This window comes from Pseudomonas sp. SH10-3B, assembly GCF_019891415.1.
In the GTDB taxonomy this organism is placed as follows: Bacteria; Pseudomonadota; Gammaproteobacteria; order Pseudomonadales; family Pseudomonadaceae; genus Aquipseudomonas.
The window spans coordinates 337386-393660 of sequence record NZ_JAFLXD010000001.1 but is presented as its reverse complement, the minus strand read 5'-3'; the positions used below and the strand labels follow the sequence as shown (position 1 = coordinate 393660).

The window sequence follows — 56275 nt, the reverse complement described above, 5'->3', positions numbered from 1 at the left end:
GCGATTTTCAACAGCGGCTGGTTCGAACGTTTGGCCATCACAAAGATGATCGGCACCATCATCACCAGGCCCACTTCGAAGAACAGAGGCAGGCCGATCACCATCGCCACCAGCGCCATCACCCATGGCAACGACTTGCCCTTGCCCAGCCCGAGCAGAGTGGTGGCGATGCGGTCGGCCGCGCCGGATTCCGCCATCAGCGCACCCAGCATCGAGCCCAGGGCAATGATGATCCCGGCTTCACCGAGGATCGCCCCGGCGCCCTTGCTGAAGGCCTTGGCCACCTCTTCCGCTGGCAGCCCGGCGCCGACCCCGGCGATAAAGGTGCCGATCAGGATCGACAGGAATGGCGGCAACTTGGTCGCGCTGATCAGCACAATGATGCTGGCGATGGCCAGCAGTACGCAGAGCATGAGGCGGGTGTCGTGAACCATCCACGCGGCAGTCGATAACGCCAAGGCGGGACTCCTTATCGAACAGGTTGGGGAAATTGTTTCTTTTTGTTTCCTAGCCCAAAAGCATACCTGATAACGCCCGCCGCAGAGCCATTGCTGTCGGATTTGTAATCTTTGCTCCACCGCTCTGATAAGTCGCGAACGCTACATTCTCCCGGCTTTTACTTTATGGGCGTGGAACTCTCGTTATGGCAATTTCCGTTAGAACGCTGCTGGGGGTGACGCTGTTGTGGAGCGCCGCCAGCGTTGCCCAGGCGCAAACCCTTACCCTCGACGCTGCTCTGCAAACCGCCTTCGCCAACAATCCCGACCTGGCGGCGGCGCAATGGGAAATCGAGATCGCCGAGGGCGGTCGCCAGCAGGCCGGGCTGATCCCCAATCCGGTGGCGTCCTGGGATGCCGAAGACACACGTCGCGATACGCGCACCACCACCCTCAAGCTAAGCCAGACCCTGGAACTGGGTGGCAAGCGTGGAGCCCGCATTGACGTGGCAACGCGGGCCCAGGACGCCGCGGCACTGACCCTGGAACAGCGCCGCAACACGTTGCGCGCCGAGGTGATCGACGGCTACTACGGCGCCCTTCGCGCCCAGGAACGTCTCGACCTGGCCCAGCGCTCCCTGGCCTTGGCCGAGCGCGGGCTGGTGGTCGCCAACGGTCGTGTCACTGCCGGCAAATCCTCACCAGTGGAAGCCACGCGGGCCCAGGTGCAGCTCTCGGAGATCCGCCTCGAATTCAACCGCGCGCAAATGGGCCTCACCGACGCCTATCGCCGCCTGGCCGCCAGTACCGGCAGCGCGGCGACCGACTTCCAGGCCGTCGCCACGCCAAGCCACTCCACACCGCCGTTGCCGTCTGCCACGCAACTGTTGGCGCGTCTTGAACAGACCGCCGAACTGCGCCTGGCCGAACTGCAGATCGTGCAGAACGAAGCCAGCGTGGGCCTGGAAAAAGCCCAGCGTATTCCCGACCTGGATGTGTCGATTGGCAGTCAGTACGACGCCAGTGTGCGCGAGCGGGTGAACCTGGTCGGCGTATCGATGCCGATTCCGTTGTTCAACCGCAACCAGGGCAACGTACTTGCCGCCACGCGCCGTGCCGATCAGGCCCGCGACCAGCGCAACGCTGCCGAATTGCGCCTGCGTACCGAAACGCGCCAGGCCCTGGACCTGTGGCAAACCGCGAATACCGAAGTGCGCGCATTCAACCAGCAGATCCTGCCCGCCGCCCAAAGCGCGGTGGACAGCGCCACCCGCGGCTTCGAGATGGGCAAGTTTAACTTCCTCGACGTGCTCGACGCCCAGCGCACCCTGATCGCGGCGCGCACCCAATACCTCGCAGCCACTGCCCAGGCCACCGACGCCTGGCTGCGCATCGAACGGATTTACGGCGACCTCGCCCGGTTTTGATTTTTTCTGGAGTACCTTATGAATAAACGACACGGCGTGGCGCTTGCCGTCGCCTTGGGCCTGATGCTGTCCGGCGTGGCCAACGCCGAGGAAGAAGAAGGCACGCTCGAGCTGACTGAACAACAAATCCAGGCCGCCGGCATCGAGCTCGCCGAGGCTCAACCCCGGTCGATCAGTACATTGCTGACGCTGCCGGGGGAGGTGCGTTTCGACGAAGACCGCACCTCGCATATCGTCCCGCGCGCGGCCGGTGTGGTGGAGTCGGTGAAGGTCAATCTTGGCCAGGCCGTGAAGAAGGGCGAACTGCTCGCGGTGATCGCCAGCCAGCAGATTTCTGACCAGCGCAGTGAGCTGGCGGCCAGCGAGCGTCGGGTTGAACTGGCGCGTATCACCTTCCAGCGTGAACGCCAGTTGTGGCAGGACAAGATCTCCGCCGAACAGGATTACCTGCTGGCGCGCCAAACCCTGCAAGAAGCCGAAATCGCGCTGAACAATGCGCGTCAAAAGATGACTGCTCTCAGCGGCAACACTGTGCTGGTCGGCGGCAATCGTTACGAACTGCGAGCGCCGTTCGCCGGCGTGGTGGTGGAAAAACACCTCGGTGTCGGCGAGGTGGTAAGCGAGACCAGCAATGCTTTCACGCTTTCTGACCTGTCACAGGTGTGGGTCACCTTCGGCGTATTCCCCAAGGATTTGAACAAGGTCCGACTCGGCAAACCGGTGAAGGTCAGCTCCACGGAAATGGGCACCGACGTGCAGGGCACCGTGGCCTATGTCGGCAATTTGCTCGGCGAGCAAACGCGCACCGCCACCGTACGCGTGACCGTGCCCAACCCTGACGACGCCTGGCGCCCAGGGCTGTTTGTCACCGTGCAATTGGCCACCGACACCTACCAGGCCAAGGTCACCGTGCCGCACACGGCGATCCAGACCGTCGAGGAAAAACCGTCGGTATTCGTACGCACCCCAGACGGTTTTATCACCCGCCATCTCGAACTGGGCGCCAGTGAAAACGGCTACGTCGAAGTGCGCCAAGGCCTGGAGGCCGGTGCCCAGGTGGCCACCACCGGCAGCTTCATCCTCAAGTCCGAGTTGGGCAAGGGCTCGGCCGAGCACGCCCATTGATCCTGCGAGTGATTTCTCATGTTTGAGCGCCTTATCCAATTCGCCATTGAGCAGCGCATCATCGTGCTGCTGGCGGTGCTGTTGATGGCCGGTGTCGGCATTGCCAGCTATCAGAAACTGCCCATCGACGCGGTGCCCGACATCACCAATGTGCAGGTGCAGATCAACTCGGCGGCGGCCGGTTTTTCGCCGCTGGAAACCGAGCAGCGCATCACCTTTCCCATCGAAACCGCGATGGCCGGCTTGCCCGGCCTGCAGCAGACCCGCTCACTGTCGCGCTCCGGCTTGTCCCAGGTGACGGTGATCTTCAAGGACGGCACCGACCTGTTCTTCGCCCGCCAGTTGGTCAACGAGCGCCTGCAGGTGGCCCGCGAGCAATTGCCGACGGGGATCGAGACCGCGATGGGGCCGATTTCCACCGGCCTCGGGGAAATTTTCCTGTGGACCGTGGAGGCCGAAGAGGGCGCCCGCAAGGACGACGGCACGCCCTACACGCCGACCGACCTGCGGGTGATCCAGGACTGGATCATCAAGCCGCAACTGCGCAACGTGCCCGGTGTGGCCGAGATCAACACCATCGGCGGCTTCGCCAAGGAATACCAGATCGCCCCCGACCCCAAGCGCCTGGCGGCCTACAACCTGACCTTGAACGATCTGGTCACGGCACTGGAGCGCAACAACGCCAACGTCGGCGCCGGGTACATCGAGCGCAGCGGCGAGCAATTATTGATCCGTGCGCCGGGGCAGGTGGCGTCCATCGACGACATCGCCAATATCGTCATCACCACGTCCGACGGCACGCCGATCCGCGTGCGCAATGTCGCCCAGGTCGAGATCGGCCGAGAGTTGCGGACCGGCGCCGCCACGGAAAACGGCCGCGAAGTGGTGCTGGGTACGGTGTTTATGTTGATCGGAGAAAACAGCCGCACCGTGTCCCAGGCGGTGGCTTCCCGGCTTGAGCAAATCAACCGCTCGCTGCCCGAAGGCGTGGTGGCGGTTACCGTCTACGACCGCACCAACCTCGTCGAAAAAGCCATTGCCACCGTGAAGAAAAACCTCTTCGAAGGTGCGCTGCTGGTGGTTGCGGTGTTGTTCCTGTTCCTCGGCAATATCCGCGCGGCGCTGATCACCGCGATGGTGATTCCCCTGGCGATGTTGTTCACCTTTACCGGCATGTTCACCAACAAAGTCAGCGCCAACCTGATGAGCCTCGGCGCGCTGGACTTCGGCATTATCGTCGACGGCGCGGTGGTGATCGTCGAGAACGCCATCCGCCGCCTGGCCCATGCGCAGCAGCGCTATGGTCGCTTGCTGACCCGCAGCGAGCGCCTGCACGAGGTGTTCGCGGCGGCCAAGGAAGCGCGGCGTGCACTGATCTTCGGGCAGTTGATCATCATGGTCGTGTACCTGCCGATCTTCGCCCTCACCGGTGTGGCCGGGAAGATGTTCCACCCCATGGCCTTTACCGTGGTGATCGCGCTGCTGGGGGCGATGATTCTGTCGGTGACCTTCGTGCCAGCGGCGATTGCGCTGTTCGTCACCGGCAAGGTCAAGGAAGAAGAAAACCTGGTGATGCGCACCGCGCGCCGAGCCTACGCGCCGGTGCTGGATTGGGTGATGACCCGCCGGCCGCTGGTGTTCGGTCTGGCCGCGCTGACCATTGTCGCCACGGGCGTGGTGGCCAGCCGCATGGGCAGTGAGTTTATCCCCAGCCTCAGTGAGGGCGACTTCGCCCAACAGGCCCTGCGCGTGCCCGGCACCAGCCTGACGCAATCGGTGCAGATGCAGCAGCAACTGGAAAAAACCTTGATGGCCCAGGTGCCGGAAATCGAGCGGGTATTTGCACGTACCGGCACGGCGGAAATCGCCTCCGACCCGATGCCGCCGAATATTTCCGACAGCTACGTGATGCTCAAACCGAAGGCGCAATGGCCGGATCCGAACAAATCCCGCGACACCCTGATCGCCGATATCCAGCGCGCCAGTGCGATTGTGCCGGGCAGTGCGTACGAGTTGTCGCAACCGATCCAGCTGCGTTTCAACGAGCTGATTTCCGGGGTGCGCAGTGATGTGGCGGTGAAGGTGTTTGGCGATGACATGGCGGTGCTCAACACCACCGCCGCAGAAATTGCCGAGACCTTGCAAGGCCTCGATGGCGCTTCTGAAGTGAAGGTCGAACAGACGTCCGGCCTGCCGGTGCTGACTATCAATATCGACCGTGACAAGGCCGCGCGCTTTGGCCTGAATGTCGGCGACGTGCAGGACACCATTGCCGTCGCCGTCGGTGGGCGCCAGGCCGGTACGCTGTATGAAGGTGACCGCCGTTTCGACATGGTCGTGCGCTTGTCCGACGCGCTGCGTACTGATATCGACGGCTTGTCGCGGCTGCTGATTCCGGTGCCGGCGCTGGCCGGGAATGCGGCGGGGCAGTTGGGGTTTATTGCCTTGTCCCAGGTCGCCAGCCTGGACCTGGTGCTCGGTCCGAACCAGATCAGCCGCGAGAACGGCAAGCGCCTGGTGATCGTCAGTGCCAACGTGCGCGGGCGGGATATTGGTTCGTTCGTGGAAGAGGCCGAGGCTGCGCTCACGGCGCAAGTGAAAGTGCCTGCGGGTTACTGGACCACGTGGGGCGGCCAGTTCGAACAACTGAAGGAAGCCTCCGAGCGTTTGCAAATCGTGGTGCCGGTGGCCTTGCTGCTGGTGTTCGGGTTGTTGTTCATGATGTTCAACAACCTCAAGGACGGGCTGCTGGTGTTTACCGGGATTCCGTTCGCGTTGACGGGTGGGATCATGGCGCTGTGGCTGCGCGATATTCCGCTGTCGATCTCCGCCGGCGTAGGCTTTATCGCCTTGTCCGGCGTGGCGGTGCTCAACGGCCTGGTGATGATTGCGTTCATCCGCAACCTGCGCGAGGAAGGGCGTTCACTGTCGGTAGCCATCCACGAAGGCGCGCTGACCCGTTTGCGCCCGGTATTGATGACCGCACTGGTGGCCTCCCTCGGTTTTATCCCCATGGCCCTGGCCACCGGCACTGGCGCCGAAGTGCAGCGCCCGTTGGCGACGGTGGTGATCGGCGGGATCATTTCTTCTACGTTGCTGACCTTGCTGGTGCTGCCGGCGCTGTACCAGTGGGCGCATCGCAAGGAAGAGGAAATACCAGGCTGAACCGTGTAAACCGGCCTGGCTGGCTGCTGACGTCGGCGTGCCCCTGATGCAGGTGCATGATCGACTGCACAATGGCCAGCCCCAGCCCGGTGCCACCTTCGGCGCGGGTACGGCTGCTGTCGGCGCGGTAGAAACGTTCGAACAGGTGCGGCAGGTGGTGCGCTTCGATGCCACGCCCGGGGTTGCCCACCGACAACGACACGCTCTGGTCGTAGGTCTCCACCAGCAGCAGCACGCTGGAGCCTTCGGGCGTGTGGCGGATGGCATTGGACAGCAAATTGGAAATGGCCCGCTGGATCATCAGGCGATCACCCGTCACCCAGGCGTCGCCGCGCAGGTTGAGGTTCACGTGTTTGTCTTCGGCGCTCAGCGCAAACAGTTCCATCACCCGTTGTGCTTCCGCGCCCAGCGACACCGCGTCAAACCCGGCCCGCGCCGCCGGATGGCTGACCTGGGCCAGGAACAACATGTCGGAAACGATGCGTGACAGGCGCTCCATTTCCTCGGTGCAGGATTCCAGCCCTGCCTTGTATTCCACCGAGGGCCGTTCGCGGGACAGGGTCACCTGGGCCTTGCCCATCAGGTTGGTCAACGGCGCGCGCAGTTCGTGGGCGAGGTCGTCGGAGAACTGCGACAACTGCTGCACCCCGGCGTCCAGGCGATTCAGCATGACGTTGATGCCTTGCGCCAACTCGCCCAGCTCCTTGGGCAGGTTGTCGATGGATAAGCGGTGGGTCAGGTCCTGGGTCGTCACTTGGGCCGCGACATGGCTGAACTGCTTCAACGGCGCCAACCCGCGCTGTACCAGCCACCAGGCGCCCATGCCGATCAGGATCAACAGCATCGGCAGGGCGATGAGGGTGGCGCGCAGGTAGGCACTGAGCAGCGCCTGGTCATCCCTGCGATCCAGCGACAGCAACACGCGCACACGCTCGCCGCTGGCCAGGCGCATCAGGCTGGAGGCACTGAGTACCTGGTTGCCGTCCTGGTCTTCCCAGTTGAGGTAACCGAGGGTTTCCCGGGGGGAAAAGTCGGTCAGTAACGGTTCCTGGGGTTTGGCGCCGACACTGAGCAGCACGGCGTTATCGGGCGCGGTGCCGACGATGGTCAGGTAGAAGTTGTCATGGCCCATCACCAGGTCCAGCAACGAGTGCGGGCGGGCTTTGATTCCGTGTGTGTCCAGGCCCAGCGCCAGGCTGTGCTGGATTTGTTCCATCTTGCTTTCCAGGCCTTTGCGCGCGAGTTTTTCCAGCTCATGGGTCAAGGCCACGTAGGCCAGGGTCGCCAACAGCACGACCAGCCCGGCGCCCATCAGGCTGACCGTCAGCCCCAGGCGCATCGACAGGCTGCTGGTCCTCATTGGCGCGCCTCCAGCACATAACCCACGCCGCGAATGGTGTGGATCAGCTTGACCTCGCTCTGGTCATCGACCTTGCCGCGCAGGCGGCTGATGGAGACTTCCACCACGTTGGTGTCGCAGTCGAAATTCATGTCCCACACCAGCGAGATGATCTGCGTGCGGGTCATCACCTCGCCGGCCTGGCGCATCAACACGTGCAGCAGGGCGAACTCCTTGGTGGTCAGGTCGATACGTCGGTTGCCGCGATAGGCGCGATGACGGCGCGGGTCCAGCTCCAGGTCCGAGACGCGCAGCACATCCGGCAGCGGGATATGTTCGCTGCGCCGCAGCAAGGTGCGCACGCGGGCCAGTAGCTCGGGGAATTCGAATGGCTTGACCAGGTAATCATCGGCGCCCATGTCCAGGCCCTTGATCTTGTCGGCCAGGCGGCCGCGTGCGGTCAGCATCATCACGCGCTGGTTGCCGTCCCGGCGCAGTTGTTCCAGTACTTCCCAGCCGTCGGTGTTGGGCAGGTTCACGTCGAGGATCACCAGTTCGTAGGTGTGCTGCCGGGCCAGGTGCAGGCCATCGATACCGCTGGCGGCGCAATCGACGACGTAGCCACTTTCGGTCAGGCCTTGCTGCAAGTAATCGGCGGTTTTCTGCTCGTCCTCAACCACAAGGATACGCATGGGGATTTACCTTCAAGAAAAACGAAAGGAGAGGGCCTCATAGAGGCTTGAGTAGGCTGTAGGAAAACTCTGAATCCTGAAGTAGCTTTAGGGTCAAGCCGAGCCAGGCCGGTGCGACGATTCGTCACTGACCGTGCACACAAAAAAAACGCCCCGGCTGGGGCGTAAAAATTCATCTCTGTTCCAAAGGAGCTACACAAAAGCTGCAGAGATGAGATGTGTTCGATGTGCAGTATAAAAAAGACAACTTAACGAGAAGGTGAGGCCGATATTACAGTTCTGACAGACTTCAACCTGTGAAGAGATGTACGGTATCGGCAAGTAAATGTCCGTACGTGTTAAAGAATCGCCAAGGGGTATTCGATAATGACGCGAACTTCGTCAAGGTCGGACTCAAACGCACTTGAGCGCACGGTAGCCTGGCGCAGTCGCAGCGATAAATCCTTCAAGTTGCCACTTTGCACCACGTACCTGGCTTCGATATCCCGTTCCCAGCGGCGCTGGTCGGTGAGCGGATCGCCGGCGGCATCGCGGCGCATATACACCGCGTTGGCATTGCTGTAGTCGGCGCCGGTGCCCTTGCCGTAGCGAGTCATGAATGACAGGCCGGGAATGCCGAACGGCTGCATGTCGAGGTCGTAGCGCAGCATCCATGAGCGCTCCTTGGGCGAGTTGAAGTCGTTGTACTGGATCGAGTTGTTGAGAAAGATCGAGTCCGACTGACGCAGGTAATCGAAGTCGTCATCGCCGTTGTTGCGCTGGTGCGACACCGCCAGGCTGTGGGCGCCGACCTTCACGCCGAGCCGGGCGCTCCAGATGTTGTTATCGAATTCACCCAGCAGTTTTTTGCCTTCGTCCACAGCCTTGTAGTAGTTGACGTCGCCGAACAGCGAGACGTTTTCGTTCAGCGGGTAACTGGCGGCGCTGCCGACGTAGTACTGGTTCCAGGCGTCCTTGAGACGGCTGCTGTACAGGCTCAGGCTGAGGTGTTTGTTCACGGTGTAGTCGCCGCCGAAGTAGCCGATCCAAGGTGAATCGACCGGGCCGGCGTAAAACGTTGCGAACCCTTTGTTCATGCCGCTTTCGTTGGGTTGGCTCATGCCGCTCAAACGCCCGCCCTGCAAGGTCAGGCCCTCCAGGCTGGTGTTCTGCAGGGTCACGCCACGAAAGCTCTCCGGCAGCACCCGCGAATCGCCGTAGGCCACCACAGGCGTCACTGGGAACACGTCGCCGGCCTTGATTACCGTGTCCAATACGCGAAGTTTCGCCGCGCCGCCGACCTTGCTGTAGTTGTCTTCGGGATGATTGTTGCTGTCCACCGGCAGCACGCCGAACGAGCCCTTGCCGCCGCTGCGGCCGGTGCCCGAGTCGAGCTTCACGCCGACCATGGCGAAGGCGTCCAGGCCAAACCCCACGGTGCCCTGGGTAAAGCCGGATTCGAATTTGCCGATCAGCCCCTGGGCCCAGGCTTCGGAATAGCCATTACCGGTGGGGCTGGATTGGCCCTTGCGGTCATCGCGATTGAAGTAAAAATTGCGTGCCAGCACGTTCAGGCTGCTGCCTTCGATAAACCCTTCAGGTTTGTCTTCCGTGGCCACGGCTGCCAGGGGCAATGTGGCGATCAGAGAAAGGGGAAGGGTGTAATAACGGATATGCATATTTCGCTCCTCGGTATTGGCAGTTATCAGCTTCTTATGGAAGTGAGCGTTCTTATTGATCTGGCCCGGGCTGATAGTTGCAAACCGTGGATAACGATTGAGTGGCGTGAACATTACAATTTTGGAAACTTACGGCCACCTAACAAATAAGTAATGTTCTGGTGAACATCGCGTCAGGGTTCGTTCGTTAGTCTCGGCACTGAACTTTCAGTCGAGGAATAGTTGATGAACTTTTATAAAACCGCTCTGGGTGTATTAACGGCCGTCCTGTCTTTCGGTGCATTGGCCGAAGGCGGCGGTGATCGCACCTTTGCCCTGATGATGGAGCGCAATGAAAAGGCCATGGCCGATTACGCCGTGAGAAACGGCAAGCCGGTGCCCCAAGTGCAGGCGTATCGCTATGGGATGAAGCTGGATATTGCCAAGGTGGTCAACGTGACGCCGCCGATCCGCGCGTGCAATACCGTGCCTTCGCGCATGACCTATGAAGACTCCAGCGGCAAGCTCACTACCTTGGAGTACCAAGTCATGGGCGTGTGTCGAAATAACGGCGGTTAAATGTGCTGGTGCTCAACGCGTAGGGCGATTCGTTAACCAACTGTCGAGCTGATCCATAGGACTCATGCTTGAGGTATCGTAGGTTTTTCGTTTGAAGAGCCTATCCTCCATGAACCCAGCCCACTGTCGCCCCGTCCCGCTGCCAAAGGCCTACCGTTTGCTCAATCACGGTCCAACTGTGCTGGTCAGCGCAGCCCACAACGGCCAACGCAATATCATGGCCGCCGCCTGGGCCATGCCACTGGATTTCGAACCGCCCAAAGTCGCGGTGGTGCTGGACAAGTCCACCTGGACGCGCCAATTGCTGGAAGGCGCCGGCACCTTCGTGCTGCAGGTGCCCTGTGCGGCCCAGGCCGACCTGGTGCAGACGGTCGGCAATACCACCGGCACCGAGCGTGACAAGTTCGCTGCGTATGGCCTGCAAACCTTCAACGGTGAACACACCGACGCGCCCTTGCTGGAAGGCTGCGTAGCGTGGCTGGAATGCCGCCTGCTGCCCGAGCCCCACAACCAGCAGACTTATGACCTGTTCCTCGGCGAAGTCGTCGCGGCCTATGCCGACGAGCGCGTGTTCAGCGAAGGCCACTGGCACTTCGAAGGGCATGATGAGTTACGGACTTTGCACCATGTGGCGGGAGGGCATTTCCTCACCATCGGCGAGCCCATTGATGGGCGCTTGCTATAAGCGTACTCAACGCCCGAGCATCTTCACCCAACGCGACGGCGGCATGCCGTAGGTGCTGCGAAACTGCCGGGTCATATGGCTCTGGTCGGTGAAGCCGGCGATCAGCGCCGCGTCCACCAGCGACTGTCCCTGCGCCAACAGGCTGCGCACCAGGTCCAGCCGGCGCATCGTCAGGTAGCGGTAGGGGCTGGTGCCGAACAGCAGACGAAAATCCCGCGACAAGGCCCAGCGGTCACGGCCGGCGTGCTCAGCGATTTCGTCCAGGGTGATGCTGCGGCCCAGGGCGCTGTGGATAAATTCCCGGGCGCGCTCGGCGGCGACGTAATCGAAAGCCTTGCGGCTGACGATGGCGCCAGCGGCGTTGCTCAGCGCATGGGCCAGGTCGAACATCGCGTCCTGTTCCTGCAATGGGTCAATCGGGTGATCGAGGTTTTGCAGCAGTACTTCGCTGGCGCGGAACAGCCTTGGGTCAGTGGATAAACCACCGGGGATAAATGGCAACGGCTTGCCGCCGATAATCTGCTGGATCAGCGCCGGCTCCACGTAAATCATCCGGTACTTGAAACCTTCGTCACTGCCGGCGTGGCCGTCGTGGGTCTCATCGGGATGAAGCACCATGGTCGTGCCGGGCAGGCTGTGGATCATGTCGCCGCGATAGTGAAAACTCTGTACGCCAGACAAGGTACGTCCGATGGCGTAGGTGTCATGGCGATGGGGGTCGAAGGCAAAGCCTGCAAAGTACGCCTCGATACGGTCCAGGCCGCTGGCATGCGGGGCACGGTGCAGCCAGTCGAAGTTGCGGGTCGGTTTGCCCATGGCGGCTTGTCACAAGAAGAGAGGGAAATACGTTAACCCAGTCTGCATCCCTTGTCTGCCGGGGTCTTGTACGATTGTGCAGGGGGTGGGCGAGGTCTATGCTCCTTGCTCGTGCCCCGCGCTGATGGAGTTTCCCAATGGAATTTATCAACCCCGCCTACGTGGCTCCCCTGGTCTCGCTGGCCCTGCTTTGGACGGTGGCAGTGGTGACGCCTGGGCCTAACTTCTTCAACACGGCACAGTTGGCTGCCAGTTGTTCGCGCCGCCATGGCGTGGTGGCTTCGGCGGGCGTGTCCACTGGCACGATCATGTGGGGGCTGGCGGGTGGCCTGGGCATCAAATCGCTGTTTACCGCCGCCCCCATGTTGTACCTGGCGTTCAAGATCATCGGCGGCTGCTACCTGATTTACCTGGGGCTGAAACTGTTCAAGCGCTCGGCACCGGCGATGGGCCAGAGCCTGTTGCCGGACGAAGCGCGCCGCTCGTTGTTTTCCGCCTGGCGCCTGGGGTTGCTGGGCAACCTGTCCAACCCCAAGGCCGCGTTGTTCGTCGCCACCATCTTCGCCTCCACCATGCCGCCGTCGCCGTCGCCGATGCTGCTGACCCTGGCGGTGATCACCATGGCCACCCTGTCGTTCAGCTGGTATTCCTGCGTGGCCTTGGTGTTTTCCAGCGCGCACATGGCCAACCTCTACAGCCGCTCGCGCAAATGGCTCGACCGTTTTGCCGGCGGTTGCTACGTGTTGTTCGGCGCACACCTGGTAGCGAATCGCTGACCGACCGTGGTAAGAAGCCTTACTTTCAACAGTGAGGCCGAGTCATGAGCAAGGTGCGGGTAGGGATTATTTTTGGTGGTCGTTCGGCTGAGCACGAAGTCTCGTTGCAGTCGGCGCGCAATATTGTCGATGCACTCGACCGCACACGCTTCGAGCCAGTCCTGATCGGCATCGACAAGGCCGGCCACTGGCACCTCAATGACACCTCGAACTTCCTGATCAACCAGGAAAACCCGGCACTCATCGCCCTTAACCAATCCAATCGCGAACTGGCGGTGGTGCCCGGCAAGGCCAGCCAGCAGGTGGTGGAAACCTCCGGCAACGGCCTGCTGGCACACATCGACGTGATCTTCCCCATCGTCCACGGCACCCTCGGCGAAGACGGCTGCCTGCAAGGCCTGCTGCGCATGGCTGACCTGCCTTTCGTCGGCTCCGACGTGCTCGGCTCGGCGGTGTGCATGGACAAGGACATCAGCAAACGCCTGCTGCGTGATGCCGGTATTGCCGTGACCCCGTTCATCACCCTGACCCGCAACAACGCCGCGCGTACTTCCTTTGAAACAGCGGTGAATAAACTCGGCCTGCCGATGTTCGTCAAACCGGCCAACCAGGGTTCTTCGGTGGGTGTGAGCAAGGTTGGCAACGAGGCTGAGTACCACGCCGCGGTTGAACTGGCCCTGGGGTTTGATCAAAAGGTACTGGTGGAATCCGCCGTGCGCGGCCGCGAAATAGAATGCGCCGTGCTGGGTAACGAAAACCCGGTCGCCAGCGGCTGCGGCGAGATCGTGGTGAGCAGCGGTTTCTACTCCTACGACAGCAAATACATCGACGGCCAGGCGGCTCAAGTGGTGGTGCCGGCTGATATCAGCCATGAAGCCAGTGAGCGTATTCGCCGCTTGGCCCTTGAGGTGTTTGAGGTGTTGGGCTGCGCAGGGTTGGCGCGGGTCGATGTGTTCTTGACCGACGACGGCGAAGTGCTGATCAACGAAATCAACTCACTGCCCGGCTTCACCCGCATCAGCATGTACCCCAAGCTGTGGCAGGCGGCGGGGATGAGCTACAGCGAGCTGGTGAGCCGGTTGATCGAGCTGGCGTTGGAGCGGCATGCGGGGCGGAAGGGGTTGAAGATCAGCCGTTGATCCTCAGGGAGTGGCCAGTAACGCCATCAGGCGTTACTGAGGACTTCCCGAAAAACGTCTGGTCTTATGGCCGCAATATGCAGCAGTGAGCGTGCTGCGCCGGAGGGGGAACGACGCCCCTGTTCCCACTCTTGAAGGGTTCTTACCGAAACCCCCAAAAGCTCGGCAAATTTGGGTTGCGACAGTCCTGTCTTGCTTCTTGCTTCGGCAGCTTGAGTGATTTCGATCTGTTGCACGGCGCCATAGCGTCCTGCTTTAACATCCTGAATAGCGCTCAGTAATTCTTCGCCGATATTGCGTTTGGCGTCACGTTCCTGCAGTTGTTTATCAGTGAGAGGCATGGTTCATCTCCTTCGCAATTTTGTACAGGATGTGCGCTGGAATATTCTCCGTAGCGCCCTTGCCGTAAATCAGTAGGACTACTACTTCTCCGCAAGCCAACTGAGTGGTATAGATGATTCGCACAGCCCCTCTTTTGCCCTGGCCCTCCAAGCACCAGCGTACTTTTCGGCAACCGCCCGAGCCAGGAATAACATTTCCGGCATCGGGATGGCTGGCAAGAAACGCCATGAAAATACCCTTTTCATGTTCGCTCCAATAGTCAGGCCATAGTTTGCTGAACAATGGAGATTCTATGATCGTTAACACGAGAAATTCTACGTCTTTGACGTAGCCCCTGGCAAGAAAGTGCGGGCCAGAAAATCGCAGGTGAAAAGGCGCCGCTCAAGAAGGGGTTTATCGCAAAAAATGACATGGCATTTTGCGATCTGAAGACATGTAGAGGATTTGAGAAAGAGTGTTGTAGGCCTTCTCCTATTAGTCTGTGCGAGCAATCCACGAATAAATCAACGTCTTCGCTTCCTCCGGCTGATGCGTCCTTCTGCGGTAGCTGGCAAACGTCGGCGACGTGCAGTAGGTGCACACCTCGCTCACGTCGATCTGCTCACGCTTGACGCCCGCCGCTTGCAGCAGCAACAACCCATACCCGCTCAAGTCAAACCACGCACTGCCTGCTTGTCGTGCATGGGGCGGATTGATTTGCGGGGACCGCAGCGGTGCCGGTTGCACGAAGCTCCACGGTGCCTGGGCGTTTTGCCACAGGTGCCCTTGGTCACTCTGGAAGTCGGCGATAAACCCTTCGCTCACTTCATAACAGCACGGCTTGATCGATGGGCCGATAGCCACTTGCAGTTGGTCGGCTGCAATCCCCTCGGCGGCAAAGTGCTGCATGACGTTGGCGATAATCCCGCGTTGCAGCCCCTTCCAGCCGCCATGGACTGCGGCTACCCGTTCACCGGTTTTCGACGCGAACAGAATGGGCAGGCAATCTGCGGTGATCACCGCAATCGGGTGAGCGCGATGCGTCGACACTGCATCGGCCTCGATCGTATTGGTCACCTGTCCCGCCTGCCATTCAATCACCGAGGCGCTGTGCACTTGCTTGCAGATGAACACTTCATCAGGGCGCAGCGGGTCATTGATCGAACAGAAACCGTGGTCGATGCCAGGGATGGCAGCAAGATTTTCAGCCTGATGCAAGGGATAACCTCCGTTCAATAAAGTCAGTCGCCGAGCGCTTCGCCTTCACGCCGAGGGTCGGCGCCGCCGCTCAGCGACACCTTACCCTGGGCGTCCCGTTTGAGAACAATCGCCTGGACGCCGCTGGTCATGTCGATCTCGCTCAGCTCATGGCCCTTGTCCTGCAGCGCCTGTTTCAGACCCGGGCTGAACAAGCCGGCTTCCAACTCGGTAGCCCCATTGCGGCTGCCGAAGTTGGGCAGGTTGATGGCGGCTTGCGGGTCGAGGTTCCAATCGAGCATCGCCACCAAAGATTTGCTCACGTACTCGATGATTTGCGAGCCGCCCGGCGAACCGACCGTGGCCAGCAACTCACCGCTCTCGCGGTCGAACACCAGGGTCGGCGCCATGGCCGAGCGCGGGCGTTTGCCGGGTTGCACGCGGTTGGCGACCGGCTGGCCGTTTTCTTCGGGGATGAATGAGAAGTCGGTCATCTGGTTATTGAGCAAAAAGCCCTGGACCATCACATGGGCGCCAAACGCGGCTTCTACCGTGGTGGTCATCGACACGGCGCCGCCCAAGTCATCTACGGCCACGACTTGTGACGTGGAGATTCGCAGCGGCGAACGGTCCGGTGCGTACGCGACTTGAATACCGGCCGGTCGGCCTGGCTTAGCGATGCCCAGGCTGCGCTCGCCGATCAGCGTGGCACGCTGTGCCAGGTAGTTCGGGGCCACGAGGCCGGCCACCGGCACCGGTGTGAAGTCCGCATCGGCCACGTACAGCGCGCGGTCGGCAAAGGCCAGGCGCCCGGCTTCGGCGAGCAGGTGCACGGCCTCGGGCGTGGGCTCAAGCCCGGCAGGCGAGGCGCTTTTTATCGGTGTCATCGGCGCGATGGCCAGGTGCGGGTCGCGGGCTTCCAAGGCCTGCAATGTGCCGAGAATCTGCGCGACCGCAATCCCGCCTGAGGACGGCGGCGGCATGCCGCAGACTTTCCAGCGTTTGTAATCGGTGCACAGCGGCGTGCGCTCCTTGGCGGCGTAGCCCTTGAGGTCGGCTTGAGTCAGGCTGCCGGCATTGCGGTTGCCCTGTACCTTGCGCGCAATCTCATCGGCAATCGGCCCGTGGTACAGGGCGTCCGGCCCTTCCTTGGCAATGCGTTTGAATACAGCGGCCAGCGCCGGGTTTTTCAGCCGTGTACCGGTGGCTTTGGGCGTGCCATCGGCATTCAGAAAGTAGGCCGCCATCTCCGGCGATTGCGCGATAAAGCGGTCAGCGGCGATCAGGCTGTGCAAGCGCGGTGAAATCGCGAAGCCCTGCTCCGACAAGCGAATCGCGGGCTCAAACAGCTTGGCCCATTGCAGGCGGCCGGTGTTTTTATGAGCCATTTCCAAGGCCCGCAGCACCCCTGGCGTGCCCACCGAGCGCCCGCCGATCTGCGCGTCGGTAAAGGCCATCGGCGTGCCGTTGGGGTTCAGGAACAATCGCTCGGTCGCCCCCGCTGGCGCCGTTTCGCGGCCGTCATAGGCGTGCACGTTTTTCCCATCCCAGAGCATGATGAACGCGCCGCCGCCAATGCCGGAGGATTGCGGTTCCACCAGGGTCAACACCGCCTGCATCGCAATCGCGGCGTCAATCGCCGACCCGCCTTGGCGCAACATCTCGCGCCCGGCTTCGGCCGCCAGCGGGTTGGCGGCGGCGGCCATATGGCGCTCGGCATGGCGGGTGCTGAGGTCGGTGCGATAGCCCGAGCCCAGCTCCGGTGCCGGTGGTTGTTGGGTGGCCGGGGTATGGCAGGCAGCCAGGGTCAGGGCTGCCGCCACGAGCGACAGTTGGCGACGGGAAATCGAAAACACGTGCTGAACTCCGTTCATTTTGCGAATGATCTGTTGTCCTTGGGGCACTGCGGTTTACAGGTAAATCGTGCCTTGCATGTACAGCACTGCCTTGCCGGAAATAATCACGCGGTCGCCCTGCAGTTCGCAGTGCAACTGGCCCTTGCGCTGGCCCCCTTGCTCAGCCGACAAGTGCGATTTGCCCAGGCGCTCGGCCCAGAACGGTGCCAGCGAGGTGTGTGCCGAGCCGGTGACCGGGTCTTCATCGACCCCCACATTCGGCCCGAACCAGCGTGAAATAAAATCAAACCGGGTGCTCTTGGCGGTGACTGCAATCCCGCGCTTGGGCAGGCCCTTGAGCCGCGCAAAGTCAGGCGTCAGCGCGGCGACCTGGGCTTCGTCGTCCACCAGCACGATGTAGTCATCGGTGCTGAACACGTCGGCGCTCTCGATCCCCAGGGCACTCAACATTCCGGCGGGCGGTTCGCAGCGCTGTGGTTGCCGGGCGGGGAAATCCATCGCCAGTTCATCGCCATTGCGCGTCACCCGTAGCTCGCCGCTGCGGGTGGCAAAGCGCAGCACCTGCGGAGCGTCCGCCAGCGCGTGAATCAACACCCACGCCGTCGCCAGCGTGGCATGGCCGCACAGGTCGACTTCGACTTGCGGGGTAAACCAGCGCAACTCGTAGAACCCATCGCGGGGCACGAAGTAGGCGGTTTCGGAGAGGTTGTTTTCGGCAGCGATATGCTGCAGTTGCTCGTCGGGCAGCCACTCGGTGAGCGGGCACACCGCGGCAGGGTTGCCACCGAAGGCATGTTGGCTGAAGGCGTCGACTTGGTAGATGTCCAGTTTCACGGTGAAGCACTCCGTGCGTGGGGGAGGCTGGACACTAACAGTGGCAAGGGAGGGCGTCAAAAGCGGCCTACCCCAGGATAGGCCGTGTGGCTCAGGCAATCAGAAGTCCCAACGCGTGGTCAGCATGAAGTGACGCGGTGCGCCGTAGATGGCGGAGTTATAGAAACCCACGTTGGTGTAATAGGGCTTATCGAACACGTTATTGAGGTTCAGCGTGGTCGACAGGTTTTTCGTGAATTGGTAGCGCGTCATCAAGTCCACCACCCAGTAGGCCTCCTGGGAGAATTTCTCGGTCGTGTTCCTGGGGCTGTTGTAGATGTCCTGCCACACCGTGTTCTGCCAGCGCAGGCCACCGCCGACGCTGACTTTGTCCAGCTCGCCCTTGAGCTTGTAGATCGTGAACATGCTCACCTGATCCTCGGGCTCGAAGGTGGAGACTTTTTTGCCGGCATCGTCGCGCACCACTTTGTGGGTGTAGCCACCCTGCAACTGCCAGCCGGGGGCGATTTCGCCGGACAGTTCCAGTTCGTAGCCCTTGGTCGTCGCGTCGGTGCCCTTGAAGGCAAAGTTGGGCGGTGTCGGGGTCTGGTTGTTGTACGCATCGTCGGGCAGGGAGCGGTTGCTTTCCTTGACCTCGAAGTACGCCAGACTGGCGTTCAGGCGCCCGTCGAGGAACTCACCCTTGAGGCCCACTTCATAGTTCTCGCCTTCGTCCGGGTCAATCAGCTTGCGGTTACGGTCGAGGTTGTAGCTTTCCTGGGGCATGAAGACATCGGTGTAGCTGACATACGCCGACAGGTTGTCCGTGAGGTCATAGATGGCCCCGGCATAGGGAATGAAGCGTCCGATTTCACGGTAGGTGTCGGTGCTGCCGGTCAGGGTGTAGTCGACCACGCGCCCGCCGAGCAACAGTTTCAGGTCGTCGGTGAGGTTCCAGCGGGTGGTGACGTACATGCCGGTCTGGCGAATGGTGTCGTCGGTGACTTGGGAGGCTACGCCCCAGTCGGGCTTGGCCAGGTTGCCGTGCCAGTTGAAGTAGTCGACCAGGTTGGCCGTGGGGAAGGTTTCGTCCCAATAACCCTTGCCCTTCCAGTGGGCGGTGCTGATGGACCCACCGACCACCAAGTCATGTTCACGGCCGAGAACGTTGAACGGGCCGCTGATATACAGGTCGGCCGAGTCGCTGGTGGTTTCGCCCTTGTAGCGCTGGGCGTTGATATTGGCAGTGCCGTCCGCCGCCGGCTGGTAAAACTGGATCGCACCCATCTGGGCGTCGTAGCCGTTGAGCTTGTGGTCCAGTTGCAGTTTGGTCACCCAGCCGTTGCCGAGGTCGTGCTCCAGGTTCGCGAACACCGTGCGGGTGTATTGCTGCCAACTGCTCCAGTCAGTGGCATTGCTGAAGGAGCGCTTGGCATCGTTCAATTCGCCGGCATAGTTGAACAGCGGGAAGCTGCCGGACCAGGTGGAGCCTTTGGGTTTGCTGTCCTGATAATCGGCGCCCACGGTGAGCAAGGTGTCGGGTGACAGGTCGAACTCGAGAATGCCGTAGAACACTGAGCTTTTGTTCGAGTAGCGATCGACCCACGATTTGTTGTCCTGATAGGCCGCCACGGCACGCCCACGCACATTGCCGGTTTCGGTCAGCGGGCCGCTGACGTCCACTTCCGTGCGGTAGTGATCCCAGGTGCCCGCCGCCGTAGTGATATGTCCGAGAAATTCCGACGTAGGTTTCTTGCGCACCAAGTTGATGGTGCCGCCCAGGGAACCGGCGCCGCTGAGCAGGCCGGAGGCGCCCTTGAGCACTTCGACCCGGTCGTAGATCGCCATGTCGCTCAGGGTGTTGCCCGCCGAATAGGCCACGTTGCGCACGGCCGAGGGGATACCGTCGTACTGGAAATTGTTGATCGAAAAACCACGCGAGTAGTAATTGCTGCGGTCGGTGTCGTAGGCCGACACCGTAATGCCAGGGGTATGGCGCATCACATCGTCGACACTGTCGAGGGCGAAGTCATCCATGTGCTGGCGCGTGACGACGCTGATGGACTGTGGCGTTTCGCGCGGGGTCAGCACCAGGCGCGTGGCCGTGGCGATGGTGCCCGGGGTGTAGGAGCCGGTGCCTTCGGTGACGGTGCCCAACTGGTTGCTGATGACGGTGGTGGTGCCCAGTTGCAAGGCCGCGCCGGGTTGTTCGGTGCGGATCAGCATGACTGCATCAGGGCCATTGCGCTCGAAGCTCAGGGGCGTGCCTTTGAGCAACCGGGTCAGCGCCTCCAGGGCGGTCATGCGGCCGCTGACGCCAGGCGATTCGACGCCTTGGGCCAGGTCAGCCGCGTAGGCAATTTGCAGCCCGCTCTGCACACTCAATTGATCCAGGGCATTGACCAGCGACTGACGCGCGATGGCAAAGCTGCGGGTATCTGCGGCTTCACGAGTGGCCGGCTTGTCCGCCGGTTCCACGGCAACCGCAGTGCTGCACGCCAGGCAGATGGCGAGCGCAAGAATGCTACGGGCATGGGTCGGATTGAGTGCTGGAAAGTGCATGTGAGCCCCGTTAGAAATAGGAATGATTTGCAAAGGCAAAATTCTTGACGGGTTGAAGCTTCGAAAGCCGTAAAACTTTTTTCGACGGTGTCAGGGGCTCTGTGTCAGCGAATCACCAGGATGCCGCCAGGCAGGCGCTGGACCCGTGTGGAAGTAACTTTACTCAACGCCTGCACAATCGCCTGGGGGTTATCCAGTTGGTAATTGCCGCTGACCCGCTCACCGGCGGCGGTATCGTTCAAGAGCAGGATCGGTGCGGGGTAATAGCGGCGGATCTCTGCCAATACCTGCGCCAGCGGCGCGTTCTGGAACGACAGCCGTCCGTTGATCCAGGCCATCTGTCGTTCACCGCCGTCCAAGGACAGCGGTTGCAGATGCCCACCCAGCAGCTGTTGCCAGTTGCCCGCCTGCAACAGGCTCTGTTCACCCTTGCGGTTGGCGAATCGCACCTGACCTTGGCGCACGGCGACGGTGACGCCCGCGTCGCGCTGGCTGACGCTGAATTGTGTGCCGGCCACGGTGACGCTGGCCTCGGCGGTTTCGATGCTAAGAGGGCGCTCTGAGTCATGGGCGGCTTCGACGTAGAGCTCGCCGCGCAGCAGCTTGATGCGGCGATGGGCGCCGTCGAAGGCGATGCTGATTGCGCTGTGACTGCCCAGCACGATGTGCGAGCCGTCCTCCAAGTCAAAGCGTTCCAGCTGTGCGACGTCGGTCATGTGGTCAGCCTGCAGGCGCATCGGCACATCAGCCATCCAGCCGATGCCCAGCGTGATCAGCACGGCAGCGGCGGCGGCCATAAAGCGTGTCTTGCGGTGCGTGACGGCTTGCGGGGCAGGGGGCAATTCCAGGTCGCCGGCGAGGTTTTTCAAGGCTTGCTCGAAGGCGCGGCTTTCCCACATCGCGGCCAGTTCCGCATACGCCGTGGCGTGCCGGGGATCCGCATCGCGCCACTGCTCAAAGCGCTGGCGGGTGATGGGGTTGCGCACCGTCTCATCGCGCTGGGCGAACCAGTCGGTCGCCTGCTTACGTATGGCATCGGGGATGTCGGCACGATCAATCATGGTAGGTCGTTTGCTTGACGCAGGCAGTGAGGGCGTGGCGCAGATCTTTTTCCACCGTGCTCAACGACACCTGCAGGCGTTGGGCGATCTCGCTTTGGGACAGGTCATGCAGTCGATGCAGTACCAGGATTTGTTGCTGGCGTTTGGGCAAGGTAGCGAGCACCTGTTGAAACTGCAGCAGTTGCTGTTGGTCCTGGGCCTGGCTCTCCGGTCCGGGGGCCGTGGTGGGCACCTCGACAACCAGGCTTTCGGCCAGATGGCATTCATAGCGCCTTTTACTGCGCACACTGCGCAGATGATCAAAGGCCAGGTACTGCGCGGTTTGATAAAGAAACGGCTTCAGGTGTTCGATAGGGCGGGTGTACAGCGCTTTCGCCACCTTCAGGTAGGTTTCCTGGGCCAGGTCCTCCGCCTGGCTCGAACAGCCGACGACGCGCGACAGCATACGGATTAACGCACTGCGCTGCCCGATAAAAACGGCGCTGAGTTTTTCCTGATCCCCTGGCGTCCCTGTCTCCATGGCCCCGATACCCTGATGCGGCATTGCGCGAATAGCAGGCATACTAATGAGAAATGGTCTCATTTGATAGGGTGGCGGGGGATTTGTTTGGAGAGCAGTCCTGCCGGGCATGTCATGGGCTCGACCGGCGCGTCAGCCCAGTCGCAACACCATCGCCCCGCCGGCAATGATGCACGCCGCTACGATACGGCGACGGGTCAGTTGCTCTTTGAGCACCAGCGCCGAGATCACCACGCCAAACAGAATCGACGTTTCCCGGAGCGCTGAAACCGTGGCGATCGGTGCCGCCGTCATTGCCCAAAGCGCCAGGCCGTAGGACACGACGGTACCGAAGCCGCCGATCACGCCAGGGCGCCAGTGGTGCGCTATATAGCGGTAAAACTCGCGCCGTCTGGCGGCAAATGCCCATGCGGCAAGCGCAATGCCGGTGAGCAGGAATATCCACAACGTATACGCCGCCGGGGCGTCGGATTTGCGTACGCCCACGCCATCGATCAGGGTGTAGCCGGCGATGACAGCGGCGTTGACCAGCGCAAGGAACATTCCTTTTCGCTGACCGGCACCAGGGGTTGCAGCCATGCTCAGAATGCCAATGCAGATGACGGCAATGCCGAGCCAGGCAAATGAGGACAGGGATTCGGACAACAGCCCCACGCTCGCCGTCGCCACCAGCAACGGCGCGGTGCCGCGCATGATCGGGTAGGTCTGGCTCATGTCGGCAATGCGGTAAGTCGAGGCGACGAGCACGAAATACACCACCTGCAAAATCACCGACGCGCCGATGAAGGGCCAACTTTCCTTGGCCGGCAGTTCCAGAAACGGAATGACCGTCGATGCGATCAGCGATGCCATGAGCGCGATCATGCACGTGGTCAGCAGCTTGTCGTCACCGCCCTTGACCACGGCATTCCAAGTGGCATGCAGCGCAGCGCCCAGCATGATGATTGCGAACACATCAAAGCTCATGAAGGGATGTCCTATGGGGCTCGGTTCTGTATCAAGGGAGTGGGGGCTGCGAGTATGCCCCAGGTACTTTTTTCGAGGCATAAAAAAACGGCCTACCTTTCGGTAAGCCGTTTTTAGTACTTGGTGGCTACACAGTCATTTGAACTGGAACTGTATGGTGCTGTTATATATGGGTTTTGTCGGTGTGCTGTGAGTTAGGCATACATATGGGCATACATGCCCCTCCTTGCTACCTCTCAACCATGCCCTCAGCACTGGTAGCGATCACGAATGTACCGGTTGTAGTAAGAGCCCTTTGAGCTAGCTGACATCAACCCTTGGTGGATCGTCGGGGGGACGTTACAGAAGTCGTAGGAGTGCCCTTGCTGAAAGCGGATTCTCATTCTCTTGGTGGCAGCATCGTAGCCAACAGAGGTCATTGCATCAGATCGAACAGCAACCATATCCATGTCACTTTCCCTAGCTGAGACGAGCTCCAGGTTGGTAGCTCGGTCACTCGATACTAAGCCAATCTGCCGTGTGTAGGGTTCACAGGCCCAAAACCCGCCGGGGACCCTGGGAGATTATTGCAGGTACGGGGCATGAAACCCGCGGGATCGAGTTAGTGGGAGGCGTGGGAAGTTACTGAAATTTCAATCGTTGAAATTGAAAGGATTTTGAAGAAAAGAGGGCATCGTTACCGTACTGGTAAGGATGCTCTCGGATCGCCTAAACGGTAGGGCAAATGCACAGGTGAACTGGAGTTCACCAGGTTCACCTGTTCACTAAGCTGGGAGGCTACCCGCTAACACGATTCCGCGGGTTTTATGCCCCGTACCTAGAAGAATTCTCCAGGGTCCCCACCATCGAACCCAAGCCAAGAGCATGGTCCACCTCGCTTCGCTGAAGGAGCAATACCAAAGGGGCTAGGGGGCTACCCTAAAAAAACCGTGTTACCGGTGTTACGCGTGTTACATAAGTATATAACTATTTGATTTTAATGGATTTATATGGCGTTACACAGCTGTGTCTGGTTTGCTGATATGCGTGTTACATGGCGAAGAGGTGTTACATCAATTAATGCCTTGGTAGGAGCTGTCTGTGATGATTGCGGCGGGTGCCATCGACCGAGGGGCTTCGTTTAGAAGGGCCGCTACCGGCCAGTAGCTGCCATTCGTGATAGGCAGTAATCGACCCAAAGCTGACGGTTGCGACAGGCAGAAATCGGCCAATAGCGGACGTTCGCACGTGACCCCTACCAGCCAGGAACAGAACCCCTAAGATATTTATGCCCCCCGTTTGCCCTCCATAATGTTTAACTCTAAACGGGGTGGCAGACTGATGGCGTCAACCCACTGCACTGATATATATTCCACTGTGAGAACGTGATAGAGGCAAGGTGATCTCCTTCCAGCCAAGGCAGGCCTTATAGATGATCGAAGAATTCAAACAAGACTTAGTTGGTCTAACAAGCTTACAAATCATTAGAAAATATATATTGGGGGCTGAAAGCCAAGTTCTAAGTCCCGACCAGCATTATCGCTTGAAAGAACAAGTCTGTGAGCATTTTGGAGTGGAGTTCAATGATGTAATAATGGTTGGATCTGGGAAGTTAGGCTTTAGTATTAAGCCAAGCCGTAGATTCCAATCATTTCATGATGAGTCAGATATCGATATCGCTGTTGTTTCCTCAGCGCTGTTTGAGAGAATCTGGACTGAGGCATACCTATTTAAGAAAGGCGGAGCTGACTGGCCAAAAGCGAATTCTTTTTTTAAATATCTGTCAGAAGGTTGGATCAGGCCAGATAAGCTACCGCGAAATGAATACTTTGAGTTCACATCTAAGTGGTGGGACTTCTTCAATGCCTTGACTTCGAGCGGTCATTATGGGCCGTATGCGATTCGAGCTGGCCTGTATCACTCTAATTTTTTCCTGCAAGAGTATCAAAAAATCTGCATCGACCAATGCAAGGAGCTAGCATAATGGATACCTCGGCATCAAATAGGCGTCTTCGTGTACTATTGACCGCAATAGGAAATACGACATTGATTCCACAGCCGGAATTTCAGCGGCGTTTAGTCTGGATTAACAAGGATAAAATCGAGTTTATCAAGACTGTTCTAGAAGGTTATCCATTTCCAGAGATTTATATTGCCGCTGGAAAGGTTGATACAAAAACCGGTGAAGGTGCCGAGATGCTCGTCGATGGACAGCAACGGATTACCACCCTTTACCAGTACTTCAAAGGCTCGACAGATTTGCGCCTTCCAAAAGACCTTCCCAGCTATAATAAACTTAGCGAAGTCGACCAGGTCAAATTTTTGGAATATAAAGTCGTAGTTCGTGATCTTGGCAATATGTCTATCGATCAAATAAAACAAGTATTCCAAAGGATCAATTCGACGAGCTATGGGCTGAATGCTATGGAGATCCATAACGCTCGGTATGGCGGCGAATTTAAAAAGTTCGCAGAAAAAATCTCTCAATTAGATTTTTTCGATGATTATCGGGTTTTCACATCTACAGATGTCAAGCGAATGAATGATGTGATGTACTGCGCTAGTTTGGTCGCTACGGTAATGAGCACATACTTCAATCGAGATAATGAGGTGGAAGTATTCCTAGAAAAATTCAATGAAGAGTTCGACTCAAAGGAAATACTGCTTCAGAATTTTGAAAGCGTTCTCACCTTCATTAGCAGGCTTAACTTCCCCCCAAAATCAAGAGCATTTAAAAAGGCAGATTTTTTCACAATATTCGTAGAGCTTTATAAGCTAATAATTATTGCCAATGTTGATTTGGCAGTTCCAAATGTTCGTCGCGAGCTTGAAGCCTTCTTTAGCTCTGTGGATATAGCTGGAGCAGGATTGGATACTGGTAGCGCCGATGTAGAGCGATATTACAAGGCTGCATTGCAAGCTAGCAACGACCGAGGAAATCGGATAGCTCGTGGTGAAATAATCAATAAAGTACTTAGAAGTGCTATCTAATTGATAGGGCGTTTCAGGCGCCCTATATTATTGAGATATCTATATAGCACCTTGTATGAACGAGCTGCGTATGGAGCTGTATACGGTGCGCTTGAACATACTGGGGGAAGTAATTTGGCGCTAGGGTCTAACGGAGAAACACTACCTAGCGCTGGATTAAATTGATATTCTTGCCATCTGGACGCTAAATCAATATTTGACACCCACTCAAATGACATGTCAGGGATTCGCTAATCATGGAAAAAATTAATCTTGAAACGATCGATCCAAAAATCGAACCGGTTGAGGAAAAGCTACATCGCATTGGAAGAGCTGCCATAGGTGCAATACCCGTTGTGGGAAGCCCGTTGTTGGAAATTTTTAATTCGGTTCTTGAGGCTCCTTTAAATAAGCGTCGTACGGAAACAATACTTGCGATTGGAGCTGCTCTTAACGACCTAATAGAACAAGGAGTTGTTACCGAAGCAGGACTTCAGGAAAATGAAGCATTTGTAAGTACGGTTGCAGAAGTATGCAATATATCACTAAGAAATCATCAGGCAGAAAAGCTTGAAGCATTGCGAAATGCTGTAGTAAATTCTGCGCTACCCACATGCCCAAGTGATGATTATCGACAAATATTCCTTAACTTTGTAGACGTGTGCACTGTTTCTCACATTCGACTGCTAAAGCTTTTCGAAGACCCTGATCATTGGTTTACGGAAAACAAACGAAGTAAGCCATACCAAACCACAGTTTCCCTATCTCAGATTATTGCAAGCGCTATGCCCGAACTAATAGAAAATCATGAAATCCTTGACAGTATCTGGAGCGACCTTTACCAAAAGGGGTTGGTTGAAGTAAAGCAACTTGAAATGATTTTAAGTGCGGAAAGTTGCCTATCAAAACAGACTACGCAGTTCGGAAGTAAACTTGTGGCTTTCTTGAGTTGAGCGCCAATATAGTGAGATTATTTTGTGAAGCAAATTTTTTATGCTGGCAATGATCGTCAACCGTGCGCAGCAGAGTATGCGATAGTCGTAGATGATTCCGGCTCGATTCAGCGCGCTCACATCATCGTGGTTCAGTCGTCCCAGAAAGGTATATGGACTAGTTTATACAATACCGATGAAGGACGAAATAATGTATTAAATAGAATCTTGGCACAAGACCTTTTAGGGGTCAGAATAGAATTTCTGACATTTAATATTATTTTAGATCTGTCCACTAGAATGGAGGGTTTTCGCCTTCCGATTAGATTAAATTGGGATGACTATGTGAGTAAGGGAAACCCTTACAGGTCTAATTTTTCTCTAGCATCTGCCTTTAAAGGTTTCTTTATTAAATTATTTCGCAAAGAGCATAGAGAGATTTCAATCTGGAGCGGTCATGTCGTCGGTGGTTGCGCAGAGTTTTACACCGATCTGATGGATCCAGACAGGTACTCGCTTGACATTAACGAGGCTAGTAAACTTCTCGAACAAGCCGGATACAGTCGCCCTAAGCGTCGCTGCTAACTCAGAACCGATGGATATACCAATCTGAGAGTGGTGCGGCAGCGTGACGGGACGCAGGACGGGTTTAATCATGGAATAACTGTCGCCGCCGCCGACCACTATTGGCCGACAGCCGCCTTTCAAAGCACTTGGGGAAATGTACGTTACATTGACTTTACCGATATAACTTCTACATACATGAATTTTTTCCTGGCTGTCTTGGTGGCCTCCTGCTCTGCCAGCAGCGTACTCAGCGTATCGGCCTCATGAACGATCTCGAATGTCTTACCCTCAAATTCGTTGCTCACCCGCAGAGTCACCTTGAGCCTAGGGGTAAAGCCTTTCGAGACTTTCTTCTTTGCAGCTTTAATAGCCTGTACTGCCACGGCTTCCTGGACGATGTCCTGTTGGTGCGATTTAGGTGTTGGCGCAGGTGGTTCGGTCGGCCCAAATAACGCCCGGCGCATCTCTTCTTCAGTAAGGTCGGTATTCATCATTTTTCTCACAGAGAACCTAATGTTTCAGTTAGCCGATTCTAACTCAGCCACAGCTTTGCTTGCTGGTGGTGCAGACGCCGAGTTGACTCAGTTACCATTACCGCCTCTCCTGTGGTTCCCACTCCTCTCTCGTTAGACAATTAGGCTACGTGCTGTCTACCGTGGAGGACCGCTATGGGGCGAAAGCAGTAACCCACGACCGGCAGATTTCGGCCATAAGCAGACGCTCAGCGATGTGGGCTGAACGATGTCTCCGCCCCCATCAGGAGCTTGAGAAAGCTTTCAGCCTCTGAACGGTTCTGGAACATTAAAGTGAAGGTGCCCAGCGTAAGCAAGCAACAAAGGGGAGATTCGATTTCTTCGAAAACGATTTTCACAGACGTCCTCCAGTCAAATCTTAACTAAGTAGTTACAGGAAGTAGCGGTTTGACCTGCCTTCCATCCTGAAACACCCGATCCTTACCATCATGCTTGGCTTTATACATATTGCTGTCGGCGCATTTGAGCACTGCTGACATGTCCGATGTCGCTCGGAACTGCGCGACGCCCGCGCTGCAAGTGAATTGATGCGGAGGCAATACACTGCAACGGATGTTGGCCAGCAGGCGCAACGCGTATTCATTAGCAACAGCATCATCTTCGCCCAACAACAAGACACCGAATTCCTCACCACCAATCCGCCCGACACTGTGGCTGCCAGGGGTGGATTTCAGGCACGCGGCCATTGCACACAAAATCTTGTCACCTACATCGTGACCGTACTGATCGTTTTTTAATTTAAACCCGTCAATGTCCAACATTATAAAGTAGCCGCTGTGACCTTCTGCCAATGCATTTTGGAAGATCCCCATAAACGCCCGTCGGTTAAGTAAGGAGGTGAGAAAATCTGTCTCTGCCAATGTCCTGAATTCACTTTCGACCAACAACACTGACCGCATGTTTCTTAGATAGGTAAAGCTGAGAGTAAAACCGATGGACACGGAAGCAACGCAAAAAATGACCAGATAAACTTCCAGTTCCCGGTAAAACCCAACGTCCAAAGTGGGCCACATCAGTATCCAGACCAGCAGTGTAGACAGAAGATAGTCCTGAACCGTGACGAATAAGATAGCACTGCTTACCACGATGATCACAGCTAGGGGCAGCGTAAAGACGCGCAGCTGCACATTGGTGTCAATCACATGCGAAAAGCCGAGTGACAAAACCAATATATAGACGCCGCCGAGCATTCTCCATATGCGGAAATCAGCAACTACGCGATGAACGTACCAAATAACCAACAACGATGCTGTAACCAAAAGGTTTGGCAGCTTTAACGTTGTCGCAGGCTCAACCAGCAACACACAAAGCCAGGAAACAATTCCCGCCATTTCAATCTTGGTTACCGCTGGTGACAGCAGCGTTCGCATTCTTGGTCTGATTTTGAAAATCGCCGGCATCCCTAAACTCCTTTTCCGAAACGACCTGAATGTGATGTCAACGCCTGGGCATACCTGATCAATGAATTAAGTGTGTTTCAGCATCCAAACGCCTGTTATCAATCAGAAAAACTGCACGCAAAAAACTTCCATATTGCTTTCACCATAGGAGGAGGCGTTACCGCGACGCAGATAGAGCGTTCAATGCAGATCGCTGGTGACTCTACCAATGGCTTTCACTACTTGCTTTGCGCCTGACTGTATAGCCGCCATCGCCATACCTGCCTGTTCGGACAACTCCAATAAAACGTCGGCTTGGTCTCTGCTGCACTGGACATGCAACGCGGCTTCGCCGGCCAATTCTCGATTTTGCCTGACCACGCCGTTAATCTCCTGCGTGGCCACACTGGTACGGCCGGCGAGCTTGCGCACTTCATCCGCCACGACAGCGAATCCCCGCCCATGCACTCCAGCGCGTGCAGCTTCGATCGCGGCGTTAAGCGCCAAGAGATTTGTCTGGGTGGCAATGGCGCCGATCGTGTCGACGATGGAACCGATCAACTGCGACTGCGATTCCAGCGCGGTCATGCTATCGGTCACCAAGGCCATCTGTTGGGCAATATTCTGTGTGCCGAGCACGGAGTCGGCGACCAGTTCCATACCTCGGTTAGCTTTCACATCGGCATCTAGCGACACGTCGTAAGCCATGGTCGCTGCTTGTTTGATTCCGTCGGCTTTTTCAACTTGCTCGGTCACTACGCTGGCGAATTTGGCAATTTTATAAACCCGGCCGGAAGCGTCTCTGATGGGATTGTAAGTAGCCTCCAGCCAAACCACTTTTCCGCTTTTATCTACCCGGCGAAAGCGACCAGCGTTAAACACGCCCTTGTTCAGACGCTTCCAGAACTCGGTGTAATGCGCCGACGCCACGTCCTCCGCCAGGCAGAACAGGCGGTGATGCTTGCCCTGTATCTCCGCAAGACTGTAACCCATGGCCTGGACGAACGATTCGTTGGCGTAAACGACCTCACCCGCGAGACTGAACTGGATGATCGCCATCGAGCGGTTCAGTGCGCTGAACATTTCGATGGCCTCCTGTTCGTCCCGCTCCAGCGGTGGTGCAACCATGCCGTAGCCTTGAAACGTCCGGTTCGCTGCAGCGATCCAGGCTATATTAAGTGTCACAGCACGGCCGTCGGAGGCACGATAGCGTTGCCGCTCGATGGCGCACAGGTTGGGTGCAAAATCATTCTGCAGTTCCGCGTTGATGTTACTCATTGCCATATTTGAAAGCTGTTCCAGCGAGTATCCCAGCGTTTGCGCAAACCGCTGGTTGGCCGAGATAATCTGGCCATCTCCATTGACACGTACTGAAAGAAAAACCGCTTCGATGTCGGCGACTGTCCCGAGCGCCAGGCACAATTCCTCTTGGCAGGTAAAAAGAGCATTCTTCAACTGGCGATTAAACACGCTGAACTCCGGCATAAACAATTACAACAAAAAGGACAGTGATTAAATCGCTCCCCAAAAGGACGATCGAATAACAAGCGAACTCATCGCGCTAACGCCCACAAACACTGCAAATACCACCAGGCTCGTTTTCTACTTCGCTCTCATCAACTCCCAACTCCATGCTGACACGTGCAATTGCAAAGTAGATTGACATGGCCCGCCGTATCAATTCGAGAAAGGCCGGACTTAACTCCACCAAACGTTTGTCGCATTTGAAATAGCCCAGTAATTGGCCTTCTTTGATCATGCGCTGCATATGCGTTTTGGACACGCCCAGACGCGATGAAAGCTCAACGTAAGAGGATACGTTGTAGCCGGTCTCTAACGAGCCGGTGCGCAGGGCATCAGCATAGAGTGCGAGCATCGGCAGATGACCGCCGTCCCGGTTGAGAATCCATTTCGCTTCAGGCAACAGCTTGTCGAGCAGGAAGTCACCTTCAAGTATCTTGGCAAACCCTCGAAAATATACGCGCGATAGATCAGCATTCTGCCCCAAACCCGATAACCAGCTGTCGTATGGAGAGAGCATTTGCGAAGGCATCAAATACGATTTGATTAGTTGCACGGTATTGCTTAGCGCTTTTTCCGTAGGTCGGAAACTGCGTTGACGTCCATCCTGGCCATGTAGCCGAACATCCAGATATCCGGCGATGGACAAGAATGAGCAATAAGAGTCCAGGCTGTTTCGAGACATATAGCCACGTTCTTGGCAAAATGCCTTTACTTTGGATAAAGGAGCTTTCTCGTCTTTGTAGCTGAAGCTCAATAAAGACAGGGCCACCATGAACCGGTCATATTTCCACAAATTTTTATAAAATGAAGGCTTTTCTCGATAGCTTTCCATGACCAAATCGAAATGCAGTAGAACAGCTTCATCTATATTGCCCCTGGTCATTTCGGAACTGGTCTCTTTCAAATACTCAAGCAGATCAGTCTTGTTCATCGAAGTTACACAACCCTTAATCGGTAATATCAAACAGCTACCAGTCGCAATACGCAGAGTATATGCGTATTCGAACCGCTGGCAGGTTCACCCCAAAAATGTTTTATGACCTGACGCGCTTCGATCACCGCTTATCCGAGTGTGTCTGATCGATGCCCAGCTGCCTAAAGATGCGCGGCGTGCATAAATCCCTTCGACCAATAGCAGCCATCAACGCGTCACTATAATTCCCGCCCGCCCTTGCATCATGATGCTCGCCACGATCCCCTCGTGGCACCGAACTATAGTTGCAGGATCTAACCCATCTTGGAGTGGGCCAGCGTGAATTCATCGCCCAGGATCCCGACGGTTATCTCATCAGGTTGGTAGAGCGGTTGGGTGAGAAGCCGATTTGCTCAATCTGAATTTGAATCTGAGTCAAGCCGATAGTCAGATTTGGGGTTAAGCGGACGTAGTTCAACGTCCGTTAATGGCCGGAAGCTGTCATAAGGTCGCAGCCGCCAAAGACTGAAAGCCGAAGAATCTGGGTATGGTTGTGATGCAAGGATATAGCGAGGCGGAAGCTTTCTAGGCTTCCGCTTCTTCATCACCCTCCCTTTCTTTTGAGTCGGACGTCAATGAAATCAAGCTCTGCCTTGATTGCATCAATCGTGAGCGTCTCAACCTTGGTGTTTTTGTTTGCTCTTGCGTTGAGCTTTTCCACGCCAGCCATGCCGACAATTATCCCGTTTAAATGCAGCTTTCGGGCCTTTAGGTCATCAGGCATCTGAGCGCTGTTCTTTGGTATTGGGTTCATGGTTAGACCGATGGTAGGCCCGAAGCAACCGGCCCTCGCCGGTTGTTTCGGGGAGGGTTTTGATTAGGCCGCCAACAGGTCAAGCAGGCTGTGTTGGTGTGAGCGTTCTGCAAGCTCGCGGAAGGTCCAGCTTCCGAAGTTTTCACCTTGCTCAGGGATGTCCAGATTCAGCAGCGCAACCGGATCACGATTAATCAGTTTGCGGGCAGCCCATAGCTTGCCGCCGGTCTCCAGCAGTGCTTTCGCTGCCTCGTTCCATTGTTCTTCCAGCACAGTGTTCACCAGGTGAGCCGCGTTATTCTCGATCTTGGCGCGTTCTTTTTGTGCCTCGGTGATATGCAGATCAATCGTTACCAGCTCCTGCTCCAGCGCCGCGATGAGCAACTGTTGGCGGCGGTGATGCTCAACCGCAGCTGTGAGGTTTTTTGCTGCCTTTTGAGCTTCGGCGTTAGCAGCTTTCTCGCCCTCCACATCGCCCCACGCGACAGCCTGTGCATAGGCGGTTGCTGCGTCCGTTTCAGCTTGTCGAGCCTTTGTCATGTCTTCCTGAGCGCTCTGGCGGACTTGTTGCAACCTGGTCTCGATGCTGCTGCGCTTTTCGTTAAGCTCCATCTCGTCGGCTTTCCAGTTCGCCATGCCGCTGATGTAGTCCGCAGCCAAGCTCTCACGGTTCGCCAGTGCCTCGAGGCGATGAATCTTTTGATTCAGGCGATAGATCTCATGACCTCGCGAGTCGATGCGCCTTTTGTGATCGTTGATTTCATCTTGCACTGCGCGTTGACGGCTTTGCTGGATAACCTCTGGGCTCTCCAGCGCTTCTTCGAAGGGCGCCAGGTCGCGCTGGATGCTCTCCATTTCGAGGGTCAGTGTGTCGCGGCGGTCTGTCAGTTCTTGGATAGTGTTCATCTGTATTGTCTCTGGGTACTGCGGTTGATAGGGATGGTTGTCGGACGGCTGGCGAGGCCGGGATTGAGCCGGCGTTACCTCGATCAGTAGGCATGCCGTCAAGCGGCCTTGGCCTCGCCTTCATCCGTTCCGGGAACTGTCTTCACCACATAGCAGCGTTGAGGCCCTAACCCGGGCAGGCGAATCAAGCTGTACGCTTTTCCGTCGGTTCCCGGCTCAAGCACGCCCCGTTGCAGCAGCTCCTTGTTCACCGCACTGATATTCATGCCCTTGAAGATTTCGGCCCTCCAGGCTTCCGGCAGCACGTAATAGGTATTGGTGGTGTGCAGGGCATCACCCATGCCGTGTTCCATCGTCTTGCGAAAGCCCAGTCGATCAATCGTGCGTGGGCCGTGTTCATCGATCTTGGCGGCGGCAGATTCCCAGCGGGTAAAGCGGCTTTCTCCAAAGCGTTCGATGACCTGGTGTAACCGCGCCAAGATCGCATCACCCTCGAAGTTACCGGCGCCGCCACGCTCAGCCAGCCACGCATGCAGGCAAACCCGTGCAGCAGTCGTGGCCGTACCATCCGGCCAACCGGTGACGCCGAAGGCAGTGGCCAACTCTCCCGCCGCTGCTGCGAGGCCGAAGCGAAGGGCGGCGCGCTGGGCTTGTCCACTGGCTGATGCGGGCAAGTTTTGGGTGATGAACTGCTCCACCGTGCGGCGAACGATCACCGACCACCTGAGCATTTCTCCGGGCGCACACAGTGCGTGCAGGAAGGCGGTGAGAGGCGTGCCGTAGTATTTGGCTACACGCGCCTTGAGCGCATCGGAGAGGGCTGCAGCGTCCTCAAAACCGTTCAGCACATCGAACATTCCGAGGCCTTTGCTGGCATCCGCAGGCACTGCGAGCATGCGCACCTCCATACCGGCTTTCAGCTCTTTGTTGGCGTCTGCCATGTGTTGCGCCAATGTCTTCTCGCCGGTCGAAAGAAACAGCAAGCGCCACTCCTGCACCTGTCGGCCCGCTTGTCCTCGATCATTCGCCCGAGCCTTACCGGTGCCGTTGCCGAGCATGTACACGGTTTCCCCAATGATGCGCGGGTCACACATCCCGATTTCATCCAGCACCAGGAGCCCGTCTGAATGGGCGGATGCGATGGACTCCAGGGCGTTATCTGTCGATCGCCATGAACGCACCAGACGCGGCCCACCGTAAACCGAGGCGGCGACTTGTAGGTGAGTGGTCTTGCCACCAGAGCTGTCGCCGTAAAGGTGGAAGCCGCCTGACTCATGCCCCAGCAGGTTTAGCAGAGGCCCTGCAAAGGCCACAGAGACGACAAACGCCAAGCGATGGTTGCCAACGCACAGCGCGCCGATTTGCTGCTGCCATTGCTCCAGAGAGCCCGCCTCGCTGATCGGAGGCAGCTGCGCACCGGCCTCATAAAAATGCAGGTGCTCAGCGTGCGAGCCGATCTGTTGTTCGGGCAAAAGGAAGGCGTTGTCGTGCCAGCCCAAACGCGTCACCAAGCGGGCGCGCTGGGCGCTGTCAAAGCCGCCGAGATAACTCTGCAGATCATTGCGTGCGTTACGCCCGGATCGACTTCCTGCAAGGCGCAAACCCATGTCTACCAGTGGACCTAGTACGTCCTTGCCGAAGTCACCGGTCATGGTTCGGGCTGGAATGTTCCAACGTTTTTTAGCGCCGTCCGGGTCATCGAACTCAACCAACAAGCCCCAGTTGTGGCCTTTGTCGTCGCGAGTGCGAGCGATGATTTCGAGAGGCGAACAGACGGGGCGCGCCTCGCCATCATCGCCGGAATAAAACACCCCTTCAGCGGTCAGTCGGAAGCCGCCCGGCAACAGATCATTCTTCGATTTCGCGGGGCGTTTGGCGAGCGCCGTGGCCTTCTGTTCTTTAGGTTCAGTGGACTCAGCGACAGTGCCGAAAAACTCACCGCTGCGCACCAGCTCGGCGACGTGGGCAGCGGTCCAGCCTTTGGCTAACGCATCCGCTGCATCGTCGCCGTCTGCCCATTTTCCACCCTTGATGAGCGTGGGCTTTCCGCCTTTGCTGCTGGGCTTGAGCTTGAACACGTCGAGCGAGATTCGTTGTACCGAAGCGACACCTAGCTCAATCAACTTGAGCTCGATAGCGCCCATGCAGGTCTTCCCGCTGGCATCGTTATCCGGCCACAGCACCACCGTGCGTCCTTTGAGTGGCGTCAGGTCGGCCTTGTGCCAAGAATTGGAGCCGTTCGGCCAGCAGGTGGCGACGTAGTCGGGCATCAGTTCCGCGGCGGCATCAGCAGCCTTCTCGCCTTCACACAGCACCACAGGCGCATCGGCCCGCTGTGACAGCTCATCCAGGCGTAGCAGTGGTCGAGGCTCCAGCAATCCTTGCCAGCGCCATTGCGTGGTTTGCCCATCGGGGCGCTTGCACCAGGTCAACGGTGCAAAGACCTTTCGCAGTTTGCCGTCTTCGTCTGGGCCGAGGTCGAAGCGATACAGCGCCATGACCGGCTGGCCCTGTGCGTCGCGATAGATCCACAACTTGGACGGAACACCGTGTTGCCGGTGTTTAGCTGGGCATTTGTTCATGGCCTCGGCCGGGATCGGTTGAATCGCGATCCACTCCGGCGTTGCACTTTTGGCCGGTGCGCTTTTGGTGGTCGCAGAGCCAGCGGTAACATTGAGCAGATCCGCCAGCTTTTTGCAGGCCTCAACGTCCGTGCCGCCGTCGATGTAGCGCACCAAGTCGATCAGGTCTCCTCCCTTATCACCGGTGGCAAAATCCGCCCAGGTGCCTTTGCTCAAATTGACCTTGAGTGAGCCTGCACGTTTGTCTGTGCGCGTCGGGTTCGGTGCTGTGTATTCTTTGCCGCCGTCGACGCGTTTGCCGTTTGGAAGCCAGTGAGTAAGGACGCGGTCGATGTTCTTAAGGGCAGCACTTTTTACGTCTGCAAAGCTGGGTCGTTTTGAGGTGTTGCCGGTGCGCTGAGTCATGGTGTTGTCCTCGTTGCATACAGCGCATCGTTTACGTCATCGATCAGCGCTTTTGCCATTTCGCCTAGGTAGAGAGCAGGCCAGCTGAACCGCTCGCCTTCGTTACTCATGGCTGCGTCGAGGGTCAGTTGATTGGCGTAGTACTGAAATAGCGATATGGCCTCAAGTGCGTCCTCGATTGGCACGCCTGCATTGACCCTAAACAGCTTTTGAGTACCGCTGGCAACGCATGAGAATTCGGCACGCCCGAGAGTGTTGGCAGTATTCACAGCGCACCGCCTTTCTGGCCCATTGGCACAGAGGAGGCGTCACCGTACAAGGCGAGTGTTTTGATCAGACCCAGGGTGCCGCGCACGTCCCAAATAACGGATGACAGCACGCGGTTGGAGAGTACGGGTTTATCGCCGTCTAAATGATCTTCCAGCAGCATCAGAACTGAGTCGGCACGGTCGAGGGCGCAGGTGATGGCATCAATGGGAATACCGGCTTCAGCGTCCTGGCTGACGCAGAGCAGATCCTCGGGAAGTGAGAAGCCTGGGAGCATGCTCATTGGGCACCCCCTGCGGCTTCCAGGGCGCGAGCCTTTGACATATGGGCGTTGTAACGGGAAAGGCGTGTAGCTAGGCTGGAGTTGGCGTGTAAAGCGGCGAGAGCCATTGCTCGGTGAGCGGCGGCGCGAATTTTGGACGGACTGAGGGCGTGCATGGGGCGAAACTCCTATTGTTGAGGAGCTGCCACACTTCGTCGCCAAACGAATTAGGGTGGCAGCTGTGCGCAGGTTGGCGAACCGGGACAATAGGAACCCGGCAGACCCGAAGGTCTCCCACGCACAGCAGCCATAACACGTGAATGCGGGCACAAAAAAAGCGCCTGCAATCGTAATGGGGGCGCCTGTGCGCCTATTGTAGATCGGGTCGCCAAACCCGGTCGCTGAATTTGCAGCGACTGCCAGAGAGTAACGCCGGTTTTTTGAAAGTGCAACTGTCCGGAACGCTTGCGGATTTTTTCGATGCGGCATAAATTGATCAGGCATGTAGATTTACCTCAACGCCTCCGGTTGCCGCCGGGGGCGTTTTCGTTTCAGGCATGGATATCCCAGCGAAGGGAAACAAAGGGCAGCAGGTCACCTTCGAGGCAGGCGCGCGCATCCTCGTAGGCGTCGATTTGTTGGCCTTCGTCGACGATGATCGCTTGAGGGGCTTGGCAGGGAACTGACAAGGCGCACCAGATGCCATCTCTCCATCGCATCACCATCACGTCCCGGTTCAGGCGTTTTTGCTCTGTGCGGTAACGCTCAAAACGTTGCATCCATCGCGACGAGAAACCGACTGTTCTGAGTACAGAAAAGGGCTGCAAGATGGCCCTGTTAGCAACACGAATTTTCATGCTGCCACCTGATCGCGGGCTGCGATGCGTGCCCGTGTCCATGCCTGAACTTCCCCCAAAACCCACGCAACCGGAGCGCTTCGGGCATTGCTGTTACTCAGCTTTACCGGCAACGGGAATCCGCTTTCAGGTTGACGCATCAGCTTGTAGATAGTCGGGCGTGCGAGCCCTACGATTGAAATGACCTCGGGCATGCGGATGAGGGTCATTGAGGGATCATGCGAGGGAATTGCTTTTAATACGGTAGTCATAGCGAGCTAACCCTTTGTTAATTGAGACAACGGGTCATACGCTACGCAGGGGAGGGGGAGTGGACTGTGTCTGCTCCCTTTTATTTCAGAGGTCTAAGGCAAAGAGCGATCAAGTGTTCTCGAATGGTTTTTTTAGTGCCGTTGCCCGCTTGGTCGAAAAGCAGATTGGTCAGTTCAGCGTCGGTGAGACTGCGCTTTTCACTTTTCCGACCACTGATGATTTGCTCTGCGGCTGCCTTGATTTTTGCTCGCCTATTCATAGCGGCGGTTTTTATCGCTGAGTCGGGATTGCGGTTCCCATTGCCCGCTTCCTGGCCCCTCTTCGTCGCCTTTGTCGAGAAAGCGTCGTCGAGAATTCGGTGCATCAGGCTTGATGTGTTAAAGCCTTTTTTGAACACATCCATCTGCTCCACCTGGCGATAAAGACTCGCCATCAGCAGCGCTTGATTCGCCTCGCCTAGTAACGTCGCGAATTCTTCTCGTACCCTGATCTCATTCCCGCTGCTGCGATCCCGCTCCTTTTTAATCAGGGCAAGGTACTGGCGGGGTGAGTCATGTCTCAGTTGCTCTATCAGGTCTGCATCAATGTCGTAGGTCGCGAGTTCAAGGTCGAACAGCCAATTTGCGAGCATCTCAACGGCCTGTGTTCCAAGTACTAGGGCGTAGGTAGCCACGAGCTGTGAATCTTCTGCGGAACAGCTGACCCTAAGGAGCCCTCGAATCACGCTTGGCAATGAGCCTGCTTCCGTAGAGTCGGCATGGTCGTAGATGGCATCACGTCGGGAGTACAGGATTCGTGTAATCAACTCTGCACCCGGGGAGTAGGAACCCTCCTCAAGCCAGAACGATGTGGCGGTGTTGATCAGATCGAAGGCACCTTTGAAGTGTTCTTTGAACTGCGGAAACAGTGCAAGACTGCGAACGGCTGCCTCGACGTCGTCCTGATCCCACACCAGGCACGTTACATCAAAGCCTGCGATTTCGAGCTCAAGCTCTTCTGCATCGATGTACTGCTCAAAGTCCATTTAGATATCCCCGCCGCCCCGAAGGCGATAGGCCGTTACAGCAATTCGCAAACGGAAACGCCGATGCCAGCAGGGTTGCGGGTGTGGCTTTTCTGTAACACGACTGCTCGATGTAACACGTGGCGTTCGGAAGCTTTGTAGTGCGTGTAACGCTAAATATATTCATTAAATACAATGGGTTATTGGTTGGCGTAACGCGCGTAACACCCGTAACACGACTTTTGAGAGGGTGTAGGGTTAACAACTTCATACAACCTTCTCAAATTGACCTTGCACCACATTTCCGGCCTCTAGGGAATCAAGATGGTCGGCGTACCATTGCATCATCTGCGTGCGCTGCTCAAGGTACTGAGCCTTGTTGTAAATCCCTCGAATACCTTGTGCCTTGTGGCTGAGTTGGGCTTCGATATGGTCAGCAGGATAGCCATGCTCGTTGAGGATTGTGCTGGCGATGTGGCGGAAGCCATGACCTGTCTGCCGGCCCTCGTAACCAAGGCGCCGGAGTGCCATAAGAAAAACGGTATCGCTTCGGGGTTTGGTGCGGTCGCTTCGACCTGGAAACAGGAGTGGGTAAGCGCCGGTTATTTGCCGAAGCTCTAACAGTGCTTCCACTGCTTGAATGCAGAGTGGCACCAGGTGCTCACGGCCTTTCTTGCGACCCTTGCGCTCGACTGGAACGGTCCACAGTCTTTTATCGAAATCGAACTCTACCCATTGTGCCTCTCGGAGTTCGCTGGGGCGTACAGCCATCAGGGTCAACAGCCTCAAGCCGAGCTGAACATCTTTGGCGTGGGGATAGGAGCGTATCGCTCGGAGTAATCCTGGAAGCTCATCGGGGGAGACGTGGGCGTAGTTCTCTGCCTTTCCCGAGGACAGAAATTTATGCACACCCTCCAAAGGGTTGTTGACGGCTCTGCCCGTCACGCGAGCCAGGTCATAAATATCTTTGCAGTAAGCCCTCACACGGCTCATCTGTTCCAGAATCCCCTGACGCTCAAGCCCTCTCAATAGCTCCATCCACTCCATCGACATGATCGAGGTGTAGGGGCGTTTACCGAGTGGGGGGAATACATGGCGTTCGAGTGCGCCAAGTATCCTTTTGGCCGTACCAGCATCCCAGCCGCTCAGACGAGACGTGTGCCACTCCCTTGCCAATGCCTCAAAGGTGTCGTTGGCCGCATCGATCTCGGCGGCTTGGCGAGCTTTCTTGGAGGTGATTGGGTTCTTACCTTCAGATGCGTCTGCGCGTAGATCAGCCGCTTTCTGCCGAGCGAAAGCGCCGCCTACTTCCGGGTAGCCGCCAAGACCAAGCCATGACCATTTGCCGTCTGGCTTCTTGTAGCGTAACTCCCAGGACTTTTGGCCGTTTGGCTTGACCCTGAAATACAGCCCTGGGCTGTCTAGTTCGCGGTATGTCCCGGCCTCAGGCTCCAGGCTGGAAAGTGTAGTGTCAGCGAGAGGGCGCCGCTTGATATCGGTGCGTTTCATCCTTGTATGCCTTCAGTTCAATTATTTATGAAGCATACACGTGGGCATACACGGAGGGGAAGGATAGGGGTAGACAGAGGTGAACAGCCAGAAACAAGAAAGCCCGCACTAGGCGGGCTTCTTGAGGTGATTCATAGACTGCTGTAGACATCTATGGATCGGTACTTGGTGGCTACACAGGGACTTGAACCCCGGACCCCAGCATTATGAATGCTATGCTCTAACCAACTGAGCTATGTAGCCAAGTGGCGCGCATTATTCGCGTAGAACGGGAATGCGTCAAGCATTTATTTTGAATTTTTATCTACGCTTTCAATTGTTTAACGGAAACGAGTGGGTTGGGCGACGAGTGGTGGCTGATTCACTTCTCCTGTGAAGTGATGCCTATGGCTTCAAGCAATCCCTCAACCACCGGGCGAACCTGCCCGTTGATCCTGCTGGCGCTGGATTGATCGCCCGTGGTGTTTCGAGCGGATGTGTGGTTTTGCGGGTGGGGTTATTGGCGATCTTGCTGCCATCCACGAAGAAGGACTGATACCGGTTGGGCGGATATCCCTGTCGCCCAACACTTGGCTCGTCAGCCAGATTTACGGTTGAAATGGGTTGTGAGTGGCGCGCTTGAGTTGTTCGCGTGCTCGCGACAGCCTTGAGCGAACGGTGCCGATGGGGATGTCCAATACGTCGGCGGTGTCCTGGTAGCTACCGTCGGTTTCCAGCGAGGCGTACATGGTCTTGCGCATTTCCGTCGGCAGGTGGTCGATGGCGCTCAGGGTGTTCTCCAGGCGGCGGTTGATCTCAAACTCCCAATCCAGGTTGTTGTTTTCTTCCTGGCCATGCCACAACGACTCATCAAATTCACAATGCACGGGTTTGGCATACATGCGCCTGAAGTGATTGCGGATCAGGTTCTGTGCAATGCCACACATCCAGGTGCTGGGCGAGGCGTTACCGCAGAAGCGCTCGCGGTTGCGCCAGGCTTCCAGGTACGTCACTTGCAGAAGATCATCCGCATCTTCCGGGTTGAGTACGCGTTTTTGGATGAAGCGCTTGAGTTTTTTATGCTGGTCGTCTGTCAGGTGAAGCATGAATTGAGGCGAGCTGCCAACGAGGTTAGCTAAGGCTTCAATAGGGATATTCATGTTTTTTTTCCTTAGGGTAGACGCAGTCGAGCGGGTGTCGACAGGTCCCTTTAGCACTCCCTGTGCCAAGCCTAAAAAATATTTAAGTGTATGATTTATATATATAAATAATTTTTATCGAAGCGTTTTTATGCAGTGGTTTGCACAGCGCGTCGAAGGCTTTTGCAAGTTTTTTCAAATTCGTTGTGCGAGCGGATTTTGATGGAACCGTATGGCAGGGCGTTGCCACACAGGCAAACACTCTTCCTGTACTGGCGCGCCCATGAAAGTTGAATCCAACAACGATGTGCAAACACTCCGTCTCCTGGATCAAGCGGTTATCAGCCATACCCCAGTGCCCGCGCCCGCGAAGGGCACTGATGAGCTTGCACATCTGTTCGCCCAGGAGGTGGCGTTCAACAGCCGAGCGTTGAGTGAGCGGACGATGGGGATGCGGGTGCTCCCAACTCAACAGCTGTCGCAACTTTATGATCAGCTTGGCCATCCAGCCCAGGAGAGCCTGGCGTCCGTTTCACGGCGCATCAGGCAGCAATTGCAGCATGAGCCCACTGTCGAAAAACTCCTGGAGCTTACGGGGGGGGACCCGGCGCGCGCGTTCGTGGTGCTCAAGTATGTGGAGGCCAGGGCAGACAGTGAGGCGCGTCAACCCGAGGCTAGGTTGGCGCACGATGCTATTGCCAAGCTTGAAACCCGTTTCAAAGGAGTGATCCAGGCACGCCTGGACATTGCCCTGGTGTTGCAGTCGGCCGCAGCCGACCCGCAGGAGCGCCAGGTACTGCGTACGCTCTACTACGACACTGTGGTCAATCGCCCGTCCCTGGGGGCGATGATGAAGGCCCTACTGGAGGAATACGGGGTCGAGCGTTTCCACATCGGGCTTAATGTGATGCGTAAGGCGTTGGCGGATGACATTGCGGCCAACGTGTCGTCAAAGCCCACGCATCAGTTGCGCAATTTGCTGTTGGGCCTGCAAAGCTGCGGGCAATTGAGCGCCGTGTTGGCCGAGTGCGAAGAGTTGATGAAGCACTTGGCCATTGAGCATGACCCAGTAGGCCTGTTGCAGCGTTTGCTGGCTTACGCCGGCAGCGGCATTGAGTCCGAAGAAATGCTGCGACTGGCGAAGGATCTGGGAGGTGCCTCGTTTCTACGTCAACTGGCCGTACTCAAAGAGCTTTACCCTGTGTTCCAAAGGATGCCCTTGGCCTGGTGGTCTGAAAGCGACCTGCGTACGCAGGCCCTGGCTCTGTTTGTGTTGGCGATGGACGGGTTGGACCTGCACTTGCGCGGGCCCAAACGGTTAGCCGGTGAGCCGAGGCCCGAGACGTGACAGTTCTGTCGGCCATCAACCGCGGATTGCTCAAAGTGGTACAGCGCGCCGAGGTGTTGGGCGCCGTGGTGGTCATGTCTATCGTCTTTATCTTTATCGTGCCACTGCCCACCTGGCTGGTGGATATTCTGATCGCCCTCAATATCTGTATTTCGTGCCTGTTAATTGTTCTTGCGCTTTACCTGCCGGGCCCCCTGGCGTTTTCGTCGTTCCCGTCGATCCTGTTGTTGACCACCATGTTTCGACTGGCCCTGTCGATTGCAACCACGCGTCTGATCCTGCTGGAACAAGACGCGGGTGACATCGTCGAGGCCTTCGGCAACTTCGTGGTGGGAGGCAACCTGGCGGTGGGGATGGTGATTTTCCTGATCCTGACCCTGGTTAACTTCCTGGTGATCACCAAGGGGTCGGAACGGGTTGCCGAGGTCGCGGCGCGGTTCAGCCTGGATGCGATGCCGGGCAAGCAGATGTCCATCGACAGCGACTTGCGTGCCGGCCTGATTGACGGCACGCAAGCACGCGACAAACGCGAGCAGTTGTCCCGTGAGAGCCAGTTGTTCGGCGCGATGGATGGGGCCATGAAGTTCGTCAAGGGCGACGCTATCGCGGGGCTGATTATCGTCGTGGTCAACCTGTTGGGTGGCTTCTGCACGGGGATGTTTCTGTACGGCTTGAGCGCTGCCGATTCGATGGCGTTGTATTCGGTGCTGACCATCGGCGATGGCCTGATTGCGCAAATTCCGGCGCTGCTGATTTCCCTGACCGCCGGCATGATCATCACCCGCGTAGCGCCGGATGGGCGTAAGGGCGTCAGTAACATGGGCGCCGAAATTGCCCGGCAAATGACCAGTGAGCCCAAGAGCTGGATGATCGCGTCAGTGGGGATGCTTGCGTTTGCCATAGTGCCCGGTATGCCTACCGGGGTATTCATCTTTATTTCGCTGGTAACCGGCAGCCTGGGGTACTACCTGATGCGCCGGCGTCAGCGAGAAGCAGAGCCGGGGTCCGAAACCACCGACGCCGTTCGACCCGAAGAGAACGGAAAAGAGGACTTGCGCGGGTTCGATCCGTCGCGCCCCTATCTATTGCAGTTCCCTCCGAGTTTGCGTGGCACGCCTGAGGTGACCGAGCTTATTCATGGGATTCGCCAGGCGCGAAATGCGTTGGTTGCCAATATCGGCCTGACCCTGCCGCCATTCGAAGTTGAACTCGATGACTCGTTGGCCGCTGACGAAATGCGTTTCTGTGTGCATGAAGTGCCGATGGTCAGGGCATCGATTGTCAGCCGCCTGGCCGTTGAGCGTAATGCGTTGACGGTTGAACCTGAGCACGCAATACCGGGGCTGGTTGAGCGTGATGAACAGAGTTGGGTCTGGCTGGCACCGGATGATCCACTGCTCGATGATCCGCAACTGGAGCGCTTCACTGCGACCAGCCTGATCATCGAACGCATGAAGCAGGCCATGATGCTCAGCGGGCCGCAGTTCCTGGGGATCCAGGAGAGTAAGTCGATCCTCAGTTGGCTGGAGCACAACCAGCCGGAACTGGTGCAGGAACTGCAGCGAATCATGCCGCTGTCGCGTTTTTCCTCGGTGTTGCAACGCTTGGCCAGTGAAGGTGTGCCGCTGCGGGCCGTGCGGCTGATTGTCGAATCGCTGATCGAGTACGGCCAGCATGAGCGTGAACCGGAAGCACTGGCCGACTACGCGCGGATTGCGCTCAAGGCGCAGATTTTCCACCAGTACAGCGAGGCCGACGGCCTGCATGCCTGGCTGTTGTCACCGCACACTGAAAACACCCTGCGCGAGGGATTGCGCCAGACCCAGACCGGGGTGTTTTTCGCGCTTGATGACGACCACAGCGCAGCATTGGTCAACCTGCTCAACCAGGCTTTTGTCCTAAGGCCCAAGAGCAAGAGCGTGCTGCTGGTGGCGCAGGACCTGCGTAGCCCCTTACGGACTTTGCTGCTGGAAGAGTTCAACCATGTGCCGGTGCTGTCGTTTGCCGAGTTGGGAAGTACCTCCAAGGTCAAAGTGCTGGGGCGCATTGACCTGGGCCAGGACGAGCTGATGCGTGGTGCGGTGGCATGAGTATTTGGCCCTGGCCAGCGCGGAGGACTCGATGATGTTTGAGTTAAGGGTGCTTGATGGGCAGCGCCAAGGCGCTGCTTTACCGTTGTTTGGCGAGCAATGGAGCATGGGGGCTCACGCGGACGCTGACCTGATATTGAACGATCCGGGAGTCGTCGAGCAGCATGCGCTCCTGCGGTTTATCGACGGCAACTGGTCGGTGCAGGCCGAAGCCGGGCTGTTGCGAGACCCCGACGGCCAGGTACTGGCGCAGATCGCCAGACTGGAGCTGAACGTGCCGTTTTCGTTGGGGGACGTGCGCCTGTGCGTCACCTTGGCCGAGCAGCCATGGCCCCAACCCGCACTTCCTGAGACGGTAGCGACGCTACCGGCCAATGAGCCTGCGCAAGCGCGGAAGTTATCGTCAATCTCGCACGTGCAGCAAAGGCGCCTGATCAGCCTGGTGTTGGTGGCGGCGTTAATCATCCTGGTAGTGGGCATGGACTCCGAAGAGGACCGCGAGGCACAGGCGTCTCTAATGGTGCCGCCCGTGGTTCAGAAGCAGGAATTGGCTTCGTCTGTTGCCGTACGCCAGCAGCTGTTGAAGATGCTCAGCGAGCGCGAGCTGAGTCAGCGGGTCACCTTGCAAGTGATCAATGGCCAGGTGGCGCTCAGCGGAGATGTCTCCCATGACGAAATGGAGTTGGTGGCGCGCATGCTCAGCCGTTTTGGTGAGCAATTCGACAGCTCGGTGCCGGTGATCAGCCGTGTGCGTGTGCACGATGGCGCACTGCCGTTCAGGATTGTGCAGATCGTCGGTGGGCCGAATGGTCACGTGGTCCTGGATCAGGGCGACCGACTGTTTTTGGGTGACGAAGTGGAAGGGCTGCGCCTGGTGCAGATCGACAACAACAAGGTCGTCTTCGATGGCGCGCGCCGTTACGAGGTGCGCTGGTGAGTGTGGATCTGCAAGCGCGTCTTGAGGCCTGGCAGCAGCGCCAGTCCCAGTCCCTGGCCGGCTTTGCGCCGGTGTCGATGCGAGGTCGCATCCAGCGTGTCAACGGCATGTTGCTGCAATGCCGATTGCCCCAGGCGCGTATTGGCGACTTATGCCAGGTGGAAAAAAGACCGGGCGAAAACATGCTCGCCGAGATCGTCGGTTTCGATGAGCAGGATGCGGTGCTCAGTGCCTTGGGACACCTGGAAGGCGTGCGCGTCGGCGCCAGTGTCGAGCGCCTGGGAGTCTCCCATCGAGTGCAGGTCAGCAGTGCCTTATTGGGTCAGGTGCTGGATGGTTTCGGGAGGCCGATCACGGGGGAGGGGGCCAGCGCGTTTGTCGAGGCGGACTTACCCGATACCAGTGCGGTGTTGTGTGAAGCGCCGTTGCCCACCGAGCGACCGAGGATTAACCGTGCGCTGGCCACCGGAGTGCGTTCGATCGATGGCCTGCTCACGCTTGGCGAGGGGCAGCGTGTGGGGCTGTTCGCCGGGGCCGGTTGTGGCAAGACCACCTTGTTGGCCGAGATCGCGCGTAACGTCGACTGTGACGTCATCGTGTTCGGCCTGATCGGCGAGCGAGGTCGGGAGCTGCGTGAATTTCTCGACCATGAGCTCGATGACTCGTTACGCGCCAAAGCGGTACTGGTGTGCGCCACCTCCGATCGCTCCAGCATGGAGCGCGCCCGGGCCGCGTTCACGGCGACGGCATTGGCCGAAGGTTTTCGGCGCAAGGGTAAGCGGGTATTGCTGCTGATTGACTCCCTGACCCGTTTCGCCAGGGCGCAACGCGAAATCGGCCTGGCTTGCGGCGAACCCCTGGGGCGCGGAGGTTTGCCTCCTTCGGTATACAGCCTGCTGCCACGGCTGGTAGAGCGTGCCGGATTGACGCGTGATGGCGTGATCACTGCGATCTATACGGTGCTGATTGAGCAGGACTCGATGAACGATCCGGTGGCCGATGAAGTTCGCTCGCTGCTCGATGGGCATATCGTGCTGTCACGCAAATTGGCCGAGCGTGGGCACTACCCGGCGGTGGATGTGTTGGCCAGCCTTTCGCGCATCTTGAGCAACGTCGCAGAGCCCGAGGATATTCGCGCAGGTACGGCATTGCGACGGTTGCTGTCGGCGTACCAACAGATCGAGTTGATGCTCAAGCTGGGGGAGTACCAGCCCGGCAACGATGCCCTGACCGATTTGGCCGTGGACAGCCGTCAGGCGGTCGATGGCTTTCTGCGCCAGGACCTGCGTGAGCCTACGCCGATGTTTACGACGCTGGAGCAACTTAAGGATCTGACCGCCCATGTCCCATTCTGATGAGCTTCTCGGTGAAGTCGAGACGCTGCGGCGCCTTCGCAGGCATAGGGCTGACCGCGCCGAGCGCGCCCTGCGTGAGGCGAAACGTGCCCAACAGGCCCTGCTCGCCAATATCCAGCAGGCCAAGGACACGCTTGAGCAGACTCGGCAGGAGGAGGCCCTGCAAAGTGCTCAATTGCTCAGCCAGCATCAAGGCCAGGTACTGACTCTGAGGGACTTGAAATCCTGGGGCGCACAGGAGCGCTGCCTGTCTGACAGTACTCGGCAGGAGATGGGCCGTCTGGAGGCATTGCAGGGCCAGCAGGATGAAAGGAACAGTCGTGTTGGCAGCGCCCAGAAACAGGTCACGGAATACCTGCGGCAGGTGGAAAAGCTTCAGGAGTTATCCCTTTTACTTGCTCAGGAGCAGATATGACCGAGGTTTCAAATAAACCCGCTGAGCGTCCGCGCCCACGCGAGACACGTGAGGAACCGGGGGCCACGGCAGGCGTGCCTGTGGAACTCGGGCGATTCTTCGCCCAACTGTTTACCGAAGAGAGGGGAGGCGCTGGGGCTTCCTTATCGGGCAAGAAGGCATCCGCCGGTATAGCTCATATCGATGCACTTGCCGAACAACTGGCACCTCGTCTGCAGTCAGCGTCGCAATGGCCGTTGCAGGCGGTGTTGTACTTGCCTCGCCTGGGACGGATCAACGCCAGTGTGCGCCGCGAACAGGGGGCCTGGACGATCGAGCTGGAGGCCGAGCAACACACGACGGCACGCTGGCTCAGCGGTGTACGCCAACAGTGTGAGGGCCGATTCGCGGTTGCGTTGGGACAGCCGGTGAACTTGCTTGTGCCCAGCGTCGGTTGTGCATGCTGATGCCGCAGCTGACATTTCCCTTGGTTAATGGCGATACGGCTGCCGCGCGCCGTCGATTGGGGCGCGGCCTGCGCCTGCCGTTTAAGGTGGTCGGGCAGGACGGCGAGTTGCTGCTTGAACCCGGGAGTGCCCCTGCGCAAGACAAGGCCGTGTGCTTTGAGACGGTACGTGGGGTACTGGCGTTTGCTGACGCCGGGCCGCTGCTCAGTCTGCTGGGTGAGTGCCCGGTGACCTTGGCGCAGTTTGGCAACGACCCGGACTCCTGGTTCTGGGCGTTGTACCAGCACCATATGAGTCCCCAGGTGCGGGAGCTGCTGGGTTATGTGCGTTTGCTGGAAACCCATCGACCCAAGGGGTTTGGCTGCCGGCTCAGCGTGACCCAGGGCGCGTCGCGGGTTGAGGGCTACGTGTGGCTGACCCCCGAAACCTTCCTGGCGTTATGTGAGGCAGGGCCTTGGCGCGCCACAGCGGCAGCGTTGCCGGCACGGTTTCAACTGGCAATCGCCGTGACCCTGGGGCATGCGCAATTACCGATTGCGCAGGCGCGCAGTTTGCGCAGCGGTGATGTGCTGGTACTCGACTCGCGTTTTTTTTCCGCCCAGGGCACCGGCTACGTGCAGGTTGGCAGGCAGCGGTTGCACGGCCGCATTGACGATGACACCGGGCCGTTGTGTCTGACGCTTACTTCTATCGAGGACTCGCCTGTGGACGACAATTTTGCAGCTCCCCATTACTCGGCGCATGAGGAGGATAAACCGGTGCTGGACGTATTTGGTCAAGAGCCATTCGAGGCGTTGAGCGTGGCGCTGAATGTGCGCTGCGGAACGCTGAACCTTACCCTCGGCGAGTTGCGCAACCTCGCGCCCGGCTCGGTGTTGGGCATTGCCGGTTATTCGCCCGGCATGGCGGGGCTTTTTTATGGCGACCGCGCCATTGGCCAGGGCCAGTTGGTCGAGGTGGATGGGCGCCTGGGTTTGCAGTTGTCTCATGTGATGTTCGGCCAATGATCCTTCAAGGGCTCGACCCCATAGTCCTGGCGGTATTTCTGGCAACGCTGTCGTTGCTGCCCATGCTGTTGATCATCTGCACAGCGTTTTTGAAGATTGTCATTGTGCTGATGATTACCCGCAACGCCATCGGCGTGCAGCAGGTGCCGCCAGGTATGGCCATCAATGGCATTGCGCTTGCTGCGACGCTGTTCATCATGGCGCCAGTGGGTTACGAGATCGCCGAGAACGTCAAGGCCTCGCCCCTGGATACGAGCAATGTGCAAACGCTGTTGCAGACGGGCAATGAGGCCATCAAACCGTTGCGAGCGTTCATGCTGCGCAACGTGGATCCGGATGTGCTGACGCACCTGCTGGATAACACCGCGCGCCTGTGGCCAGAGAAAATGGCGCAGGAGGTGCAGCGTGAAGATCTGATTTTGCTGATCCCCGCGTTCGTGCTGTCGCAATTGCAGGCGGGGTTCGAGATCGGCTTTCTGATCTATATCCCCTTCATCGTGATCGATCTGATTGTCTCCAACCTGCTGCTGGCGCTTGGCATGCAAATGGTCTCGCCGATGACCATTTCCCTGCCGCTCAAATTGCTGCTGTTCGTATTGGTATCGGGCTGGTCGCGCTTGCTCGACAGTCTGTTCCTTTCCTATCTCTGAGGGGCGTATGGAACCGATTGTGCTGTTCAAGCAAGGCATGTTGCTGGTGGTTGTGTTGTCGGCGCCACCGTTGATTGTCGCGGTGGTAGTGGGTGTGCTGACGTCCTTGGTGCAAGCGCTGATGCAGATACAAGACCAGACGCTGCCCTTTGGCATCAAGCTGGTGGCGGTAGGGGTCACACTGATCCTGACCGGGCGCTGGATTGGCGTGGAGTTGATCCAGTTGATCAACCTGACCTTCGATATGATTGGCCGATCGGCCCTGAACTGAGGCCTGCCCTGTGCTGCTATATCTAGAGTTCCTGCCCAGCCTGGTGATCGGCATGGCGCGCATTTACCCCTGTGGCATGCTGGTGGCAGCGTTCTGTTTCCAGCATATACGCGGCATGCCCAGGCACGTCGTAGTGATGGTCATGGCCCTGATACCCGCGCCAGGCATTCATGCGACATTGGAAGGCCAGGGCTACTCCGCACTCCTGCTCAGTGCGCTGGTACTCAAGGAGGTGGCATTGGGGTTGCTGCTGGGGATATTGCTGTCGATGCCGTTCTGGCTGTTCGAGTCGGTGGGCGCGCTGCTGGATAACCAGCGTGGGGCCTTGGCGGGTGGTCAGCTCAACCCTTCGCTGGGGCCGGATGCAACGCCGATAGGGCACTTGTTCAAGCAACTGGCGATTTTTCTGTTGATGGCCACCCTGGGGTTAGGCGCGTTGACCCAGGTGATCTGGGACAGTTACCTGATTTGGCCGCCCACTGTGTGGTTTCCACTCCCGGCACCTGATGGCATGCGTGTATTTGCCGACCTGCTGGGCGACACCTTCATGCATATGATGCTCTACGCTGCGCCGTTTATCGCGGTGCTGCTGTTGCTGGAGTTCGGCATCGCGCTGCTGGGGGTCTACAGTCAGCAGTTACAGGTGAGTACGCTGGCGCCGCCGGTCAAGTGCCTGGCGGGTATCGGTTTTCTGCTGTTGTACTTTGCGCTGCTGCAGGACCTGATGGTTGGGCGTATGAGCCAACTGGGTGACCTGAAGCACTCGCTGGGCCTTTTATTCAAGGCCCCGATGCCATGAGTGACTCGGGGGAAAAAAAGCACCCGGCTTCAGCCAAGAAGCTGCGTGACCAGCGCAACAAAGGCCAGGTCGCTCAAAGTCAGGATGTGGCCAAGTTACTGGTGCTCACGGCCATCAGTGAGATCGCCTTGTTGACCGCCGAACCCAGCTTGCAACGCTTCCAGCAATTGATGTTGTTGCCGATCTCACGCCTCAACCAACCCTTTGTGCGGGCGTTGGAAGAAGTGCTGATTGAAAGCCTGGTGGTGTTTTTCTCATTCGCCCTGTTGATGGCAGGCGTGGCGATTGCCGCGAAGCTGATCGGCAGTTGGATGCAGTTCGGAGTGTTGTTTGCCCCCGAGACACTGAAGCTCGATTTCAATCGCCTCAACCCGATCAGCCAACTCAAACAGTTTTTTTCTGCACAGTCGCTGATGAACCTGTTGATGAGCGTCGCCAAAGCGTTTCTTTTGGGGGTGATTGTGTACGTGGTGGTCTGGCCCTCTCTTGGGACGTTGATCAACCTGGCAAACAGCGATCTGCAAACTTACGTCGTGGCATTGATTGCGTTGTTCCGCCATCTGCTGCATGCCTGCCTTGCATTGTTGCTGGTACTGGCCTTTATCGACTTTTCCTTGCAGAAGCACTTCTTCGCCAAACGCATGCGCATGACCCAGGTCGAGATGGTCAAAGAGCACAAGGACATGGAAGGTGACCCGCATGTGAAGGGCCAGCGCCGCGCGTTGGCACAGCAATTGGCCCAGGAGGAACCGAAGGTCAAGCTGCCCAAGCTGGAGGAGGCCGATATGTTGGTGGTGAACCCGACCCACTTTGCTGTCGCCCTGTATTACCGCCCTGGCAAGACGCCGCTTCCGCTGCTGGTCAGCAAAGGCACGGACGCCGACGCCCGCCAGTTGATTGCGCGGGCGAAGGCTGCCGAGGTGCCGGTCATCCAGTGCGTATGGCTGGCCCGCTTGCTTTATACCAAAGCGTTGGGCACCAGCATTCCCCGCGAAACCCTGCAGGCTGTTGCGCTGATCTACCGCACCTTGCGTGAACTCGATGATGACGCCAAGCGCGAGACGCTGGAATTACCGGAGCTGGAGCGGCGTTGATCAACGGCTGGAACGTGCGTCCAAGGCTTCGAGATTGGCAAGCGTCAGCATCCGACTGAGGATCCTGTCCAGCGCATCGTTCGACGCCGGCAGCGCGTGCCAGACCACCAAGGCACCCTGAGCGTCGAGATAGATAAAACAGCCATCGAATACCACGGCCCGCTCAAAGCGTCGCTCCAGCACTTGCTGCAATTGTCCTGCCTGCAACGCTTCACGCGCGACCTGCAAGGCCATGCCCGGGCGATTGCCGGCGTGCAATGCACATACCTTGATGCCGGGCGCGAGCATCAGGTGAGCGGCTGCGCCGCTCACCAGGTTGTCCAGAAATACCTGGCGTTGATTGTCGGGCATTTCCTGGCGGCTCATCGTTCCAGCGAGACAGTCTGGTAATCCGACCGCTCCCCGGTGGGGCCAGCCTCGGCGCGCATCTGCGGTGGCCACCAGATCACCAATGTATCCTTGCTCGATTGCGGGCGTGAGCAGGAGTCGCCCTTGCAGGTGGGAGTACAGCCGGCGACAAGCAGTGCTGCGCCGATCAGGGTTACGCACATTAAGCGCTGTTTCATGGCTTGGCCTTCTGAGTTGGGATCGTCAAGGAGGTGCGGGGTACGCTGAGGTGTTCATCCTTCACCACGGGGCGCATGGCGATAAATACCTCGGCTTCTTCACCTGGCTTGAGCCAGGCGCGCGGCCACACGCTGACGGCCAGGGTCTGCGAGTTGCTGCATTCCTTTTCGTCGATACGTACGTGGCGGTTGGCCTGGTTGCGCAGCACCACTACCGCCACGTTGTACTCAGGTCCCGCGTACCATTGACTGCGTTCGGTGTTCAGCGCGAGTAAGTCGCGGGTGCTGCACAACGTGTTCAGTCCCAGAGGCATCGGTTCCTCTTTGAAGGCCTTGGGCACTTGCCCGCTGACCATGTGCGCCAGGGTGCTGATGATGTCGCTACGCTTGATGACCGGCTGGTGAGGGCTATAGCGCCGCGCCAACGGTGCGAGGGCTGCCTGCAGTTCGGCCTGGTCGTCCTGAGGCAGGTAGCGCGATGGATCGGCCTGGTCACCGATGACACGCGGGGTGAGGATGAACAGCCGTTCACGCCGATTGCTCTGCCGTTCGGTCGAGGAAAAAAACGTCTTGCCGAGCAGAGGGATATCACCCAGCAGGGGCACTTTGGTGCGTTTGTCGCTGCTTTCGCTGACATGGAAACCACCAACCACCAGCGAGCGCTTTTCCGCCATGACAGCCTGGGTGCTGACCTTGCCTCGGCGTACATCGAGGTTGTCGTGGGCGGGGTTGGATTCGTCGAAATTGCCATCTTCAATATCCACCGCCAGATGGATCTGGTGGCTGCCACGGCTGGTGATGACACGGGGGACAACCTGGAAGCTGGTGCCCACGGTGACCGGCAAAATAGTTGCATTCTCTCGGCCGGGCGTGAGGTATTGGGTGCGGTTGAAGTCGATGACGGCCGGTTGGTTTTCCAGCGTGAGTACGGAGGGGTTGGAGACTATGCTCGCCAGCCCCTTGGCTTCCAGCGCGCGTATATCCGCGTAGAAACGCTCGCGGTTTTCAATCGACACCTGCGACGAGGCGCCGGGCGCCATATTGACTCCGCCACGGAATCGACTGTTCTGAAACCCCCAGTTAACTCCGAACTCCTGCAGTTGCGTGCGCTCGATATCAAGAATGATCGCGTCAATTTCCACCAGCTTGCGCGCGACATCGAGTTGATTGATCAACTCGTGGTACATGCCCTGACGCTCCGGCAGGTCATAGATCAACACAGCGTTATTGCGCACGTCGGCTTCGACGCGGATCCTGCTGGACGAGGCGGGTGCGCGCGAGGTGAGTGGAGGCGGCGCGTCTGACTGTCCGGCGTTGGCGTTTGTCCCCATCATCTGCCCCAGTAAGGGGGTATTCAGTCGGTGCGTGTTCGGCATGAGCGGCGCGGGCTGTGACGCAGAGCGCTGGTTCAGCTTGTCGAGGGTCGAATTGGAGCGCGGCTCCAGCAACCCTTGCAGGATGCTGGCCACCCCCCCAATAGTGAGCTTCTCGCCGCGGTAATCGACTTGACGGTCTGCAGCATTGGCGAATTTAAGCGGGAAGCTCAGCACGCTCTGCTTTTCATCTTGAGAGCGGCGCTGAGTGCTGAAATGTTTGATCTGCTCGATATAGCGCCGAGGGCCCGAAACGAGTACCACGCCGTCTGCGGGCAACTCGCCCCAACCGAAACGGCTATCAAGCAGACCGATATCGGTGAGCGCTTGCTTAAGATCGGCAATGGCCTCGGACGAGACCTCCAGACGTGCTGATTCTTGCTGGTCCAGCGTGCTGATATAGAGAGTGTTGTTGTACAAGTACCACTGGAACCGGTGTTCTACCCCCAGCCGGTCGAGCATCGACTGCGGGGTATTCGCGCGAATCTTGCCATTTACGTGACCCTCCAGCAGCCCCTCGACATGCAGCTGTGTACCAAAGGTCTGGGCGAAATCCTCCAGTACTTCCCGCAGGGGCTTATGTTCGGCTTCATAAGCGTACGCGGTGTTTTTCCATTCGGTGGGGATGGCAGCCAATGTGCTTCCCGCTGGAATCAACAGCCAGGACAGCAAGACCGTGGTGCGCCAACGGGCTCTTTTCGATGAATCACCAGGCGAATCAAGGCACAAGCGGCTGGGCTTTTTGAGCGTGTTATACATAGATAATTCTCTGGTTAATACGAGAGTGAACGTAGCGAGGTGGGTTTGACGTGTTGAGGGGGGCGGGCCAGGCGCGCGCCGATTGCGCGCCGGGTATCGCGCTGGTTGAGCAGGGCTTCGAGGCAACCGAACAGGTGCGCCTGCCCATCCCCGACCTTCGATATTTGAATCAGCCAGAGCGCTCCGGTGTCAGCTTGTTGAGCCACTGTCCCCTGGAAATGAGTCAGGCTGGCCGCGCCCAGACGCAGCCAGTTTTGCAAGGTCGTGTTGTCGGGACGAGTTGATGTCAGTTGAGCACTTAATAGAACAGCACCTCCCTGACGTGTCAGCGTGATTTCGTCGTCACCTTCAACCAGCGTGATCTGTTCCTTTGCGCTGCTTAACCATTCACCCACGAGATCTCTCATTTACGGAAAGCTTTCCAGGGTCGTTTTGAGCATCTGGTTGATAGTTTTACCGTGTTCATTGTAGAACTCTCGGGTGACTAACTCGCGGGTCGTCAACTTGTGGAATAATTCACCGTCCTCCGATAGCAAGGCTTCTTCGTAGCGTGATTTATATTCCTGATAGGCAGAATTTCTACTTCTTTCTAGTGATTCACTCTGATCTTTGAAAAAATCCATGATTTTTCCTTTAAGTTCTATAGATTAAGTGTGTATTTAAGCAACTAGCTTTTAGTGTTGGATGTAAATAAAGTCTCTGGCCGTGTGGGATTAGATCTCGATCCTATAATCTTTCCCTTGTTTGAAAAAAGTATCGAGCATGGCGTTCCAGCTGATACGGAAGTCGCCTTCTTCTGTTTTCAGTACGAGGGTTTGAGGGGGAATCGTTTCGTCAGCGTGGAGGCTCCAAAAGGTACGATTGTGATGAGCGAGAACCTCTTTTATGGCCTCAAGATCATGAGGGTGACAGAGCAGTGTTGCGCTGATTTCCTGGACTTGGCTCTCCAGCAATTGCTTCAGTAGCGCTTTTAGTCTTTGCGCAGCGACTGTCTCGTCCAGCAGGCAACGAATTGCCTGGTTGGTGATAGCCGTCGCGTATTGTTCGAGGTTGTCGCACATCGCCTGACGATCGCATTCCCACTGCTTGAGTTGAGCATCGGCGCGTTGCCAGATCTCCAGTGACGCTGCTTCCAGCAATGCCTCGCATTGTTTCTTGGCCTGACTTATCAACTCATCGGCCTGGTTATTGGCATGGAGCAGGAGTTGGTTGGCCTGTTGCCAGCTTTCAAGCTCTTCGCGCAGGATAAGGCTGCATCGCGCTCCAGCGATGCCGTTGGG

57 protein-coding genes, 1 tRNA gene and 1 pseudogene (2 of these 59 only partly in view) are annotated in these 56275 nt (G+C 57.7%); 23 read left to right on the top strand and 36 right to left on the bottom strand.

Annotation, left to right across the window (positions count from 1 at the left end):
* Positions 1-458: the start of a gluconate:H+ symporter gene (locus J1G35_RS01930; RefSeq protein WP_223013098.1), read on the bottom strand. It extends 913 nt beyond the left edge of the window; the window shows 458 of its 1371 coding nt (coding positions 1-458); it begins with the start codon at positions 456-458; its stop codon lies off the left edge, out of view.
* A 185-nt stretch (positions 459-643) separates the two neighbouring features.
* Between J1G35_RS01930 and J1G35_RS01925 the strand changes: the two genes are divergently transcribed.
* The 3 genes from J1G35_RS01925 to J1G35_RS01915 are packed head-to-tail and all read left to right on the top strand — an operon-like array spanning position 644 to position 6154.
* Positions 644-1864: a TolC family protein gene (locus J1G35_RS01925; RefSeq protein ID WP_223013096.1), complete on the top strand. Its 1221-nt coding sequence runs from the start codon at positions 644-646 to the stop codon at positions 1862-1864.
* A gap of 18 nt (positions 1865-1882) precedes the next feature.
* Positions 1883-2989: an efflux RND transporter periplasmic adaptor subunit gene (locus J1G35_RS01920; RefSeq protein WP_223013094.1), complete on the top strand. Its 1107-nt coding sequence runs from the start codon at positions 1883-1885 to the stop codon at positions 2987-2989.
* Positions 2990-3007: 18 nt separating this feature from the next.
* Complete coding sequence (locus tag J1G35_RS01915) at positions 3008-6154, top strand: CusA/CzcA family heavy metal efflux RND transporter (RefSeq protein WP_223013092.1); 3147 nt, start codon at positions 3008-3010, stop codon at positions 6152-6154.
* Here the strand turns inward: J1G35_RS01915 and J1G35_RS01910 are convergent.
* The 3 genes from J1G35_RS01910 to J1G35_RS01900 all read right to left on the bottom strand — a co-directional run bounded on the left by J1G35_RS01910 (position 6078) and on the right by J1G35_RS01900 (position 9843).
* Positions 6078-7514 (bottom strand): heavy metal sensor histidine kinase, encoded by a 1437-nt coding sequence (locus J1G35_RS01910; protein ID WP_223013090.1) that lies wholly within the window; start codon positions 7512-7514, stop codon positions 6078-6080. The genes J1G35_RS01915 and J1G35_RS01910 overlap by 77 nt on opposite strands.
* Positions 7511-8185 carry a heavy metal response regulator transcription factor gene (locus J1G35_RS01905; RefSeq protein ID WP_053134132.1) on the bottom strand — a complete coding sequence of 225 codons (675 nt, stop codon included), beginning with the start codon at positions 8183-8185 and terminating at the stop codon, positions 7511-7513. The genes J1G35_RS01910 and J1G35_RS01905 overlap by 4 nt, the downstream gene beginning before the upstream one ends.
* Before the next feature lie 338 nt (positions 8186-8523).
* The gene (locus J1G35_RS01900; protein ID WP_223013088.1) at positions 8524-9843 is read right to left on the bottom strand and encodes an OprD family porin; all 1320 of its coding nucleotides are present in this window, start codon (positions 9841-9843) and stop codon (positions 8524-8526) included.
* A 225-nt stretch (positions 9844-10068) separates the two neighbouring features.
* Between J1G35_RS01900 and J1G35_RS01895 the strand changes: the two genes are divergently transcribed.
* On the top strand, positions 10069-10401 hold the full coding sequence (locus J1G35_RS01895) for a DUF2790 domain-containing protein (protein ID WP_053134138.1): 333 nt from the start codon (positions 10069-10071) through the stop codon (positions 10399-10401).
* A 109-nt stretch (positions 10402-10510) separates the two neighbouring features.
* Positions 10511-11086: a flavin reductase family protein gene (locus J1G35_RS01890; protein WP_223013086.1), complete on the top strand. Its 576-nt coding sequence runs from the start codon at positions 10511-10513 to the stop codon at positions 11084-11086.
* 6 nt (positions 11087-11092) lie between these two features.
* Here J1G35_RS01890 and J1G35_RS01885 read toward each other — a convergent pair whose 3' ends face one another.
* Positions 11093-11902, bottom strand: a complete 810-nt coding sequence (locus J1G35_RS01885; RefSeq protein ID WP_053134144.1) for an AraC family transcriptional regulator — start codon at positions 11900-11902, stop codon at positions 11093-11095.
* Between the two features lie 137 nt (positions 11903-12039).
* On the opposite strand from J1G35_RS01885, the gene J1G35_RS01880 reads away from it, so the two are divergent.
* Together J1G35_RS01880 and ddlA are read left to right on the top strand one after the other, a co-directional pair.
* Entirely contained in the window at positions 12040-12678 is a 639-nt protein-coding gene (locus tag J1G35_RS01880) for a LysE family transporter (RefSeq protein ID WP_223013084.1), read from the top strand.
* A 44-nt stretch (positions 12679-12722) separates the two neighbouring features.
* Positions 12723-13817, top strand: a complete 1095-nt coding sequence (gene ddlA, locus J1G35_RS01875) for a D-alanine--D-alanine ligase (RefSeq protein ID WP_223013082.1) — start codon at positions 12723-12725, stop codon at positions 13815-13817.
* Between the two features lie 26 nt (positions 13818-13843).
* Here the strand turns inward: ddlA and J1G35_RS01870 are convergent, their stop codons facing one another.
* From J1G35_RS01870 to J1G35_RS01830, 9 genes are all read right to left on the bottom strand, one after another.
* Positions 13844-14158 carry a helix-turn-helix domain-containing protein gene (locus J1G35_RS01870; protein WP_053134155.1) on the bottom strand — a complete coding sequence of 105 codons (315 nt, stop codon included), beginning with the start codon at positions 14156-14158 and terminating at the stop codon, positions 13844-13846.
* A 475-nt stretch (positions 14159-14633) separates the two neighbouring features.
* Positions 14634-15356, bottom strand: a complete 723-nt coding sequence (gene pgeF / locus J1G35_RS01865) for a peptidoglycan editing factor PgeF (RefSeq protein WP_223013080.1) — start codon at positions 15354-15356, stop codon at positions 14634-14636.
* 23 nt (positions 15357-15379) lie between these two features.
* Positions 15380-17209, bottom strand: coding sequence for a gamma-glutamyltransferase (gene ggt, locus J1G35_RS01860; RefSeq protein WP_223013078.1), 1830 nt, complete (start codon positions 17207-17209; stop codon positions 15380-15382).
* A gap of 36 nt (positions 17210-17245) precedes the next feature.
* Entirely contained in the window at positions 17246-18025 is a 780-nt protein-coding gene (locus J1G35_RS01855; protein ID WP_053134167.1) for a PhzF family phenazine biosynthesis protein, read from the bottom strand.
* Positions 18026-18124: 99 nt separating this feature from the next.
* Positions 18125-20566, bottom strand: coding sequence for a TonB-dependent siderophore receptor (locus J1G35_RS01850; protein ID WP_223013076.1), 2442 nt, complete (start codon positions 20564-20566; stop codon positions 18125-18127).
* Positions 20567-20670: 104 nt separating this feature from the next.
* Entirely contained in the window at positions 20671-21627 is a 957-nt protein-coding gene (locus J1G35_RS01845) for a FecR family protein (RefSeq protein ID WP_223013074.1), read from the bottom strand.
* Positions 21620-22147, bottom strand: coding sequence for an RNA polymerase sigma factor (locus J1G35_RS01840; RefSeq protein WP_053134181.1), 528 nt, complete (start codon positions 22145-22147; stop codon positions 21620-21622). Before J1G35_RS01840 ends, J1G35_RS01845 begins: the two co-directional genes overlap by 8 nt.
* Positions 22148-22279: 132 nt before the next feature.
* Entirely contained in the window at positions 22280-23113 is an 834-nt protein-coding gene (locus J1G35_RS01835; protein ID WP_223013072.1) for an EamA family transporter, read from the bottom strand.
* 248 nt (positions 23114-23361) lie between these two features.
* A complete protein-coding gene (locus tag J1G35_RS01830; RefSeq protein WP_256097810.1) occupies positions 23362-23532 on the bottom strand; it encodes a KTSC domain-containing protein in 171 nt (56 codons plus the stop codon).
* Positions 23533-24524: 992 nt separating this feature from the next.
* On the opposite strand from J1G35_RS01830, the gene J1G35_RS01825 reads away from it, so the two are divergent.
* From J1G35_RS01825 to J1G35_RS01810, 4 genes are all read left to right on the top strand, one after another.
* Positions 24525-25076, top strand: a complete 552-nt coding sequence (locus tag J1G35_RS01825; protein ID WP_047540617.1) for a hypothetical protein — start codon at positions 24525-24527, stop codon at positions 25074-25076.
* Positions 25076-26083 carry a DUF262 domain-containing protein gene (locus J1G35_RS01820; RefSeq protein WP_223013070.1) on the top strand — a complete coding sequence of 336 codons (1008 nt, stop codon included), beginning with the start codon at positions 25076-25078 and terminating at the stop codon, positions 26081-26083. The genes J1G35_RS01825 and J1G35_RS01820 overlap by 1 nt, the downstream gene beginning before the upstream one ends.
* 236 nt (positions 26084-26319) lie before the next feature.
* Complete coding sequence (locus J1G35_RS01815; protein ID WP_223013068.1) at positions 26320-27015, top strand: hypothetical protein; 696 nt, start codon at positions 26320-26322, stop codon at positions 27013-27015.
* A 24-nt stretch (positions 27016-27039) separates the two neighbouring features.
* Entirely contained in the window at positions 27040-27579 is a 540-nt protein-coding gene (locus J1G35_RS01810; protein WP_223013066.1) for a hypothetical protein, read from the top strand.
* Between the two features lie 143 nt (positions 27580-27722).
* Here J1G35_RS01810 and J1G35_RS01805 read toward each other — a convergent pair whose 3' ends face one another.
* From J1G35_RS01805 to J1G35_RS01790, 4 genes are all read right to left on the bottom strand, one after another.
* Positions 27723-28052, bottom strand: coding sequence for a hypothetical protein (locus J1G35_RS01805; RefSeq protein ID WP_223013065.1), 330 nt, complete (start codon positions 28050-28052; stop codon positions 27723-27725).
* Positions 28053-28456: 404 nt separating this feature from the next.
* Complete coding sequence (locus tag J1G35_RS01800; RefSeq protein ID WP_032888665.1) at positions 28457-29494, bottom strand: GGDEF domain-containing protein; 1038 nt, start codon at positions 29492-29494, stop codon at positions 28457-28459.
* 180 nt (positions 29495-29674) lie between these two features.
* Entirely contained in the window at positions 29675-30943 is a 1269-nt protein-coding gene (locus J1G35_RS01795) for a PAS domain-containing methyl-accepting chemotaxis protein (protein ID WP_032889264.1), read from the bottom strand.
* Between the two features lie 91 nt (positions 30944-31034).
* Positions 31035-31928: a hypothetical protein gene (locus J1G35_RS01790; protein WP_032888667.1), complete on the bottom strand. Its 894-nt coding sequence runs from the start codon at positions 31926-31928 to the stop codon at positions 31035-31037.
* 305 nt (positions 31929-32233) lie between these two features.
* On the opposite strand from J1G35_RS01790, the pseudogene J1G35_RS30815 reads away from it, so the two are divergent.
* Positions 32234-32332: pseudogene (locus J1G35_RS30815) on the top strand (VOC family protein); the annotation flags it as partial.
* 182 nt (positions 32333-32514) lie between these two features.
* Here the strand turns inward: J1G35_RS30815 and J1G35_RS01785 are convergent.
* The 12 genes from J1G35_RS01785 to J1G35_RS30810 all read right to left on the bottom strand — a co-directional run bounded on the left by J1G35_RS01785 (position 32515) and on the right by J1G35_RS30810 (position 42390).
* Entirely contained in the window at positions 32515-32694 is a 180-nt protein-coding gene (locus J1G35_RS01785; RefSeq protein WP_223013063.1) for a hypothetical protein, read from the bottom strand.
* Positions 32695-32787: 93 nt separating this feature from the next.
* A complete protein-coding gene (locus J1G35_RS01780) occupies positions 32788-33630 on the bottom strand; it encodes a chromosome segregation protein SMC (protein ID WP_223013061.1) in 843 nt (280 codons plus the stop codon).
* Positions 33631-33728: 98 nt separating this feature from the next.
* On the bottom strand, positions 33729-36617 hold the full coding sequence (locus tag J1G35_RS01775) for a DUF927 domain-containing protein (protein WP_223013059.1): 2889 nt from the start codon (positions 36615-36617) through the stop codon (positions 33729-33731).
* A complete protein-coding gene (locus J1G35_RS01770; RefSeq protein WP_017846197.1) occupies positions 36614-36886 on the bottom strand; it encodes a DUF3077 domain-containing protein in 273 nt (90 codons plus the stop codon). Before J1G35_RS01770 ends, J1G35_RS01775 begins: the two co-directional genes overlap by 4 nt.
* Positions 36883-37167, bottom strand: coding sequence for a hypothetical protein (locus J1G35_RS01765; protein ID WP_003175982.1), 285 nt, complete (start codon positions 37165-37167; stop codon positions 36883-36885). Before J1G35_RS01765 ends, J1G35_RS01770 begins: the two co-directional genes overlap by 4 nt.
* Before the next feature lie 530 nt (positions 37168-37697).
* The gene (locus J1G35_RS01760) at positions 37698-38003 is read right to left on the bottom strand and encodes a hypothetical protein (protein WP_223013057.1); all 306 of its coding nucleotides are present in this window, start codon (positions 38001-38003) and stop codon (positions 37698-37700) included.
* Entirely contained in the window at positions 38000-38254 is a 255-nt protein-coding gene (locus J1G35_RS01755; RefSeq protein WP_026078127.1) for an AlpA family phage regulatory protein, read from the bottom strand. Before J1G35_RS01755 ends, J1G35_RS01760 begins: the two co-directional genes overlap by 4 nt.
* Before the next feature lie 80 nt (positions 38255-38334).
* Positions 38335-39279, bottom strand: a complete 945-nt coding sequence (locus J1G35_RS01750) for a hypothetical protein (protein ID WP_223013055.1) — start codon at positions 39277-39279, stop codon at positions 38335-38337.
* Between the two features lie 246 nt (positions 39280-39525).
* Positions 39526-40767, bottom strand: coding sequence for a tyrosine-type recombinase/integrase (locus J1G35_RS01745; protein WP_223013053.1), 1242 nt, complete (start codon positions 40765-40767; stop codon positions 39526-39528).
* Between the two features lie 166 nt (positions 40768-40933).
* Positions 40934-41010 (bottom strand) — tRNA-Met (locus J1G35_RS01740).
* A 344-nt stretch (positions 41011-41354) separates the two neighbouring features.
* Positions 41355-41906, bottom strand: coding sequence for an RNA polymerase sigma factor (locus tag J1G35_RS01735; protein WP_053134179.1), 552 nt, complete (start codon positions 41904-41906; stop codon positions 41355-41357).
* Between the two features lie 82 nt (positions 41907-41988).
* Positions 41989-42390 carry a hypothetical protein gene (locus tag J1G35_RS30810; protein ID WP_262417115.1) on the bottom strand — a complete coding sequence of 134 codons (402 nt, stop codon included), beginning with the start codon at positions 42388-42390 and terminating at the stop codon, positions 41989-41991.
* On the opposite strand from J1G35_RS30810, the gene sctW reads away from it, so the two are divergent.
* From sctW to sctU, 11 genes are read left to right on the top strand one after another with little or no spacing between them, the layout of a single operon-like run.
* Positions 42331-43233, top strand: a complete 903-nt coding sequence (gene sctW / locus J1G35_RS01730) for a type III secretion system gatekeeper subunit SctW (RefSeq protein WP_347709447.1) — start codon at positions 42331-42333, stop codon at positions 43231-43233. The two genes, J1G35_RS30810 and sctW, sit on opposite strands and share 60 nt — an antisense overlap.
* Positions 43230-45323 (top strand): type III secretion system export apparatus subunit SctV, encoded by a 2094-nt coding sequence (sctV, locus tag J1G35_RS01725; RefSeq protein WP_223013049.1) that lies wholly within the window; start codon positions 43230-43232, stop codon positions 45321-45323. The genes sctW and sctV overlap by 4 nt, the downstream gene beginning before the upstream one ends.
* 34 nt (positions 45324-45357) lie before the next feature.
* Entirely contained in the window at positions 45358-46260 is a 903-nt protein-coding gene (locus J1G35_RS01720) for an FHA domain-containing protein (protein WP_223013127.1), read from the top strand.
* Positions 46257-47615, top strand: a complete 1359-nt coding sequence (locus J1G35_RS01715) for a FliI/YscN family ATPase (RefSeq protein ID WP_053131914.1) — start codon at positions 46257-46259, stop codon at positions 47613-47615. The genes J1G35_RS01720 and J1G35_RS01715 overlap by 4 nt, the downstream gene beginning before the upstream one ends.
* On the top strand, positions 47602-48030 hold the full coding sequence (locus J1G35_RS01710; RefSeq protein ID WP_223013047.1) for a YscO family type III secretion system apparatus protein: 429 nt from the start codon (positions 47602-47604) through the stop codon (positions 48028-48030). The genes J1G35_RS01715 and J1G35_RS01710 overlap by 14 nt, the downstream gene beginning before the upstream one ends.
* A complete protein-coding gene (locus J1G35_RS01705; RefSeq protein WP_223013045.1) occupies positions 48027-48476 on the top strand; it encodes a type III secretion system HrpP C-terminal domain-containing protein in 450 nt (149 codons plus the stop codon). The genes J1G35_RS01710 and J1G35_RS01705 overlap by 4 nt, the downstream gene beginning before the upstream one ends.
* A complete protein-coding gene (locus tag J1G35_RS01700; RefSeq protein ID WP_053131905.1) occupies positions 48470-49483 on the top strand; it encodes a FliM/FliN family flagellar motor switch protein in 1014 nt (337 codons plus the stop codon). The genes J1G35_RS01705 and J1G35_RS01700 overlap by 7 nt, the downstream gene beginning before the upstream one ends.
* Positions 49480-50133 carry a type III secretion system export apparatus subunit SctR gene (gene sctR / locus J1G35_RS01695; RefSeq protein ID WP_053131902.1) on the top strand — a complete coding sequence of 218 codons (654 nt, stop codon included), beginning with the start codon at positions 49480-49482 and terminating at the stop codon, positions 50131-50133. The genes J1G35_RS01700 and sctR overlap by 4 nt, the downstream gene beginning before the upstream one ends.
* A gap of 7 nt (positions 50134-50140) precedes the next feature.
* Positions 50141-50404: a type III secretion system export apparatus subunit SctS gene (gene sctS / locus J1G35_RS01690; protein WP_053131899.1), complete on the top strand. Its 264-nt coding sequence runs from the start codon at positions 50141-50143 to the stop codon at positions 50402-50404.
* A gap of 10 nt (positions 50405-50414) precedes the next feature.
* Positions 50415-51203, top strand: coding sequence for a type III secretion system export apparatus subunit SctT (sctT, locus tag J1G35_RS01685; RefSeq protein ID WP_053131897.1), 789 nt, complete (start codon positions 50415-50417; stop codon positions 51201-51203).
* Positions 51200-52297, top strand: coding sequence for a type III secretion system export apparatus subunit SctU (gene sctU, locus J1G35_RS01680; RefSeq protein ID WP_223013043.1), 1098 nt, complete (start codon positions 51200-51202; stop codon positions 52295-52297). Before sctT ends, sctU begins: the two co-directional genes overlap by 4 nt.
* Here the strand turns inward: sctU and J1G35_RS01675 are convergent, their stop codons facing one another.
* The 6 genes from J1G35_RS01675 to sctL form a co-directional block, all read right to left on the bottom strand.
* Positions 52298-52648 (bottom strand): hypothetical protein, encoded by a 351-nt coding sequence (locus tag J1G35_RS01675; protein WP_053131941.1) that lies wholly within the window; start codon positions 52646-52648, stop codon positions 52298-52300.
* A gap of 11 nt (positions 52649-52659) precedes the next feature.
* Entirely contained in the window at positions 52660-52863 is a 204-nt protein-coding gene (hrpT, locus tag J1G35_RS01670; protein ID WP_223013041.1) for an HrpT family type III secretion system protein, read from the bottom strand.
* Positions 52860-54995, bottom strand: coding sequence for a type III secretion system outer membrane ring subunit SctC (sctC, locus tag J1G35_RS01665; protein WP_223013039.1), 2136 nt, complete (start codon positions 54993-54995; stop codon positions 52860-52862). The genes hrpT and sctC overlap by 4 nt, the downstream gene beginning before the upstream one ends.
* A 14-nt stretch (positions 54996-55009) precedes the next feature.
* The gene (locus J1G35_RS01660; protein WP_223013037.1) at positions 55010-55402 is read right to left on the bottom strand and encodes a type III secretion protein; all 393 of its coding nucleotides are present in this window, start codon (positions 55400-55402) and stop codon (positions 55010-55012) included.
* Complete coding sequence (locus tag J1G35_RS01655) at positions 55403-55618, bottom strand: hypothetical protein (protein WP_053131880.1); 216 nt, start codon at positions 55616-55618, stop codon at positions 55403-55405.
* A 90-nt stretch (positions 55619-55708) separates the two neighbouring features.
* Positions 55709-56275: the 3' portion of a type III secretion system stator protein SctL gene (gene sctL, locus J1G35_RS01650; RefSeq protein WP_053131877.1), read on the bottom strand. The gene runs 27 nt beyond the window's last position; the window shows 567 of its 594 coding nt (coding positions 28-594); the start codon falls outside the window, past its right edge — the gene reads right to left on this strand; it ends in the stop codon at positions 55709-55711.

Coding starts and splice junctions, on each gene's coding strand:
- J1G35_RS01925 (WP_223013096.1), top strand. CDS start 644: ATGGCAATTTCCGTTAGAACGCTGCTGGGGGTGACGCTGTTGTGGAGC.
- J1G35_RS01920 (WP_223013094.1), top strand. CDS start 1,883: ATGAATAAACGACACGGCGTGGCGCTTGCCGTCGCCTTGGGCCTGATG.
- J1G35_RS01915 (WP_223013092.1), top strand. CDS start 3,008: ATGTTTGAGCGCCTTATCCAATTCGCCATTGAGCAGCGCATCATCGTG.
- J1G35_RS01910 (WP_223013090.1), bottom strand. CDS start 7,514: ATGAGGACCAGCAGCCTGTCGATGCGCCTGGGGCTGACGGTCAGCCTG.
- J1G35_RS01905 (WP_053134132.1), bottom strand. CDS start 8,185: ATGCGTATCCTTGTGGTTGAGGACGAGCAGAAAACCGCCGATTACTTG.
- J1G35_RS01900 (WP_223013088.1), bottom strand. CDS start 9,843: ATGCATATCCGTTATTACACCCTTCCCCTTTCTCTGATCGCCACATTG.
- J1G35_RS01895 (WP_053134138.1), top strand. CDS start 10,069: ATGAACTTTTATAAAACCGCTCTGGGTGTATTAACGGCCGTCCTGTCT.
- J1G35_RS01890 (WP_223013086.1), top strand. CDS start 10,511: ATGAACCCAGCCCACTGTCGCCCCGTCCCGCTGCCAAAGGCCTACCGT.
- J1G35_RS01885 (WP_053134144.1), bottom strand. CDS start 11,902: ATGGGCAAACCGACCCGCAACTTCGACTGGCTGCACCGTGCCCCGCAT.
- J1G35_RS01880 (WP_223013084.1), top strand. CDS start 12,040: ATGGAATTTATCAACCCCGCCTACGTGGCTCCCCTGGTCTCGCTGGCC.
- ddlA (WP_223013082.1), top strand. CDS start 12,723: ATGAGCAAGGTGCGGGTAGGGATTATTTTTGGTGGTCGTTCGGCTGAG.
- J1G35_RS01870 (WP_053134155.1), bottom strand. CDS start 14,158: ATGCCTCTCACTGATAAACAACTGCAGGAACGTGACGCCAAACGCAAT.
- ggt (WP_223013078.1), bottom strand. CDS start 17,209: ATGAACGGAGTTCAGCACGTGTTTTCGATTTCCCGTCGCCAACTGTCG.
- J1G35_RS01850 (WP_223013076.1), bottom strand. CDS start 20,566: ATGCACTTTCCAGCACTCAATCCGACCCATGCCCGTAGCATTCTTGCG.
- J1G35_RS01845 (WP_223013074.1), bottom strand. CDS start 21,627: ATGATTGATCGTGCCGACATCCCCGATGCCATACGTAAGCAGGCGACC.
- J1G35_RS01840 (WP_053134181.1), bottom strand. CDS start 22,147: ATGGAGACAGGGACGCCAGGGGATCAGGAAAAACTCAGCGCCGTTTTT.
- J1G35_RS01835 (WP_223013072.1), bottom strand. CDS start 23,113: ATGAGCTTTGATGTGTTCGCAATCATCATGCTGGGCGCTGCGCTGCAT.
- J1G35_RS01830 (WP_256097810.1), bottom strand. CDS start 23,532: ATGACCTCTGTTGGCTACGATGCTGCCACCAAGAGAATGAGAATCCGC.
- J1G35_RS01825 (WP_047540617.1), top strand. CDS start 24,525: ATGATCGAAGAATTCAAACAAGACTTAGTTGGTCTAACAAGCTTACAA.
- J1G35_RS01820 (WP_223013070.1), top strand. CDS start 25,076: ATGGATACCTCGGCATCAAATAGGCGTCTTCGTGTACTATTGACCGCA.
- J1G35_RS01815 (WP_223013068.1), top strand. CDS start 26,320: ATGGAAAAAATTAATCTTGAAACGATCGATCCAAAAATCGAACCGGTT.
- J1G35_RS01805 (WP_223013065.1), bottom strand. CDS start 28,052: ATGAATACCGACCTTACTGAAGAAGAGATGCGCCGGGCGTTATTTGGG.
- J1G35_RS01800 (WP_032888665.1), bottom strand. CDS start 29,494: ATGCCGGCGATTTTCAAAATCAGACCAAGAATGCGAACGCTGCTGTCA.
- J1G35_RS01790 (WP_032888667.1), bottom strand. CDS start 31,928: ATGAACAAGACTGATCTGCTTGAGTATTTGAAAGAGACCAGTTCCGAA.
- J1G35_RS01785 (WP_223013063.1), bottom strand. CDS start 32,694: ATGCCTGATGACCTAAAGGCCCGAAAGCTGCATTTAAACGGGATAATT.
- J1G35_RS01780 (WP_223013061.1), bottom strand. CDS start 33,630: ATGAACACTATCCAAGAACTGACAGACCGCCGCGACACACTGACCCTC.
- J1G35_RS01775 (WP_223013059.1), bottom strand. CDS start 36,617: ATGACTCAGCGCACCGGCAACACCTCAAAACGACCCAGCTTTGCAGAC.
- J1G35_RS01765 (WP_003175982.1), bottom strand. CDS start 37,167: ATGAGCATGCTCCCAGGCTTCTCACTTCCCGAGGATCTGCTCTGCGTC.
- J1G35_RS01760 (WP_223013057.1), bottom strand. CDS start 38,003: ATGAAAATTCGTGTTGCTAACAGGGCCATCTTGCAGCCCTTTTCTGTA.
- J1G35_RS01755 (WP_026078127.1), bottom strand. CDS start 38,254: ATGACTACCGTATTAAAAGCAATTCCCTCGCATGATCCCTCAATGACC.
- J1G35_RS01750 (WP_223013055.1), bottom strand. CDS start 39,279: ATGGACTTTGAGCAGTACATCGATGCAGAAGAGCTTGAGCTCGAAATC.
- J1G35_RS01745 (WP_223013053.1), bottom strand. CDS start 40,767: ATGAAACGCACCGATATCAAGCGGCGCCCTCTCGCTGACACTACACTT.
- J1G35_RS01735 (WP_053134179.1), bottom strand. CDS start 41,906: ATGAATATCCCTATTGAAGCCTTAGCTAACCTCGTTGGCAGCTCGCCT.
- sctW (WP_347709447.1), top strand. CDS start 42,331: ATGGGGATGCGGGTGCTCCCAACTCAACAGCTGTCGCAACTTTATGAT.
- J1G35_RS30810 (WP_262417115.1), bottom strand. CDS start 42,390: ATGGCCAAGCTGATCATAAAGTTGCGACAGCTGTTGAGTTGGGAGCAC.
- J1G35_RS01720 (WP_223013127.1), top strand. CDS start 45,358: ATGTTTGAGTTAAGGGTGCTTGATGGGCAGCGCCAAGGCGCTGCTTTA.
- J1G35_RS01710 (WP_223013047.1), top strand. CDS start 47,602: ATGTCCCATTCTGATGAGCTTCTCGGTGAAGTCGAGACGCTGCGGCGC.
- J1G35_RS01705 (WP_223013045.1), top strand. CDS start 48,027: ATGACCGAGGTTTCAAATAAACCCGCTGAGCGTCCGCGCCCACGCGAG.
- J1G35_RS01700 (WP_053131905.1), top strand. CDS start 48,470: ATGCTGATGCCGCAGCTGACATTTCCCTTGGTTAATGGCGATACGGCT.
- sctR (WP_053131902.1), top strand. CDS start 49,480: ATGATCCTTCAAGGGCTCGACCCCATAGTCCTGGCGGTATTTCTGGCA.
- sctS (WP_053131899.1), top strand. CDS start 50,141: ATGGAACCGATTGTGCTGTTCAAGCAAGGCATGTTGCTGGTGGTTGTG.
- sctU (WP_223013043.1), top strand. CDS start 51,200: ATGAGTGACTCGGGGGAAAAAAAGCACCCGGCTTCAGCCAAGAAGCTG.
- J1G35_RS01675 (WP_053131941.1), bottom strand. CDS start 52,648: ATGCCCGACAATCAACGCCAGGTATTTCTGGACAACCTGGTGAGCGGC.
- hrpT (WP_223013041.1), bottom strand. CDS start 52,863: ATGAAACAGCGCTTAATGTGCGTAACCCTGATCGGCGCAGCACTGCTT.
- sctC (WP_223013039.1), bottom strand. CDS start 54,995: ATGTATAACACGCTCAAAAAGCCCAGCCGCTTGTGCCTTGATTCGCCT.
- J1G35_RS01660 (WP_223013037.1), bottom strand. CDS start 55,402: ATGAGAGATCTCGTGGGTGAATGGTTAAGCAGCGCAAAGGAACAGATC.
- J1G35_RS01655 (WP_053131880.1), bottom strand. CDS start 55,618: ATGGATTTTTTCAAAGATCAGAGTGAATCACTAGAAAGAAGTAGAAAT.